Annotated in this window: 51 protein-coding genes and 4 tRNA genes (2 of these 55 running past the window's edge); 25 read left to right on the forward strand and 30 right to left on the reverse strand. The window is 56.6% G+C overall.

Features of this window, described 5'->3' with window-relative positions:
* Positions 1-99 carry the 3' end of a hydroxymethylglutaryl-CoA lyase gene (locus U5A05_RS17195; protein ID WP_321834068.1) on the forward strand. 798 nt of this gene lie to the left of the window's left edge, so 99 of the gene's 897 nt are visible here — the last part of the coding sequence; the start codon falls outside the window, past its left edge; its stop codon occupies positions 97-99.
* Between the two features lie 686 nt (positions 100-785).
* Here U5A05_RS17195 and U5A05_RS17200 read toward each other — a convergent pair.
* Complete coding sequence (locus U5A05_RS17200; protein ID WP_321834069.1) at positions 786-2,468, reverse strand: AMP-binding protein; 1,683 nt, start codon at positions 2,466-2,468, stop codon at positions 786-788.
* Positions 2,469-2,672: 204 nt separating this feature from the next.
* Between U5A05_RS17200 and U5A05_RS17205 the strand changes: the two genes are divergently transcribed.
* The 4 genes from U5A05_RS17205 to U5A05_RS17220 are packed head-to-tail and all read left to right on the forward strand — an operon-like array spanning position 2,673 to position 8,239.
* Positions 2,673-3,836: an isovaleryl-CoA dehydrogenase gene (locus tag U5A05_RS17205; protein ID WP_261739121.1), complete on the forward strand. Its 1,164-nt coding sequence runs from the start codon at positions 2,673-2,675 to the stop codon at positions 3,834-3,836.
* Positions 3,837-3,847: 11 nt separating this feature from the next.
* Positions 3,848-5,455: a carboxyl transferase domain-containing protein gene (locus U5A05_RS17210; protein WP_321834071.1), complete on the forward strand. Its 1,608-nt coding sequence runs from the start codon at positions 3,848-3,850 to the stop codon at positions 5,453-5,455.
* A 28-nt stretch (positions 5,456-5,483) separates the two neighbouring features.
* Positions 5,484-6,302, forward strand: coding sequence for a gamma-carboxygeranoyl-CoA hydratase (locus U5A05_RS17215; protein WP_321834072.1), 819 nt, complete (start codon positions 5,484-5,486; stop codon positions 6,300-6,302).
* Positions 6,299-8,239 (forward strand): acetyl/propionyl/methylcrotonyl-CoA carboxylase subunit alpha, encoded by a 1,941-nt coding sequence (locus tag U5A05_RS17220; RefSeq protein ID WP_321834073.1) that lies wholly within the window; start codon positions 6,299-6,301, stop codon positions 8,237-8,239. Before U5A05_RS17215 ends, U5A05_RS17220 begins: the two co-directional genes overlap by 4 nt.
* Positions 8,240-8,294: 55 nt before the next feature.
* Here the strand turns inward: U5A05_RS17220 and U5A05_RS17225 are convergent, their stop codons facing one another.
* Complete coding sequence (locus tag U5A05_RS17225) at positions 8,295-8,954, reverse strand: LexA family protein (protein WP_261739125.1); 660 nt, start codon at positions 8,952-8,954, stop codon at positions 8,295-8,297.
* A 129-nt stretch (positions 8,955-9,083) separates the two neighbouring features.
* On the opposite strand from U5A05_RS17225, the gene U5A05_RS17230 reads away from it, so the two are divergent.
* Positions 9,084-9,431, forward strand: coding sequence for a DUF6124 family protein (locus U5A05_RS17230; protein ID WP_261739126.1), 348 nt, complete (start codon positions 9,084-9,086; stop codon positions 9,429-9,431).
* Positions 9,432-9,479: 48 nt separating this feature from the next.
* Here the strand turns inward: U5A05_RS17230 and U5A05_RS17235 are convergent, their stop codons facing one another.
* Positions 9,480-10,532 carry a Glu/Leu/Phe/Val dehydrogenase dimerization domain-containing protein gene (locus U5A05_RS17235; RefSeq protein ID WP_261739127.1) on the reverse strand — a complete coding sequence of 351 codons (1,053 nt, stop codon included), beginning with the start codon at positions 10,530-10,532 and terminating at the stop codon, positions 9,480-9,482.
* Between the two features lie 184 nt (positions 10,533-10,716).
* On the opposite strand from U5A05_RS17235, the gene U5A05_RS17240 reads away from it, so the two are divergent.
* On the forward strand, positions 10,717-11,184 hold the full coding sequence (locus tag U5A05_RS17240) for an Lrp/AsnC family transcriptional regulator (RefSeq protein WP_261739128.1): 468 nt from the start codon (positions 10,717-10,719) through the stop codon (positions 11,182-11,184).
* Between the two features lie 536 nt (positions 11,185-11,720).
* Positions 11,721-12,872: a M14 family metallopeptidase gene (locus U5A05_RS17245; protein WP_261739129.1), complete on the forward strand. Its 1,152-nt coding sequence runs from the start codon at positions 11,721-11,723 to the stop codon at positions 12,870-12,872.
* Here the strand turns inward: U5A05_RS17245 and U5A05_RS17250 are convergent.
* The 7 genes from U5A05_RS17250 to U5A05_RS17280 all read right to left on the reverse strand — a co-directional run bounded on the left by U5A05_RS17250 (position 12,869) and on the right by U5A05_RS17280 (position 19,189).
* Positions 12,869-13,819, reverse strand: a complete 951-nt coding sequence (locus tag U5A05_RS17250; RefSeq protein ID WP_321834077.1) for a Csu type fimbrial protein — start codon at positions 13,817-13,819, stop codon at positions 12,869-12,871. The two genes, U5A05_RS17245 and U5A05_RS17250, sit on opposite strands and share 4 nt — an antisense overlap.
* On the reverse strand, positions 13,816-16,137 hold the full coding sequence (locus U5A05_RS17255) for a fimbria/pilus outer membrane usher protein (protein ID WP_321836529.1): 2,322 nt from the start codon (positions 16,135-16,137) through the stop codon (positions 13,816-13,818). Before U5A05_RS17255 ends, U5A05_RS17250 begins: the two co-directional genes overlap by 4 nt.
* Positions 16,138-16,279: 142 nt before the next feature.
* On the reverse strand, positions 16,280-17,059 hold the full coding sequence (locus tag U5A05_RS17260) for a fimbrial biogenesis chaperone (RefSeq protein ID WP_261739131.1): 780 nt from the start codon (positions 17,057-17,059) through the stop codon (positions 16,280-16,282).
* 24 nt (positions 17,060-17,083) lie between these two features.
* Positions 17,084-17,551 (reverse strand): Csu type fimbrial protein, encoded by a 468-nt coding sequence (locus tag U5A05_RS17265; RefSeq protein WP_321834079.1) that lies wholly within the window; start codon positions 17,549-17,551, stop codon positions 17,084-17,086.
* 32 nt (positions 17,552-17,583) lie between these two features.
* On the reverse strand, positions 17,584-18,120 hold the full coding sequence (locus U5A05_RS17270) for a Csu type fimbrial protein (RefSeq protein ID WP_261739133.1): 537 nt from the start codon (positions 18,118-18,120) through the stop codon (positions 17,584-17,586).
* A gap of 18 nt (positions 18,121-18,138) precedes the next feature.
* Entirely contained in the window at positions 18,139-18,675 is a 537-nt protein-coding gene (locus tag U5A05_RS17275) for a Csu type fimbrial protein (protein ID WP_261739134.1), read from the reverse strand.
* A 16-nt stretch (positions 18,676-18,691) separates the two neighbouring features.
* Complete coding sequence (locus U5A05_RS17280) at positions 18,692-19,189, reverse strand: Csu type fimbrial protein (protein ID WP_321834083.1); 498 nt, start codon at positions 19,187-19,189, stop codon at positions 18,692-18,694.
* A gap of 233 nt (positions 19,190-19,422) precedes the next feature.
* Between U5A05_RS17280 and U5A05_RS17285 the strand changes: the two genes are divergently transcribed.
* Positions 19,423-20,733, forward strand: coding sequence for a protein kinase (locus U5A05_RS17285; RefSeq protein WP_321834084.1), 1,311 nt, complete (start codon positions 19,423-19,425; stop codon positions 20,731-20,733).
* A gap of 180 nt (positions 20,734-20,913) precedes the next feature.
* Here U5A05_RS17285 and U5A05_RS17290 read toward each other — a convergent pair whose 3' ends face one another.
* From U5A05_RS17290 to U5A05_RS17300, 3 genes are all read right to left on the reverse strand, one after another.
* Positions 20,914-21,618 (reverse strand): YebC/PmpR family DNA-binding transcriptional regulator, encoded by a 705-nt coding sequence (locus tag U5A05_RS17290; protein WP_261739137.1) that lies wholly within the window; start codon positions 21,616-21,618, stop codon positions 20,914-20,916.
* A 107-nt stretch (positions 21,619-21,725) separates the two neighbouring features.
* Positions 21,726-23,117: an FAD-dependent oxidoreductase gene (locus U5A05_RS17295; protein ID WP_321834088.1), complete on the reverse strand. Its 1,392-nt coding sequence runs from the start codon at positions 23,115-23,117 to the stop codon at positions 21,726-21,728.
* A gap of 15 nt (positions 23,118-23,132) precedes the next feature.
* Positions 23,133-24,458, reverse strand: a complete 1,326-nt coding sequence (locus U5A05_RS17300; RefSeq protein ID WP_261739139.1) for an MFS transporter — start codon at positions 24,456-24,458, stop codon at positions 23,133-23,135.
* Between the two features lie 289 nt (positions 24,459-24,747).
* Here U5A05_RS17300 and U5A05_RS17305 point away from each other — a divergent pair, with 289 nt between their 5' ends.
* On the forward strand, positions 24,748-25,617 hold the full coding sequence (locus U5A05_RS17305) for a LysR family transcriptional regulator (RefSeq protein ID WP_321834090.1): 870 nt from the start codon (positions 24,748-24,750) through the stop codon (positions 25,615-25,617).
* Between the two features lie 167 nt (positions 25,618-25,784).
* Here U5A05_RS17305 and U5A05_RS17310 read toward each other — a convergent pair whose 3' ends face one another.
* Complete coding sequence (locus U5A05_RS17310) at positions 25,785-26,657, reverse strand: LysR substrate-binding domain-containing protein (RefSeq protein WP_321834092.1); 873 nt, start codon at positions 26,655-26,657, stop codon at positions 25,785-25,787.
* Between the two features lie 116 nt (positions 26,658-26,773).
* On the opposite strand from U5A05_RS17310, the gene U5A05_RS17315 reads away from it, so the two are divergent.
* Positions 26,774-27,883, forward strand: coding sequence for a 2-aminoethylphosphonate--pyruvate transaminase (locus U5A05_RS17315; protein WP_321834095.1), 1,110 nt, complete (start codon positions 26,774-26,776; stop codon positions 27,881-27,883).
* Between the two features lie 61 nt (positions 27,884-27,944).
* Positions 27,945-28,772 carry a phosphonoacetaldehyde hydrolase gene (gene phnX / locus U5A05_RS17320; protein WP_261739143.1) on the forward strand — a complete coding sequence of 276 codons (828 nt, stop codon included), beginning with the start codon at positions 27,945-27,947 and terminating at the stop codon, positions 28,770-28,772.
* Between the two features lie 59 nt (positions 28,773-28,831).
* Here phnX and U5A05_RS17325 read toward each other — a convergent pair whose 3' ends face one another.
* Entirely contained in the window at positions 28,832-29,392 is a 561-nt protein-coding gene (locus tag U5A05_RS17325) for an NADPH-dependent FMN reductase (RefSeq protein WP_261739144.1), read from the reverse strand.
* Positions 29,393-29,588: 196 nt separating this feature from the next.
* On the opposite strand from U5A05_RS17325, the gene U5A05_RS17330 reads away from it, so the two are divergent.
* Entirely contained in the window at positions 29,589-29,810 is a 222-nt protein-coding gene (locus tag U5A05_RS17330; protein ID WP_261739145.1) for a hypothetical protein, read from the forward strand.
* A gap of 248 nt (positions 29,811-30,058) precedes the next feature.
* The gene (locus tag U5A05_RS17335; RefSeq protein WP_321834099.1) at positions 30,059-30,970 is read left to right on the forward strand and encodes a LysR family transcriptional regulator; all 912 of its coding nucleotides are present in this window, start codon (positions 30,059-30,061) and stop codon (positions 30,968-30,970) included.
* A 53-nt stretch (positions 30,971-31,023) separates the two neighbouring features.
* Here the strand turns inward: U5A05_RS17335 and U5A05_RS17340 are convergent, their stop codons facing one another.
* The 4 genes from U5A05_RS17340 to U5A05_RS17355 form a co-directional block, all read right to left on the reverse strand.
* Positions 31,024-31,599, reverse strand: coding sequence for a GNAT family N-acetyltransferase (locus tag U5A05_RS17340; RefSeq protein WP_261739147.1), 576 nt, complete (start codon positions 31,597-31,599; stop codon positions 31,024-31,026).
* Between the two features lie 129 nt (positions 31,600-31,728).
* On the reverse strand, positions 31,729-32,487 hold the full coding sequence (gene dnaQ, locus U5A05_RS17345) for a DNA polymerase III subunit epsilon (protein ID WP_261739148.1): 759 nt from the start codon (positions 32,485-32,487) through the stop codon (positions 31,729-31,731).
* The gene (rnhA, locus tag U5A05_RS17350; protein WP_261739149.1) at positions 32,480-32,932 is read right to left on the reverse strand and encodes a ribonuclease HI; all 453 of its coding nucleotides are present in this window, start codon (positions 32,930-32,932) and stop codon (positions 32,480-32,482) included. Before rnhA ends, dnaQ begins: the two co-directional genes overlap by 8 nt.
* Before the next feature lie 86 nt (positions 32,933-33,018).
* The gene (locus U5A05_RS17355) at positions 33,019-33,777 is read right to left on the reverse strand and encodes a methyltransferase domain-containing protein (RefSeq protein WP_261739150.1); all 759 of its coding nucleotides are present in this window, start codon (positions 33,775-33,777) and stop codon (positions 33,019-33,021) included.
* Between the two features lie 73 nt (positions 33,778-33,850).
* Between U5A05_RS17355 and gloB the strand changes: the two genes are divergently transcribed.
* The 8 genes from gloB to fabI all read left to right on the forward strand — a co-directional run bounded on the left by gloB (position 33,851) and on the right by fabI (position 44,475).
* Positions 33,851-34,630 (forward strand): hydroxyacylglutathione hydrolase, encoded by a 780-nt coding sequence (gene gloB, locus U5A05_RS17360; protein ID WP_261739151.1) that lies wholly within the window; start codon positions 33,851-33,853, stop codon positions 34,628-34,630.
* A gap of 99 nt (positions 34,631-34,729) precedes the next feature.
* Positions 34,730-36,130, forward strand: a complete 1,401-nt coding sequence (locus U5A05_RS17365; protein ID WP_261739152.1) for a lytic transglycosylase domain-containing protein — start codon at positions 34,730-34,732, stop codon at positions 36,128-36,130.
* Positions 36,131-36,286: 156 nt separating this feature from the next.
* Complete coding sequence (locus U5A05_RS17370; RefSeq protein WP_321834101.1) at positions 36,287-38,116, forward strand: extracellular solute-binding protein; 1,830 nt, start codon at positions 36,287-36,289, stop codon at positions 38,114-38,116.
* The gene (locus U5A05_RS17375; RefSeq protein ID WP_321834102.1) at positions 38,113-39,954 is read left to right on the forward strand and encodes an extracellular solute-binding protein; all 1,842 of its coding nucleotides are present in this window, start codon (positions 38,113-38,115) and stop codon (positions 39,952-39,954) included. The genes U5A05_RS17370 and U5A05_RS17375 overlap by 4 nt, the downstream gene beginning before the upstream one ends.
* On the forward strand, positions 39,955-41,028 hold the full coding sequence (locus U5A05_RS17380) for a microcin C ABC transporter permease YejB (protein ID WP_261739155.1): 1,074 nt from the start codon (positions 39,955-39,957) through the stop codon (positions 41,026-41,028).
* Between the two features lies 1 nt (position 41,029).
* Entirely contained in the window at positions 41,030-42,049 is a 1,020-nt protein-coding gene (locus U5A05_RS17385) for an ABC transporter permease (protein WP_261739156.1), read from the forward strand.
* A gap of 1 nt (position 42,050) precedes the next feature.
* Entirely contained in the window at positions 42,051-43,661 is a 1,611-nt protein-coding gene (locus U5A05_RS17390; RefSeq protein WP_321834105.1) for an ABC transporter ATP-binding protein, read from the forward strand.
* A gap of 19 nt (positions 43,662-43,680) precedes the next feature.
* Entirely contained in the window at positions 43,681-44,475 is a 795-nt protein-coding gene (gene fabI / locus U5A05_RS17395) for an enoyl-ACP reductase FabI (protein ID WP_016782317.1), read from the forward strand.
* A gap of 76 nt (positions 44,476-44,551) precedes the next feature.
* On the opposite strand, the gene U5A05_RS17400 is transcribed toward fabI, so the two are convergent.
* A complete protein-coding gene (locus U5A05_RS17400) occupies positions 44,552-45,250 on the reverse strand; it encodes an ArsR/SmtB family transcription factor (protein ID WP_261739158.1) in 699 nt (232 codons plus the stop codon).
* A 74-nt stretch (positions 45,251-45,324) separates the two neighbouring features.
* Here U5A05_RS17400 and U5A05_RS17405 point away from each other — a divergent pair, with 74 nt between their 5' ends.
* Together U5A05_RS17405 and U5A05_RS17410 are read left to right on the forward strand one after the other, a co-directional pair.
* Positions 45,325-46,485, forward strand: coding sequence for a cytochrome P450 (locus U5A05_RS17405; RefSeq protein WP_321834114.1), 1,161 nt, complete (start codon positions 45,325-45,327; stop codon positions 46,483-46,485).
* Positions 46,482-46,832: an antibiotic biosynthesis monooxygenase family protein gene (locus tag U5A05_RS17410; protein ID WP_261739160.1), complete on the forward strand. Its 351-nt coding sequence runs from the start codon at positions 46,482-46,484 to the stop codon at positions 46,830-46,832. The genes U5A05_RS17405 and U5A05_RS17410 overlap by 4 nt, the downstream gene beginning before the upstream one ends.
* 62 nt (positions 46,833-46,894) lie before the next feature.
* On the opposite strand, the gene U5A05_RS17415 is transcribed toward U5A05_RS17410, so the two are convergent.
* From U5A05_RS17415 to U5A05_RS17460, 10 genes are all read right to left on the reverse strand, one after another.
* The gene (locus U5A05_RS17415; protein WP_261739161.1) at positions 46,895-48,766 is read right to left on the reverse strand and encodes a SurA N-terminal domain-containing protein; all 1,872 of its coding nucleotides are present in this window, start codon (positions 48,764-48,766) and stop codon (positions 46,895-46,897) included.
* Between the two features lie 229 nt (positions 48,767-48,995).
* Entirely contained in the window at positions 48,996-49,268 is a 273-nt protein-coding gene (locus U5A05_RS17420) for an HU family DNA-binding protein (RefSeq protein ID WP_016782315.1), read from the reverse strand.
* Positions 49,269-49,416: 148 nt separating this feature from the next.
* Positions 49,417-51,813, reverse strand: a complete 2,397-nt coding sequence (gene lon, locus U5A05_RS17425; RefSeq protein ID WP_261739162.1) for an endopeptidase La — start codon at positions 51,811-51,813, stop codon at positions 49,417-49,419.
* A gap of 163 nt (positions 51,814-51,976) precedes the next feature.
* Positions 51,977-53,260, reverse strand: coding sequence for an ATP-dependent Clp protease ATP-binding subunit ClpX (gene clpX, locus U5A05_RS17430; RefSeq protein ID WP_048359633.1), 1,284 nt, complete (start codon positions 53,258-53,260; stop codon positions 51,977-51,979).
* A gap of 106 nt (positions 53,261-53,366) precedes the next feature.
* A complete protein-coding gene (clpP, locus tag U5A05_RS17435) occupies positions 53,367-54,008 on the reverse strand; it encodes an ATP-dependent Clp endopeptidase proteolytic subunit ClpP (RefSeq protein ID WP_016782312.1) in 642 nt (213 codons plus the stop codon).
* A gap of 90 nt (positions 54,009-54,098) precedes the next feature.
* Positions 54,099-55,409 (reverse strand): trigger factor, encoded by a 1,311-nt coding sequence (gene tig / locus U5A05_RS17440; RefSeq protein ID WP_321834121.1) that lies wholly within the window; start codon positions 55,407-55,409, stop codon positions 54,099-54,101.
* 453 nt (positions 55,410-55,862) lie between these two features.
* Positions 55,863-55,938 (reverse strand) — tRNA-His (locus U5A05_RS17445).
* Positions 55,939-56,024: 86 nt separating this feature from the next.
* Positions 56,025-56,109, reverse strand: a tRNA-Leu gene (locus U5A05_RS17450).
* A gap of 56 nt (positions 56,110-56,165) precedes the next feature.
* Positions 56,166-56,241, reverse strand: a tRNA-His gene (locus tag U5A05_RS17455).
* Between the two features lie 41 nt (positions 56,242-56,282).
* A tRNA-Arg gene (locus tag U5A05_RS17460) sits at positions 56,283-56,359 on the reverse strand.
* 280 nt (positions 56,360-56,639) lie between these two features.
* Here U5A05_RS17460 and folD point away from each other — a divergent pair.
* Positions 56,640-57,127 carry the 5' portion of a bifunctional methylenetetrahydrofolate dehydrogenase/methenyltetrahydrofolate cyclohydrolase FolD gene (gene folD / locus U5A05_RS17465; RefSeq protein WP_261739164.1) on the forward strand. 367 nt of this gene lie beyond the right edge of the window, so only the first 488 of its 855 coding nucleotides appear in the window; its start codon is at positions 56,640-56,642; the stop codon falls past the right edge of the window.

Genomic DNA, 57,127 nt, shown 5'->3' on the forward strand with positions numbered 1-57,127 from the left:
GGGATCGACATGGACAAGCTGTTACTGGCCGGTGAACACATCTGCAACGTGCTGGGCCGTGTTACCGGGTCACGGGTAGCAAAGGCCCGCCAGGGCTAAAAAAGTGTTCCATGGTGTTACCTCGTGTTCCCACAAACGAGTAACACGGAAACAAACCGGCCATACCTATGGCCGGTTTTTTATTGCCAAAAATCATAAACCATTGATTTATAAAGATTTTCAAAAGTTGGCACGGCTCCTGCTATCTCTATGGCATAACAAGAATAAAAACCGCAGCAACATAATAAAAACAATACGAAACGACTCTGACATAACAAAAACAACACGGCAGAGACGCAGCTAACAGATTTTTTTGGAGAAGGTTTACTTTTCCGAGGCGCCTAAAAGCCACCTCGCAACCGGGCAGAGAATAATAAAACTACCTTCAGGTAGCACCCGCACAGGTTGGATCACAGGTTTGATAGCCAGTGATAAAAGTGGATCAGCGCTCAAAAAAATACGTTTGCTCTTGACCCCGGATGGGGGTCGCAAAAAAACGCAGCAAAGGGTGAGTTCCAAAAACAACAATAAACCGCCCTTCAATAATAAAAAAAGAGCATGCAACGACATATTAAAGGGGAGCCCAGGCTCCCCTTTGTGTTGTCCGGGATTTGATATTTTGCCAAATCACATGCGACTCATGTGGGAGCGAGCCTGCTCGCGATGGCCTTCACCTCGGTTTACCTGATAAACCGCAGCGACTGCATCGCGAGCAAGCCCGCTCCCACAAAAAAACAAATAGTGCCTTAGCGTTTTGCACACTCCTGAATGCTGATCTCGCGCATTTTGAACTTCTGGATCTTGCCAGTCACCGTCATGGGAAAGGTCTCCACAAACTTGAAGTAACGCGGCGTTTTAAAGTGCGCAATGCGTGACTTGCACCAGGTTTGCAACTCCAGCTCATTAGCCGTGTGGCCTGGGTGGAATTTGATCCAGGCAACAATCTCTTCGCCATATTTGGCATCCGGGATGCCCACGATCTGCACGTCAGCCACGGCCGGATGGGTAAAAAAGAACTCTTCCAGCTCACGCGGGTAAATATTTTCACCACCGCGAATAATCATGTCCTTGTTACGCCCCACGATGCGCACATAGCCCTGCTCATCCATCTGCGCCAAATCCCCGGTATGCATCCAGCCTTCGCTGTCGATGGCCTCGCGAGTCGCCTGCGGGTTGCTCCAGTAACCCAGCATCACGCTGTAGCCCCGCGTACAGAGCTCACCAATCTCACCGCGTGCAACGGTGTTGCCTTGCGCATCGATCAGCTTGCTCTCCAGCTGTGGCTGGGTACGCCCCACAGTGGTAACACGTAATTCCAACTCATCCGCAGGACCCGTCTGTATCGAGACCGGGCTGGTTTCGGTCATGCCATAGGCAATTTGTACCTCACCCATATGCATTTCGCTGATGACCCGACGCATGATCTCGATCGGGCACGTGGCCCCGGCCATGATTCCGGTACGCAGGCTCGACAGATCAAAGCCGGCACGCTGCGGATGATCAAGCATGGCGATAAACATGGTTGGCACGCCGTACAACCCGGTAGCCCGCTCCTCGGCCACCGCTTGCAGCGTCAGGCCCGGATCAAAGGCTTCACTGGGGTAGATCATCGTCGTGCCGTGGGTCACGCAACCCAGATTGCCCATCACCATGCCAAAGCAGTGATACAGCGGCACCGGGATTACCAGCCGGTCATTGGCCGTCAGCCCCAGACTTTCACCGACCATGTAGCCATTGTTGAGAATATTGTGATGGCTAAGGGTCGCGCCCTTGGGAAAGCCCGTAGTGCCCGAGGTGTACTGAATGTTTACCGGCTGATCGAAGTGCAGGCTGGCCTGGCGGGCATGCAGTTGCTCAACCGTAACCCCGTCAGCCACCGGGGCTAGTTGTGACCAGGGCAGGAAGCCAGCAGGCGGTTCAGGAGCAAGGCTGATAACCCCGCGCAGCTCGGCAAAGCGTGGGCAATCAAGCGCCCCGATCGATTGTTCGGCCAGTTCGGGAATGAGTTCCTGGAGCATGACGTGGTAGTTGGAGGTCTTGAACGCACCCGCGCAAACCAGCCACTGACACCCCGATTGCTTAAGCACGTATTCCAGCTCAGAGAGCCGGTATGCGGGGTTGATGTTGACCAGAATCACGCCAATCCTAGCGCTGGCAAACTGGCTGATAAACCACTCGGCACCGTTAGGAGCCCACACCCCTAGTCGGTCCCCCACTTGCAAACCCAAGGCCAGCAACGCTCTGGCATGCACATCGACCGCTCGCGCCAACTGGGCCCAGGTGTAGCGTTGCTGTTGATGCCGTACCACCAGCGCTTCGCCCTCGGGATAGCGCGCAACGGTCTGATCGAAAGCCTGTCCTATGGTCATCGCCAGCAGTGGCTTGTCCTGCGCACCCTGGCTGTAACTGGGGTTGGATTGCAGCTTCATGACAACTCCTCTTGTGATTGTTTTGGGAGCATGAGTAAAGCGCGTACCGGCGCCCTCTCAATTGAAGAACAGCAATTACTCTGGCTGAAGTTGACGTTAACGTAAAGGTCGTTGACAGTTTTACAGGCCAAGTTTACGTTAACGTCAAGGTTATCAATGGCGACGCAGTAACCGCCTCCACAAGAACAACGATCAAGGTGCCCCATGAGCTACCCGACTTTGAACTTCGCCCTGGGCGAAACCATCGACATGCTGCGCGATCAGGTTCAGGCCTTCGTCGCTGCCGAACTGGCGCCACGTGCGGCGCAAATCGACAAGGACAATCTGTTCCCCGCCGACATGTGGCGCAAGTTCGGTGACATGGGGTTGCTCGGCATCACCGTTCCGGAAGAATACGGCGGCACCGGTCTGAGCTATTTGGCGCACGTGGTGGCGATGGAAGAAATCAGCCGCGGCTCAGCCTCGGTCGCCCTCTCCTACGGCGCTCACTCCAACCTCTGCGTCAATCAGATCAACCGCAACGGCAGCCACGAACAAAAACTCAAATACTTGCCCAAGCTGATCAGCGGCGAACACGTTGGCGCATTGGCCATGAGCGAACCCAACGCCGGTTCCGATGTGGTGTCGATGAAACTGCGTGCTGACAAGCGCGGCGACCATTACGTCCTCAACGGCAGCAAGACCTGGATCACCAACGGCCCTGATGCCAGCACCTATGTGATCTACGCCAAGACCGATCTGGAAAAGGGCGCACACGGCATCAGCGCATTTATCGTTGAGCGCGACTGGAAAGGCTTCAGCCGCAGCAGCCATTTCGACAAGCTCGGCATGCGCGGGTCCAATACCAGCGAACTGTTTTTCGACGATGTTGAAGTGCCAGAAGAGAACCTGCTGGGCACCCTCAACGCCGGGGTCAAGGTGTTGATGAGTGGCCTGGACTACGAGCGCGTGGTGCTGTCGGGCGGCCCTACCGGAATCATGCAGGCCTGCATGGATTTGATCGTGCCGTACATCCACGACCGCAAACAGTTCGGCCAGAGCATCGGCGAGTTTCAACTGATCCAGGGCAAGGTGGCTGACATGTACACCCAGCTCAACGCCAGCCGCGCCTATCTGTATGCCGTCGCAGCCGCGTGCGAGCGTGGTGAAACCACGCGCAAGGACGCCGCCGGGGTGATTTTGTACAGCGCCGAACGCGCCACCCAGATGGCCCTCGACGCGATCCAGATTCTGGGTGGCAACGGTTATATCAATGAATTCCCGGCCGGACGCCTGCTGCGTGACGCCAAGCTGTATGAGATCGGTGCTGGCACCAGCGAAATCCGACGCATGCTGATTGGTCGCGAACTCTTCAACGAAACTCGCTAAGGAGCGTAGGCATGTCCATCTTGCATACGACGATCAACCCGCGCTCGACCGAGTTCGGTGTCAACCGCGACGCCATGCTCAAGCAGGTGGCAGCCTTGCACACCCTGCTCGAGCAGGTACAACAGGGCGGCGGGGCCAAGGCCCAGGAGCGTCACACTTCACGCGGCAAGCTACTGCCACGCGAGCGCATTGATCGCCTGCTGGACAGCGGCTCACCCTTCCTGGAGTTGAGTCAGCTGGCGGCTTACGGCGTGTACGGCGAAGAGGTTCCGGCTGCCGGGATAATCGCCGGTATTGGTCGGGTCGAAGGCGTGGAATGCATGATTGTGGCCAACGATGCCACGGTCAAAGGTGGTTCGTACTACCCGCTGACGGTGAAAAAACACCTCCGGGCACAGACTATTGCCGAGCAAAACCGCTTGCCGTGCATCTATCTGGTGGACTCCGGCGGCGCCAACCTGCCACGTCAGGATGAAGTGTTCCCGGACCGCGAGCACTTTGGGCGAATCTTCTTCAATCAAGCCAACATGAGCGCGGCGGGCATCCCGCAAATTGCCGTGGTCATGGGTTCGTGTACTGCTGGTGGGGCCTATGTGCCTGCCATGGCCGACGAAGCCATCATGGTGCGCCAGCAAGCGACAATCTTTCTTGCTGGTCCGCCACTGGTAAAGGCCGCCACCGGCGAGGTGGTCAGTGCCGAAGACCTGGGCGGTGCCGATGTGCACTGCAAGATTTCGGGAGTGGCCGACCATTACGCCGACAGTGACGAGCATGCGCTGGCACTGGCTCGGCGCAGCGTGGCTAACCTCAACTGGCGCAAGTTGGGCCAGTTGCAGCAGCGCACACCGCTGGCACCGCTGTATGGCCGTGACGAGTTGTATGGCATCGTCCCGGCAGATGCCAAACAGCCCTTTGATGTGCGCGAAGTCATTGCGCGGCTGGTGGACGGTTCGGTGTTCGATGAATTCAAAGCCCTGTTCGGCACCACGCTGGTGTGCGGCTTTGCGCATTTGCACGGTTACCCGGTAGCGATCCTGGCCAACAACGGAATTCTGTTCGCCGAAGCGGCACAAAAAGGCGCGCACTTTATCGAGCTGGCGTGCCAGCGCGGTATTCCCTTGGTGTTTCTGCAAAACATCACCGGTTTTATGGTCGGCCAAAAGTACGAAGCCGGTGGCATTGCCAAGCACGGCGCCAAATTGGTCACCGCTGTGGCGTGCGCCAAAGTGCCGAAATTCACCGTAATCATCGGTGGCAGTTTTGGCGCTGGTAACTACGGCATGTGCGGCCGGGCCTACGATCCACGCTTTTTGTGGATGTGGCCCAACGCCCGAATTGGCGTGATGGGCGCCGAACAGGCGGCAGGCGTGCTGGTGCAGGTCAAGCGCGAGCAGGCAGAACGCAATGGTGTCGCGTTTTCAGCCCGTGAAGAAGCCGAGATCAAACAACCGATCCTCGACCAGTACGAACACCAGGGCCACCCCTACTATTCCAGTGCTCGCTTGTGGGATGACGGCGTGATCGACCCGGCGCAAACCCGCGACGTATTGGCGCTGGGTTTGTCGGCGGCGTTGAACGCACCTATCGAAGCCACCCGTTTCGGTGTGTTCCGGATGTAACTCCCACAGCCTTTCAGGACTGAAGAACATGATCGATTTCAACACCCTCGAACTGCACACCGATCCCCGGGGCTTTGCCACCCTGTGGTTGAGCCGCGAGCAGAAGAACAATGCCTTTAACGCCGAGATGATCCGCGAGTTGATCCTTGCTCTGGAGGCCGTGCAAGCAGATCCAGCCATGCGTTTTCTGGTACTGCGCGGGCGCGGCAAGCATTTCAGTGCCGGTGCCGATCTGGCCTGGATGCAACAATCGGCCGAACTCGACTACCACACCAATCTCGACGACGCCCGCCATCTGGCCGAACTGATGTACAACCTGGCCAAGCTGAAAATTCCGACCCTGGCCGTCGTGCAAGGCGCAGCCTACGGTGGCGCACTGGGCCTGATCAGTGCCTGCGACATGGCCATCGGCGCGCAGGATGCGCAGTTTTGCTTGTCCGAAGTCCGTATCGGCCTGGCTCCCGCTGTAATCAGTCCCTTTGTGGTGCAGGCCATCGGTGAGCGCGCAGCCCGGCGCTACGCCCTGACCGCTGAACGCTTCAGCGGCGAGCGTGCCCGTGAACTGGGCTTGCTGTCCGAGTGCTACCCCCTCGCAGAGCTTGAACAGCACATCGCCCATTGGGTCGACAACTTGCTGCTCAACAGCCCACAAGCCATGCGCTCCTGCAAGGATCTGCTGCGCGAAGTCAGTCATGGCGCGCCAACTCTGGCCATCCGTCGCTACTGTGAAAACGCCATTGCACGGATTCGAGTCAGCCCTGAAGGCCAGGAAGGCTTGCGCGCCTTTCTGCAGAAGCGTGCGCCCAGCTGGCAAGCCGATTCATCGACTCAGGAGCCGCGCTCATGACCGCCCCTCTTCTTACTTCCGTGCTGGTGGCTAACCGCGGCGAGATCGCCTGCCGGGTGATGCGCACGGCCAAAGCGCTGGGCCTCACCACCGTCGCCGTACATAGCGCAACCGACCGCGATGCACGGCATTGTCGCGAAGCCGATATCTGTGTGGACCTGGGCGGTAGCAAAGCCGCCGACAGCTACCTGAAGATCGACAAAATCATCGCTGCCGCCAAGGCCAGCGGTGCGCAGGCCATTCACCCCGGTTACGGTTTTTTGTCGGAAAACGCAGGCTTCGCGCGCGCCATTGAGGCCGCCGGGCTGATTTTCCTTGGCCCCCCCGCCAGCGCGATTGATGCGATGGGCAGCAAATCCGCGGCCAAGGCCTTGATGGAAGTCGCAGGCGTACCGTTGGTGCCTGGCTACCACGGCGAAGCTCAAGACCTGGAAACCTTCCGCCTCGCCGCAGAGCGCATCGGCTACCCGGTGCTGCTCAAAGCCACGGCGGGCGGTGGCGGCAAAGGCATGAAAGTGGTCGAAGAGGTCGGCCAACTGGCTGAGGCGCTGGCTTCGGCTCAGCGCGAGGCACTGTCCTCCTTTGGCGACGCACGGATGCTGGTCGAGAAGTACGTGCTCAAGCCGCGTCATGTGGAGATCCAGATATTTGCCGACCAGCACGGCAACTGCCTGTACCTCAATGAGCGCGATTGCTCGATTCAGCGCCGCCACCAGAAAGTCGTGGAAGAAGCACCAGCACCGGGCCTGAGTGTCGAACAGCGCCAAGCCATGGGCGAATCCGCCGTGCGCGCGGCACAGGCGATCGGCTACGTTGGCGCGGGCACCGTGGAGTTTTTGCTGGATGCGCGAGGCGAATTCTTCTTTATGGAGATGAACACGCGCCTGCAGGTTGAACACCCGGTCACCGAAGCCATTACTGGGCTGGACCTGGTGGCCTGGCAAATCCGCGTGGCATGCGGTGAGGCCTTGCCCATCACCCAGGCACAAGTACCCTTGCGCGGCCACGCCATCGAAGTGCGTTTGTACGCTGAAGACCCAAGCCATGATTTTCTCCCGCAAACCGGGCGTCTTGAGGTGTACCGCGAATCAGCTGCCGGCCCGGGCAGGCGCGTGGACAGTGGGGTCAGTGAAGGCGACGAGGTTTCACCGTTTTACGATCCGATGCTGGGCAAGCTGATTGCCTGGGGAGAGGACCGCGAACAGGCCCGCCTGCGCCTACTGGCGATGCTCGATGAGTTCGCCATCGGCGGTCTGAAAACCAACCTGAGCTTTTTGCGACGCATCATCGGCCACCCCGCCTTCGCCGCAGCCGAACTCGATACCGGGTTTATCCCGCGCTACGAAGAACAATTACTGCCTGCTGCCGAGCCTCTGCCTGCTGCCTTCTGGTCGGCAGCCGCCGAAGCCTTCAATCAGAGCCAGGCCCCTCTGGTACGGGACGATGACCCGGCCTCACCCTGGTCCGCAAACAACGGCTTTCGCAGCGGTTTACCTGCACACACGTTGCTGGCATTGGCTTGTAATGGCGAACAACAGGTCATCCACCTCAATGGCAATACAGCCATCTTGCGTGATGAACAGTTAGTCATTGAACAGGACGGAGTACGGCACCAGCACTTGGCCATTCGCCGCGCTGAGGCGCTGTACCTACGCTGGGAAGGTGAGTTGCACTGCGTGCGCCTGCACGATCCGATCAGCGCCGTGAGTGCCAGTCACACGGCCCAGGGCGGCCTGACTGCACCCATGAATGGCAGCATCGTGCGGGTACTGGTTGAGGTCGGTCAAACCGTCGAGGCTGGCACGCAACTGGTGGTACTCGAAGCCATGAAGATGGAACACAGCCTGCGCGCCCCCCACGGGGGTGTGGTGAAAGCCCTGTTCTTCCAGGAAGGCGAGATGGTCAGTGAAGGCTCGGCGCTGGTTGAGCTGGAATGAGAAAAGGCGGATACCGTGATCGGTATCCGCCTTTTTTACAGCATCTGAAACGCGTCTAGAACTTGGCTGTGGCCTGGACCACAACTCCGATAATCCGGCAGCGGTCATCGAACAATGTTTTGGGATACGTTGGGTTCAGCGGCTTCAGATAGCGTTGACCACTTTCTTCGATCAACTGCCGGAACGTCGTCGCCTCGGATTCAGGTGTAAGGGCAATCACCATTCTGCCTGGCGTGGCTTCGATATCCGGATCAACCAGAATCATCATCCCTTGCGCGATGCTGACACCCATCGGAGCAGTCATGGCATCACCGGTCACCTGCAGCCAGAACGCTGCCCCTTTGGCGTAATGATCGCTGACTTCAAAGATCGTACCGGGCGGCGCATAACCAGGCTGCACCTTCTCGCTGACCTGACCCGCCGTCACCCAGTCTCTCACCGGATAGCGGAAAGCTGACGTGATCTCATAGGCGTATTCGTCAGGACCAGGTGTATCACCTGCATCATGGCGCTCACGAATCACCAGGGCGACTTCAAGGTGCTCAAGCCCAAGGGCATGCAGCACGTTGTTCATCGTCGGCAGGTCGGGTTGACGGCGTTTATTGAGCCAATGACCGACTCCGCCCTGGGATGCCCCGACGCGTTCGGCTAGTTTTTCTTGCGTGAGTTTCAGCTCGCGCAATTTGGTTCTGACTAAAGCGATCCATTTATCCATCTGCCGAACAATACGGATTGAATTCAGCGCAACAATACACACATTGTATTATTTATGATCGATTAACAAATACTATTTGTACTAGTCTTGTCCTGCTGATTCGATTAACTCCTGAAACGCAGGTAAATCATGACTCCAATAACAAAAATTGCGCTGAAAACAGAGCCTGATAATGAGCTCGAATCCTTAAGGGACAGCGCCGCAACCCAACGTGCGCTCGACTATTATTTGAAACCATCTGTTTCTCAGCAGGGTCTCGAAAAAAAAATGTTCCTGGTCAGCGAAGACGTGAGCCAAGAGGAAGCTCTGGTGCATGCATCGGACTATCTGCGATGTGCAATTGCCAGTGCTCAAGGCGCTGCCGAGCATCAGCAGGGTTCTCAACGTGATCTTCTGATGAGCATCCTGTTCTTTATGGAATCGTCCAAGCAATTGGTGGACAGGGCCATTGACGTGCAACAGCTGTCTGCCCGCTGAAGTGGAAAAAGGCGCTGGCTGCCCGATCGAACCCCAACGCCTTTTCTATCAAGCGTTAAGACGCTCTTGTGCAAGGCTGTCGGCAATGCTCGTGGTGTTGCGATCCTGTGCCTTGGCCCTCTGGAAGATCTGGCGCAAAGTCTCACCAATGCCTTCTACGTGCTGGCGAACCTGTTCGGGCGTGCCGCCGTTGTACTCGTAGGACACGTCAATAATGCCGCCTGCATTGATTGCATAGTCTGGGGCATGCAAGCAGCCACGACGCCACAACTCATCGGCATGAGAGGCTTTGGCCAATTGGTTATTCGCCGCCCCGGCAATCACCGGGGCACGCAGTAACTGCAAGGTTTCATCATTGATGATGGCGCCCATCGCGCACGGTGAAAATACATCGACATCCAGCCCGTAAATATCTTGTGCACTGACCGCATGGGCGCCCAGTTCATCGACTGCGCGCCTGACGTTAGCGTCCTGAATATCGTGTACCCACAGTTCAGCACCCGCCTCTTTCAACTGCCGGGCAAGGTTGAAACCGACTTGCCCAAGGCCCTGAACGGCCACCCGCAAGCCTGCCAGGTCGCTGCGCCCCAGACGCTGCAAGACTGCCTCGCGCAAGCCGATAAACACGCCAAGGGCCGTCGCCGGTGACGGATCACCACTGCGCGTGCCTCCGCCCAGTTGCTCACGCGTGCCAGCCCCCACCACGTGGTGAGTGCGCTGGCCCATCAGGGCCATTTCGGCGACACCGGTGCCCGAGTCTGCAGCCGTGATGTAACGCCCGCCCATGCTCTCGACAAACCCGCCCATGGCCTGAAACAACGCTTCGCTCTTGTCTTTGCGCGGATCGCCAATGATCACCGCCTTGCCGCCGCCTAGCGGCAAGCCGGCCAGCGCCGATTTGTACGTCATGCCGCGAGACAGGCGCAGCACGTCGTTCAAGGCTTGCTGTTCGTCGGCATAGGGCCACATGCGGCAGCCACCCAAAGCAGGGCCAAGGCGCGTGTTGTGCACTGCAATAATGGCCTTGAGGCCAGTCGCTTTGTCGTGACAGAACTGGACTTGTTCGTGGTGATCGAATTCGGGATGAGCAAATATCGGCATTACATTCTCTCTCTTGTTCTTGGCCCTGGAAGCGTGTCAGACCGCAAAGTCAGTATCTGACCCGACGCATGGGTGCGCAGCCAAAGAGTGAAGGTTTTACCTAGGAATTTTCTTTCTAAATTGCAGGAAATGTTCTGCTAATCTGCATGTGTCATTCAAAAAAAATAAGAAATCAGATCAATTCATGCAGATTAAATTAAGCGCCATCGACCGCAAGATTCTCCGCCTGCTGCAACATAATGCCGACCTGTCTGCCGCCGAGGTGGCGGAACACGTGGAGTTGTCACAGTCGCCCTGCTGGCGACGGATCCATCGACTGCAAGAGGAAGGCTTGATCGAGCGCAAGGTCGCCCTGCTCAATCCGAAAAAACTCGGGCTCAATATCGTTGTTTTCGTCAATGTGCGGCTGTCAGGCCACGGGCGACGTCATTTGACGGAGTTTGAAGAGGCGATTACCGATTACCCCGAAGTGATCGAGTGCTACACGATGGCAGGCGATATGGACTACCTGCTGAAGGTGGTCACCCATGACATCGACAGTTATGAACGCTTTTTGCGCGATCACTTGCTGCAGAAGCCACACGTTCAGGAAGCCCACTCGAATATCGCCATGAGCGAGGTCAAGCGCACCACTGAGTTGCTGTTGGGCTAACAGTACAGGCCGCGGGATAGAAGCCTGGGCCAAGGAATGGAAAATTATTTTCCAGATAGCGCGGAAAAAACTTGCTTTGCAAATGATAATGATTACTATTGCATGCAGCTGGTCGCGAGATCAGTCGATAATTCAAAGGACCTTAGGTCGGTCTTTTGAATTAGCTCCTCATCAGGCTAATCACGGTTATTTGACCCGGCTTCTGGCCGGGTCTTTTTTTTGCGGCCAGTTTTCTGGCTCTGCGTGCTTCAGGCTAATGAAGTCTGGTGTGCGGTCGGTTTTTTTCGGTGACCGCTACGATGCTGGCGATGATAGCAAAAGAACATCGGGAAACGGAAGCCTGAAGTCCTGGACTATGGCCGTAATGGCAATTTAGCACTTGAGAATCACTCGCAAAAACACTAAAATCGTGCTGCGTCAAGGATGACGCCCCCCTTCGTATTCCCCTACATCTTATTGTCCAAAATTCCGTATTGGCCTATCGCCATAGCGATGTACAGTAACGCCCACAATCATCAGATTTTGGGATTTGGACCATGACCGTGGCGCCCTCTTCACTTCATATCAGCAGCGACTTCGACAGCGGCAACATTCAGGTGCTGGACGCCAGCAACCCGCTGCAGGTAAAGCTCGCCATCAAACCGGACACCAAGAGCCCGCACTTTCAGTGGTTCCACTTCAAGGCTGATGGCCTGACGCCGGGGCATACCCACCATTTTCAATTAAGCAATGCCAGCCAGTCTTCCTACAATAAAGCGTGGGAAGGCTATCAGGCCGTTGCCTCATACGATCACGAAAACTGGTTCCGGGTGCCGACTGAATTCGACGGCACAGCACTGAATTTTCAACTTGCAGCCGAACAACCTCAGGTCTGGTTTGCCTACTTCGAACCCTACAGCCGCGCACGCCATGATCAACTGATCAAGAACGCACTGCAGTGGTCAGGTTGCGAGTTGCTGGCCACCGGCAAAAGTGTTGAAGGTCGCGACATCCAGTTGCTGCGCAAAGGCAACGGCGCCAGCCACAAGCGCAAGATCTGGATCATCGCCCAGCAGCACCCCGGCGAGCATATGGCCGAATGGTTTATGGAAGGGATCTTCGAGCGTCTCGAACAAGGCAGCGACCCGCAAATGCGCAAGCTGCTGGATTTCGCTGACCTGTACCTGATCCCCAACATGAACCCCGATGGCGCGTTTCACGGGCACTTGCGTACCAACGCCAACGGCCAGGACCTGAACCGCGCCTGGCAAAACACCAGCCCGCAGGTCAGCCCGGAAGTATTTTTCGCCCTGGAGCAGATGGCTCACTACGGTGTCGACCTGTTTCTGGATATCCACGGCGACGAAGAAATCCCCTATATATTCACCGCCGGCTGTGAAGGCAATCCGGGCTACACCCCGCGGCTGGCGACCCTGGAGGAGCGCTTTCGCAGCCACCTTGGCGCGCTGACCAAGGACTTTCAGACCGTGCACGGCTACACCCGCGACGAGCCCGGGCAAGCCAATATGACCCTGGCCTGCAACAGCGTCGGCCAGCGCTTTGACTGTCTGTCGTTGACCCTGGAGATGCCATTCAAGGACAACAACGATGCACCGAACCCGCAGACTGGCTGGGATGGCAAACGTTCGAAGCAGTTGGCCAAGGATGTGCTGACCACCCTGTCGGCGATGGTCAAGGAGCTTCGCTAAAACCCCACGTCCAGCACCACGCTGTCGGTGTAGGCACCGGCTGGCGGCGTGGCCTGGTCGGTATAAATCTTGGCGTTGTAGTTGAATATCTGGCTGCCTGTGCCCAACCCGTTGCCGGGGTTGACCTCGGCAGTCGAACTCGCCCGCCGGGCACTGCCCACGCTGCCCCAGCGGGTAGTACCGGCACTTTGGAAAATATCGTAGGCCAAAAAGTTAGTGCCGAAAATCATCTGCCGCCGCCCGCCCACACTGACGGGATGCAGGCCATCACTCAAACCCACGGTGTAGGCACTGCCTTTGGTGCAGGCCACACTGATGGTCTGACTGACCGGGGTAAACCCGCTGATCACCGGCGCATTGCCAAAAGTAATAACGGGAGCGCTGATGGTGCAGTCGTTGGCCACCGTCATGGTTACGGTCAGGGTGCTGACCTTGTTGACCCCCGAGTCTGACCCAAGGCAAACGCCTAAAGCGCCCAAGCCGGTGCAGTAGTACCAGTCCCATCGCACACTCAGTGTTTCGGTGTAGATCCCTGCCGCGACATTATTGATCGAGGTCGTGAAGTACAAAGGAATAATACTCGGTGCCGTAGTGCCCAGCAGCCCGTTGCTGGCAAAGTCGAATGCCGTTCCACGGGTAATGGGATGAGTGCCATTAGTGCCCGCACTGATCGAGTAGGCAATCACATCTCCGGTAGGTCCTAGCATTCCACTCTGGGCCGAGGTGATCGTGGCCTTGAAGTAGGCGGTGCTGAATAGCGCGATCCCTCCGGGAGTGCAGGTGAGGCCAGCACTTGTTGAGGAAGTGTTTTGAGCCACGGTACGCACCAACGTTGAACTGATCGTTCCATAACCGGCCGGGCTGGCGACCGCCGCCGCAGTACAACCTGCCTCTACTTCGGACACAGCAAAGCAACACAATAGGCATAGCCCGATTGCACACTTCATTGGCACACCACCGGCTCGATCAAAGGCACCTGGTCCGCCTCCGGCACCAGTTCGAATTGTGCCTTGCACTGCTGGCCATCAGGCAGGATCACTTGCAGCGAGTTTTTTGCCACCAGGTTTTCCAGGTACACCAACCCGTCCCAGCCGACGACCGCACGCGAGCCATTTTGCTCATTCAATACCGCACTGCCCAACCCCAGGTTTTGCTGCTGGGCATTGACCAGACGCACGCTGGCAGCGGCCACCCGCTTTAATGGAAACTCCAGCAAGTAGCCACTTCCACGACGCACCGCCACCCGCTGCTCGACCGTAGGGCTGAGGACGTTGACCGGCAGGTTCAACGGATCTATTTCGTATTTTCCGCGATAGTAGGCACTGCTCCAGGGCACCAGCAGATGACCGTTTTTATCGGTATTGCCTACCCACTGGTTTTCATACAACACGCCAATATCGGAAAAATCCCCGGTACTGACTACGACAAAGGCGTCGTCAATACGGTTGGCCGCAAATACCTGATTGTCCATCCAGACCAGTGACCCACTGGCATCGCCCCAACGTGTTTGCTGAGCTGAAGTACCATAAACGCCTGCTTGCAGCTGCACCGACTGCATCCGCCAGGTCAGGTCGGCCTGGCGGTAGTCAGGTGTGTCGCCATGGGCATACCCCAGGTTGAAACCAACGCCCCCCTGCGTCGGGACCCCGCGACTGTAATTGACCCGTTGCTGGGTGGCGCCCGTGGTGCTGCGCTCGGTGCTGAAGCTCATGCTGGCGTTCAGATCAAACGGCACCACAATCTGCGCCTGCAGCGCCCAGTTACTGTCGCCAAACTGACGATTGGCCGAGACGTATACACTGCTGTTGAACCACAACGGCTTGCTCCAGCTCAGGTTAAGCAAGCGGGTACGCGAAGTATCGGCGGCCACCACATCAAAATACCCGGCGCCCAGACTGCCAAAGCGATCCAGGTTCAAGCTCAGGGTCAATTGCTCGCTACGCTGGCTGAGGCTGACGTAATCACTGTCGACTACCGAGAGATCGGCATAGTCGGAAAATCGTTGCAAACGCTGATAGGCAAGACTGAAACGTTGCGCGCTGTACTGGTAGCCCACGCTCAACTGGCGGCCATCGCGGCCATCGAACTGGCTTTGGCTCACGGCACTGTTGAGTACACCAAAGTTACCCAACTTGAGATTGCCCCCCATACCGCCCAAGGTCAGCGAGTCAGAGGCCTCAAGGTGACTTTCAAGGGTCAGGCTGTCGGTCAGGCCATAGCGCAGGCTACCCGACGTCACACCCGGGCCGTAGGCAAAGTTACGGACCCCATACTCCCTACGCACGCTGCCCGCCGACACCGAAAAATCACTCAGACCTTTTTGCAGTAAGGTACTGGTCACATAAAACGGCACGCTGGTAGAAACCTGCCGCCCCAGCGCGTCGGTGGTCACCACCACGGCCTCGCCTGCGCCGTTGATAAAGGGAATATTGGTCAGGGTATAAGGCCCAGGTTGCAAGTTTTCGCTGGAGGACTTGAAGCCATTTATGAACAGGTCGACTGAAGACGGAACCGCCGCCTCCCCGGAGAACTGCGGCAACGGATAGGTCACAAGATCAGGACGCACGCCAAAGTCTCGCGATAGCTGCACCCCACCCATGCGCACGGAACTGGTCCAGGGCAAGGCGCCGCTGATCAGGTCGCCCGCCTCGTAGGTGAGCATTCGCTCGTCATCGGAAAAGCGCCAGAGCGTGTCATAGCGGCGGTAGCCATTATCCATCTGGCTATCGGCGGTACCCACAATGCTTCGCCGGTATTGCCCGGTGTTTGACAGCGTGCCCCAACTGTCAAACAGCCGTATTTCATTCCAGGCGGCCAGATAAGTGCCAGCATCGTCTGTATCGTTCAGGTACAGGTCGTAGTTGAGCAAGCCGCCAAAGCTACTTACCGCCTCCGTGCGCGGGTAGCTTGAACGCCTGCCAAAGTGCTGCTCAGGCAGCCATTCGGGGGGTACGTCGAGCAACAGGCGCTGGCCCTGAATATCGTACTCACTGTGCAAACCAGGCACGCTGTCGAGTCCCACTTCCTCCGGGCTGGCTACTGGCAGGCGAATACCCGACTCCTTCAAATCGGCCGCTGGCAGATACAGTTGACCTGCACGCTGTTGCACGTGAACCAGGCGCCCGGTATTCATTTGATTAACCACCAATTCCAGATACAGCGATGCATCGGCGACCGCCTGTATATTGGCGGGCGGTGGCGGCAGTTCTGCTGCCTCACTGATTGGCACCGCCAGTGCACTGCACAAGCCGATGATGGCCAACATCAGTGCCCGGCTCACGTCCTCATCCCGTCCCTCAATGGCTGCTCCTTGCAAACGCTCACGCGGTTACATTCAACACCGCGCTACGTCATGCCGTTGTCAGGGGGACTTGCTAAAGGCCAATTGCGACTACTGAACCCTGCGTTTATTGACCTAAAGGCACCGCCTGCACCTTGGTCTGACCATTGACCCGTACTTGCAACGCATCGCCCTGGGCCAACGGCGCTGGCCAGCGCATCGTTGCACCCGGCAACACATAGCCCAGCAAACCATCTACCATCGATTGCGACTTGCCACCCGACTTGAGCACCGCCTCGGTCAGTCGCGCATGCACCGAGCCACGATTACGGATCTCGATATAGGGCTTGCCATCGACCTTGACGGTGCGACCGCTCAATTGCGGTAAGCCGATACCGGCAGCATCACGTGGGCGACTTGCATCCACCTTGCTCCACAGCCCGGCGCCATAAGCAAACAGCGGCACCGAGTAGCGCATTTGCAATCGAATCGTCGCCGCCGTCTTGGTGCTGTCATTCGCGGCAGGAGGCAGGGCCGAAGGGATTTCATCGATGATGATGCGGTAGGCATGCTCCTCGCCTGCGGGAAAAGACTTGGTCCGGGTCAAACGAATCAGCTGCTTTTGCCCAGGCCCGATAGTGGCCACCGGCGGGCTGCCAATCACATCACGCTGATTTTGATACTGATCGTCAAAGCCGTCCTGATTCCAGGCAAATACCCTTATCTGCATACTGGCAGGCTCATCTCCGCGGTTTTCCAACCACAAGGCACTGGCTTGCTGATCGGCTTCCAGTACCGGATCGATAGGCCAGATCAAAATCGAACTGGCTGCCAGAGCCTGCTGAGTAATCCCCAACGTCAGCAGGCAACAGGCCAAACCTTGAAGCGGCCGTAAAAATAAGTGCATAAACAAACTCCTGAGCCCTGGACTTCAATAAGACAATTGCACTTGCACCGTATCGCTATAGGCACCCGCCGGTTGATTACCCGGCAGTAGCACATAGCCAAAAATCGGCAGGCTGATTGCGTTGGCATTGGTATAAGGCACGTTGACCGACTGCGCGATGCCCAGGCTCTGGCTGTGTGCAGCGTCCTGAAATAACTGGTATGCCACCCGTGCACTGCCACTGCCGACCTGCAAATGACGCCCACTGGTGTTATGCAACCCGCCATCGACCTGCATGCTGACAGTCACCCCTGGCGTACACTGCAACGTAACGCCACCCACTAGGTTCACACTGACTGGCGAGGTGGACAACGCCGGATACGTACCGAAGTTCAGACTGCCGTAAGTGCCGCCGGTACTGGTAACCAGACACCCCGCCACGATGCCCGCGCCGACCTGAAACGTCGCAGTTGTTGCACCGTGCAAAACACCGCTGCACGAACACAGCAGCATCAGTGACGCTGCGCACGGCCAGCCCACAAAGGTTAAAAGGTCAGCGAAACGTTAATGACGTCCGTGTAGCTGCCCGCCGGAAGGCCGGTTTTACCCACCGCCTTGCCGTAAAGATTGATCGTCTGCGCTACGCCTGTACTGAGGCCGGGCGCGATGGTGCCGTTGATGGCTACCAAGGTGCTATGCCCTGTGTCGCTGTAAAGGTCATAGGGTACGAAGTGGCCATTACTGTCCGACAAGGCACGAGTGCCCCCCGTGGAGAGCCCATCGTGAGCACCCGCCCCCACCGTAATTACCGGCGACGTACCGGCCGAACACTGAATCGTCAAGGCCCCACCGCCACTGCCCAGCACTTGCCCGTCGGCCTCAGTGAAAAGCGAGGTCGTGGTACCGAAGCTCAAAGTCCCGAAATCCAGCCCGCTGGTGCCCGTTGCCCCGTTAACCAGGCAACTGGTAGTCAGCGTTAACGTGGCATTGATGACACCGGTTACCGTGGTGGCTGCCTGTACCTGACTTGTCGCCATCAAGCCCAGCAATGTGAAACCCAACGTTGATGTAAGTACGCGCATCTTGCACCCCACTCATATTTACCAATCCAACGTCACCCGCAGCGTGTCTCGATAGACACCCGCCGGGAGCGCATTGGGATTCGCCATCACCATGCCATACACCGGAATCGGTACTTGGCCACCACTCACCACCTTGAATCTGTGCTGTTGCCCAATACTGTAGCTATCGCTGCCAGCGGCATCGAAAAACAGATGATATGGAATCATGTGTCGCCCATTGCTCAATTGGCGCGTCGTGCCCTTAACGTGACTACCGCCATCGATGGAGACCGAAAAACCCTTCACCGAAGGGTTGCAGTCCACCGCCAGATTACTTTCGCTGCCCTCAAGCAATGCTTCAAACGGGGTGTTCCAGGTCGGGCCGTGGCTGCCAAAATCGAGCACGCCAATCTTGCCCAGGCTGTACTCATCGACACTGCCTCCACTGCTTACCTGACAACTGGCCAGGATCACCAAACGGGCTTGGATCTGCCCGCTGAGCATGGCTGCCTGCGCGTTTACGCCCAGCAAGACACAGGTCCCGAACAGGATTGAAATGCGCGCGGAGCCGGCCATATCCATACTCCTGTCGTTACCACGTGAGAGTGACTTTCAACAGGTCGGCATACAGCCCGACAGGAGGGATTAGCTGTAGAGGCTCGATCCGTCCATACAACGGCAAATCAACCGAGCCGCTGTCAGACACTGTGCCGCTGACAGGCACATTGACCAGTAACGGTATTTGCCGCGCCGGGTCACGAAACAGTCGATAAGGAATGGCCGGGCTGCCGGGCCCCAGGGTCAGATAACGAACATCGGCGTTGCCGCCGTGCTGGCCACCGTCGATTTGAAGTTGATAAGTCGTATCGGGATTACATTCCAAGCGGGGTAAACGTGGATTAATCAGTGCTGCACTCAAGGGTGCTGATGGGCCGTCCAGCCGCGATGTATGACCAAAATCAAGGATACCCAAGGAGTCGACACCCGCCTCGCGGGTTATGCCGACCAACTGGCAGCCTCGTTCGACGACGAGGCGAGTTTCCAGTTCGTACTGCGCAGTACCATGCACAGCCACTGAACAAGAAGCCAATAATGATTATCCCTGAACGATACCCCACGAGTTTTCCCTTTCATGGCGTGTTCTTATGCATGAAGGTTAGCAGCGTAGGATGATTCGTCCATGAGACAGCGGAATTAAACAGACACAGACCGTTCATCGTAGGCTGTGCGCAGAACCTCTGCGTGCTAGTACTCGGCCCCGACACAATTAGTCGTTATCATGCGCGACACTTTTTGCCCCACCCACGAGTGCCCAACCTGCTTATGGATACCCTCGCTAAACTGCGCGCCGGCCAATTGGCAGGCCTCAAACGCCTTGATCTGTCGTGCGGACTAACCGAGTTCCCGGTCGAGATTTTCCAGTTGGCCGAGTCCCTGGAAATTCTCAATCTGAGCGGCAACGCCTTAAGCAGCCTGCCCGACGACCTGCATCGTCTTACCCGTTTGCGTATCCTGTTTTGCTCGGACAACCAGTTCACCGAACTACCGGCAAGCCTGGGGCAGTGCGCACAGTTGAGCATGATCGGCTTCAAGGCCAACCGGATCGAAAGCGTGCCCGGTGCGGCGCTGCCTCCTCTGCTGCGTTGGCTGATCCTGACCGATAACCGCATCAGCCAATTGCCCGAAGAGCTGGGCCAGCGACCATTGCTGCAAAAGCTGATGCTGGCCGGTAACCGGCTACAGCATTTGCCTCAGAGCCTGGCTAACTGCGAGCGCCTGGAGTTGATCCGCCTGGCTGCCAACCAATTCACCGAGTTACCCTCAGACCTGCTGGCCTTGCCAGGTCTGAGCTGGCTGGCGTATGCCGGCAACCCGCTACGTGAAGATGCCAGCGCTCATCGCCAAGCCGATAACACGCCTGACATTGACTGGTCGCAGCTTGCGCTTGAACACAAGTTGGGCGAAGGCGCCTCCGGGATTATTTATCAAGCCCGGTGGAACGCCCCCGGCCAAGTAGCTCAGTCAGTGGCCGTCAAACTGTACAAAGGCAGCATCACCAGCGACGGCTCGCCGCTCAATGAAATGAACGCCTGTATCGCTGCGGGCCAGCATCCCAACCTGATCAAGGTGCTGGGGCGCGTCGTTGGCCATCCTGACAACCAGGCCGCTCTGGTCATGGAATTGATCGACCCGTCGTTTATCAACCTTGCGGCCCTGCCCAGTTTCGATACCTGTAGCCGCGATGTGTATGCCGACAGCACTCGCTTCACGTGTGACAGCGCCTTGCGCATCGCCCGTGGCATCGCCTCGGCGGCAGGCCACCTGCACGCTCAGGGCATCTGTCATGGCGACTTGTACGGGCACAACATTCTGTTCAACACCCAAGGCGAATGTTTACTGGGCGATTTTGGCGCAGCGTGCTTTCACGCCATCGATGACAGCCTGCACAGCCGGGCACTGCAGCGCATCGAGGTGCGGGCCTTCGGGATTTTGCTCGGGGAGTTGCTGGAGCGGATCGACTCAGGCCTGAGTGATCAACAGCGAGCTTCGCTGCAAGACCTGCAGCAGCGCTGTACCCAGCCGGATGTGCTGGCACGGCCGGATTTTGTACATATCAGCCAGGAACTGGCATAGAAATCTGTAGCCGCTGACGAGGAACGAAACTGCGAAAAGGGCTCAATATCCCGGGGTTGCGGAGCAACCCATCGCAGCCTCGCTACACTCCTCAGCGGCTACAGAGATACTTCAAGCAGGCTCGCTCCCACTGGGGCTTGACCTGGAACAGAGTATCTACAAAGGAGCATCGCTTCAGGTTCAGGCCAACGCTACAAACATGTCCTGCACGTCGTCCTGCTCTTCCAGCTTGGTCAGGAACTCCTGGACTTCGGCCATCTGTTCGTCCGTCAAACCGCTCACCGGGTTTTTCGGCTGATAGCCCAGCTTGGCCGACAACACGGTGAAGCCTTGCTCTGGCAGTGCCTTTTGCACGGAGTCGAGGTCAGTCGGCTCGGTGATGAACAAGGTCGTGCCTTCTTCTTCACCTTCTTCGAAATCCTGGGCACCCGCTTCAATCGCGGCCATTTCCGGATCTGCGTCCGGGGTATCAGGCTTGGCTTCGATCATGCCAACGTGGTTGAAATCCCATGCCACCGAACCCGAAGCACCCAATTGGCCCTTGCGGAACGCAACGCGGATTTCAGCCACGGTGCGGTTGATATTGTCAGTCAGGCACTCAATGATCAGCGGCACCTGATGGGGAGCAAAACCTTCATAAGTAACGCGATGGTATTGCACGGCCTCAGTGCCGATACCGGCACCCTTGTTGATCGCACGCTTGATGGTATCAGCCGGCATCGAGGCTTTTTTCGCCTGTTCATAGACCAGACGCAAGTGCGAGTTCATGTCCGGGTCGGCGCCGTTGCGAGCAGCAACCGTCAGTTCCTTGGCCAGCTTGCCAAAAATCTTGCCGCGGCTGTTGGCGGCGTCCGCTTTATGTTTAACCTTCCACTGTGCGCCCATTACTCACTCTCTCAATCTGGTGTGTCGCGGCCTATCGGCCGTCGAATGGGCGCAAGTTTATACGGCCAGAAGTCGGCAATCGACCAAAAAATCCAATCGGTGCCTGCTTATCCCTTATCAGCCTTGCCCGCCGCCGCTGCAAACCTGGCCAACCGCACATCCAAATGCCGGGGCCGATGGCCATGATCCTCGGCCCGCTCCTTGCGCCGAATTGCGTTACGCACCATCAGCGAGCCCAGGTAGCGAATCGGTTCGGGCGGAAAATACCCCAGCGGTCCGTTGACCAGCGGCGAACGCGTCCAGTCATTGCCCAGCCCCTGCACCAGCGACGCCAAAATCTGCCCCCCCATGTGGCACGGCCCCACCCCGCTGCCCGAATAGCCAAAGCCATAGAACACATTGCCATGGCTGCTCATCTGTCCGAAAAACGGCAAACCGGTGACCGAACGGTCCGAAGGCCCGTTCCAGGTAGCCTCCACACCCACCCCGGCAAATGCCGGGAAAAACTGCTGCAGGCTTTTAACCAGCAACCCGGCATAGGGCGAAGGCTGATCGAACACTGGCAACATGCGCCCGCCATAGGCAAAGGTATTTCCGCCCTTGCCCAGCATGATTCGCCCGTCTGGGGTGTTGTGGTAGTAGTGCACGAAAATTCGCGAATCGAGCACCGTGATACCGCTGGTCAGGCCGATCTCCTGCAGCAGGTCAGGACGTGGTTCAGTGATCAGCATATCGCTGGACACAATCGCCACACTGCGTTCGAACTGCGGGAATGCCCGGGCCATCCAGGCATTCATCGCCAGCACCACGCGATCGGCGCGAACACTCCCGGCGGGTGTACGAATCAGGGCTGGCACACCCTCCTCCAAACCGGTCATCGGGGTGTTTTCATACAGCCTCACCCCAAGCTGCAACGCGATCCTACGTAATCCTCGCACCAGCTTGCCCGGTTGCACGCTGGCCGCTGCCGGAGAAAACCAGCCCTCCACATGCTGAGCCGAACCGGCCCGGCGCTGTACCTCGTCAACTGGCAACTTGCTGAACGAATTGATCGCTTGTCGCTTCAGCGCCGCAATCACGCCGTCTGTCGAGCCGACCTGGGCCTGATTGGTCGCGGTATACAGCGTGCCATCAAGACGGTAATCAGCGTCTACCGCGTACTTTTCACAGAACGCACCAATCGCATAAATGCTGTGCTCCGAAGCCTTGACCAGACGTACCGCCTCCTCCACGCCAAACAAACGTTCCAGGGTGAAGTACTTGGCCGACCAGGACAACGCGCAGCCGCCATTGCGTCCGCTGGCGCCTGCGCCGCAAATGTCGGCCTCAATCAGCACCACATCCAGCTCGGGGTCTTGTTCCTTGAGCATGATTGCCGTCCACAACCCCGTGTAGCCGCCGCCCACGATGCAGACGCTGGCACGGGTCTCGCCCTCCAGCGCGGCACAAGGTTCGACATTTTCCAGGGCTAGCGCCTGCTCCAGCCAAAAAGGTCGCATGGATAATTCTCCCACTCAGGTGCGCAAGGGTTTGATCAGCAACGGATGATTGGGCACAAACGCGCAATGGGGTTTGAGCCCTGCAGGACGGCTGTTCCAGTGCGGAATCAGCACCAGAGAGGAAAACAGCGCGCAGCAGGCAAATACGATAAACACCGTGACCGTATCGAAATAGCCAGGCAGCAAACCGCCGAGAATCGCCCCGACCGAGCCGCAACCATTCACAAAACCCGCCGCGGTGGCGCCTGCTTTAGCGGTGCCGAAGTCAATGGCGGCAGCACCGCTGATCATTGAATCCGGCCCGTACAGGGTCAGCCCCATCACAAACAGCAAAGCCACCACCAGCACCACGCTGCCGGAATGCAAGGCTCCCATAAAGAACGCGAGTGAAATGGTCAGTGCCAGCAGACTCAAAATACAGGCTGGCATTCGTCGTGCGCCGAAGAGTTTGTCGGAAGCCAGACCAATCATGATCGGGCCCAGCAGCCCCGCCAGCTCAAAAGCGGTAGGGATGATCGCCGCACCGACCTTGCCCACATGCGGCATTTGTTCAAAGACGATGACCGGGCCCCACAACAGAATCGCGTAGCGTGCCGGTTTCAACATGAAATACGCCAGGCCCAAAGTCAGCACTGTGCGATTGCGCATGATCTCGCGCAGAGGCGCCCAGACACTGATACGTTTTTCGGCAGCAATCTCCTCAGCGCTCATTTCGGGCTCTGGCTCGACCGCTGGCAGGCCGACATCTTCAGGCTTGTTGCGCTGGAAGATAAAAAACAGCACCGCGACCACAGCCACCACCGCCGCACTGGAAATAAACGCCGCATGCCAGCTGCCAATCAACGTATACGCCCACCAACCGGCAAAGGGTGAAGCCACCAGCCCGCCAAAGGCGTAGCACGAACTCCACAACCCCAACACCCGACCGCGTTGCTCGGCAGGAAAGAAGCTGCCGATGTTTTTGCACAGGCCCGACCAGCCTGTCGATTGCGCCAGCCCCTGGATCAGCATGCAGGTGGCAAAAATCGGCAAGGTGGCGTAAGTGCCCATTACCAACGCCGCCAGTGCCGAGATGATCAAACCGCCCAGCACCACAACCCGCGGACCAAAGCGGTCGGCGAGGATGCCCCAGGTAAATTGTCCGACGGCATAAGCGGCCAGGTAGATACCGTCGAGGTTGGCCATGGCCATCTTGTCCAGATGGAAGTTTGGGTCTTCACCGATCCCCAGCTTGGCAACGGCAAACGCTTTGCGAGTGAAATAAAAGGCCGCATAGGCCAGCCAGGTGATAGCAAAAATCTGCACGCGCCAACGCTTGATGGTGGCAATGGACTTGTTCATGTCAGGTCTGACCTCAGAGGTGGGATGTGCCGGCAGAATCAGAAAAGAACGCCTGTTTTTTTATTGTGTTGAGCACTTCAATACCGCCCTTCAGACAAGGGCCGTATTTATCAGACACGCCATGAGCGCCCGTTTTTTATTGGGTTCAGGGTCGCTCAAGGGTGTGTCACGACCCACCGTTATCGAGGACATAACGGCGGGCTGAGGTCGATCAAAGCAATTACTGACTAATAGGTAAAATCGATTTATCGTATTTCACTCATAAGCTCAGCTTGTAAGAGGTTATCCGATGCCGGTTTCCCATGCGCAGTTGAAGGCCTTCCACGCAGTTGCTGTCCACGGCAGTTTCACTCGTGCCGCCGAACGGTTGTTTTTAAGCCAGCCAGCCATCTCCGATCAGGTCCGAAAGCTCGAAGAGCGTTTTGGGGTGTTGTTGTTCCACCGCAACAAACGCTCGGTGCGCCTGACCGACCTGGGTGAGCGCTTACTGAGCATCACCCAACGCCTGTTCGTGGTTCAGGCCGAGGCCCAGGAACTGCTGCAAGCTTCCCAGGCCCTGCAAACCGGCAGCCTGATTCTGGCTGTGGACGCGCCGGTTCACGTGTTACCGCAAATTGCCCGCTTCTGCGAACGCTACCCAGGAATCACCGTAAAAATCGAAACCGGCAACACCGATGAATCCCTGGCGCGCCTGTTCAACTATCAGGCGGACCTGGCCCTGCTCGGGCGCGACGTCAACGACGAAAGACTGCTGAGCGTACCCTTGCGCAGTGATCCGATGGTGGCGTTTGTCGCGCGCACCCACCCATGGGCCAGTCGCAGCTCCATCTGCCTGGCCGACCTGGATGATACGCCGCTGGTGCTGCGCGAAATGGGCTCCGTGACCCGGCAAACCCTTGAAGAAGAAATGAGCCAGGCGGGCCTGCGCATCCGCGCCGCGATCCAGGTGGAGGGCCGCGAAGCCGCACGCGAAGCGGTGGTGGTCGGAATTGGCGTGGGGGTCGTATCGGCAGCCGAGTTCGGTTCGGACTCGCGGGTCTGCGCCTTGCCAATCACCGACTGCAAGAGACGCCTGACCGAGACGCTGGTGTGCCTGAAAGAGCAGAGATCACGGCGGGTGGTAGCGACGTTTTTGGAGATTGTGCGGGAGAGTTTGTAAATCACGATCACTGAACCGTAGCAGTTGCCGAAGGAACGAGGCTACGTCCGGCGGCGAAGCCGTCGTAAAGTCAGCTCACTTGTTATTACAGAAAAAACGCGTACTACGAGTTTGTGATCGCTTCGCAATCGAACGTAGCCTCGTTGCTTCGGCAACTGCTACGGGTTTTATTCGCTCAAAACTTTTGGCGCCAACTCCATAAACGCCTTGATCAGCCGCAACTCGGCACGCCGCTCCATGCAACCCAGCATATGCAGATTGATCAGCCCCGCCCCGTTGATCGGCACTGCCCGTACACGGGGGTCATGGCTGACCTCTACCGACGACACAATCCCCACCCCCAGTTGCGCCGCGACGGCTTCGGTCACAGCTTCACGACTGTCCAGTTCCAGCAGCACTCGCGGGCTGACCCCGGCCTGCTCGCAAGCGCTATCGAAAGTGCGACGGGTAATCGAGGTCGGTTCGCGCAGCACCATGATCACCTGATCCAGTTGCGCAATCGCAATACCATCGGGCAGCGCCAACCACGGATGGTTGGCTGGCACCAACGCGCATATCCGTGACTCATCCAACGGGCGCAAGCTCAGCCCTTTACGTGGCTCAACTTCAGTCAGAACGGCGACATCGGCATGCTCCGACAACAACGCGGCCAGGGTTTCCTGAGCATTGCCCAGGCGCAAGTTCACGGTAATCCCCGGATAACGTGCCCGCAGACTCGCCAGCATCGGCATCACCAGATGCGGACCGTCGGCCGCCACCTCAAGCCTCCCGGTGAGCAGTTGCCGATTGGCTTCCAGCATGACCTGCGCTTCATCCACCAAGCCGAACATGGCACGGGTGATAGCCGCCAGCTTGATCCCTTCTTCGGTCAACTCCACACGCCGTGCCGTACGCCTGAGCAGGGTGATCTGGTAGTGCTCTTCAAGAGCCTTGATATGCCCGGTCACCGCTGGCTGGCTGATAAACAGCCGGGCCGCCGCCCGAGTAAAGCTGCCCTCACGGGCCACGGCGTCAAACGCACGGAGCTGGAACAAGTTCATAGCTATAAGCCTCACTGATGATTGGCATAACAACAAACAATTTGATTGATATCAACACAAACTGCAATTTATGCCGTGTATCCAGTAGCCATCCCAATGCTTGTGAGGAAACCAGAATGAGTACTGCCGCGCCGATCCTGCTGACCCCTGGCCCACTGACAACGTCGGCGCGTACACGCCAGGCGATGATGGTCGATTGGGGTTCCTGGGATGACAGCTTCAACCAGCTGACTGCCAGCCTTTGCGAGCAACTGCTGGCTATTCTCAATGGCGCTGACAGTCATTACTGCGTGCCTCTACAAGGCAGCGGCACATTTGCCGTCGAGGCAGCCATCGGCACACTCGTGCCACGAGACGGCAATGTGCTGGTACTGATCAACGGCGCCTATGGCAAACGCCTGGCTAAAATCTGTGAAGTGCTGGGGCGTCGCTTCAGCACCTTTGAAACCGCTGAAGATGAGCCCACCACCGCAACCGACGTCGACCGCCTGCTGCGCGCCGACCCGAGCATCACCCATGTGGCACTGATTCATTGCGAAACCAGTACCGGAATTCTTAATCCGCTGCCCGAAATTGCGGCGGTAATTGCCCAGCACGGAAAGCGTCTGATCATCGACGCCATGAGTTCCTTCGGCGCCCTGCCGGTCGATGCCCGGCAGGTTCCTTTTGACGCGCTGATCGCTGCTTCCGGCAAATGCCTGGAAGGTGTACCGGGCATGGGCTTTGTCTTTGCCCGAAAACAGGCGCTGGACAACGCTGCAGGCAACAGCCACTCACTGGCGATGGACCTGCACGATCAGCACGCTTATATGACCAAAACCGGGCAATGGCGCTTCACCCCGCCGACTCACGTGGTCGCCGCACTGCACGAAGCGCTGCTGCAATACAACGAAGAAGGCGGTTTGCCAGCACGGCACCAGCGTTATGCCAACAACTGCCAGGCACTGCTCGACGGCATGGCCAAATTGGGTATTCGCAGCTTCCTGCCCGAAGCCATTCAGGCGCCCATTATCGTCACCTTCCATGCCCCCAAAGACCCGCGCTACCAGTTCAAGGAGTTTTACGAACGCGTCAAGGCCAAGGGCTTCATCCTGTACCCAGGCAAATTGACCCAGGTCGAAACCTTCCGTGTGGGCTGTATCGGCCACGTCAATCAGGCCGAAATGCAAGCAGCGGTAAACGCAGTAGGCCAGGTACTAAAAGAGATGGAAGTTTTCGAAATCTGATGGTGTGGAAACAACCTAACTCACTTCGTGCGGCTCACCCGCTCATACAGGACTTACTGACATGAACTACACCAACCCAAGCAAGCTGCAAGCCGCCATTCTCGATTGGGCCGGCACCGTGGTCGATTTCGGCTCTTTCGCCCCAACCCAGATTTTTGTCGAAGCGTTTGCCGAATTCGACGTGCAGGTTTCCATCGAAGAAGCACGCGGCCCGATGGGCATGGGCAAGTGGGACCACATCCGCACCCTGTGTGATCAACCGCAAATCACCGAGCGCTACAAAAAAGCCTTTGGCCGCGCGCCGAGCGACGATGACGTAACTGCGATTTACCAGCGCTTTATGCCACTGCAAATCGAAAAAATCGCCGAGCACTCGGCATTGATCCCAGGCGCCCTGGAGACTATTGCCAAGCTGCGTGAGCAAGGCATTAAAATCGGTTCGTGTTCAGGTTACCCGGCGCAAGTAATGGCCAAAGTTGTTGAACTGGCGGCCACCAATGGCTACGTCGCCGACCATGTAGTGGCCACCGACGAAGTGCCTAATGGCCGCCCTTGGCCAGCCCAGGCTCTGGCCAACGTGATCGCGCTGGGCATTGATGACGTGGGCGCCTGCGTGAAGATCGACGATACCGTACCGGGCATCCTTGAAGGTCGCCGTGCAGGCATGTGGACTGTCGCGCTGGTATGTTCCGGCAACGCGCTGGGCCTGACCTACGCCCAATACCAGGCGCTGGACCCCGCGACACTGGACAGTGAGCGCACCCGCATCCACGCGCTGTTTGCAGGTTCACGCCCGCACTACCTGATCGACACCATCAGCGACCTGCCGGACGTGATTGCCGATATCAACCAGCGCCTGGCCAAGGGCGAGATGCCGCAGAGCAGCTGAGTGAGCTAAAAAAAAGCGGCAGCCCTGAATCAGGCCTGCCGCTTTTTTAGATCTATGGCTCAGAGCTTGTGATGCTGCTCAACCCACTTGGCGTACTCGTCGATAAACTTTTGCAAAAACGGTCGGGTTTTATCTGACAGCTTGCCGGACGCATCAAACGCATCCCCTGCTCCCCCCAGATAGGCCTCAGGTTGCTGCATGCATGGCACATTGAGGAACACCAGCGACTGGCGCAAATGGTGGTTAGCCCCGAAGCCACCGATGGCCCCTGGCGAAACGCTGATCACCGCGCCCGGCTTGGCATTGAATACACTTTGACCATATGGACGCGAGCCGACATCGATGGCGTTTTTCAGCACGCCAGGTACCGAGCGGTTGTACTCTGGAGTCACGAACAACACGGCATCGGCCGGGCGTATCTGATCGCGGAAGATGGTGTATGGCGCAGGTGGCTGTGTGGCATCAATGTCTTCGTTATACAGCGCCAGATCACCAATTTCGACAATGAACAGTTTAAGGCTGGCCGGGGCCAACTCTGCCAGAGCCTGGGCCACTTTTCGGTTGAGTGAATCCTTCCTCAAACTGCCAACCAACACTGCAACGCTGTAGACCTTGCTCATAGAAAACCCCGAGTCTGTGGCTGTAAGAAGATTAGTTATAGATGATCGGACGCCTTTCTTGCACCCCAGTTCACCCTATCGGCCTGCAAGCCTGTAAAGTAGGCGGACTATTTTTTAAACATTGTTAAACTTCCCCTGCTGAACAACGGTCTACAGAACCGCAAATTGGGTGTTTATCTCCAGAGGTTCTCTACAAATGGCGGCAGTTCTCGTTGGGCAATTTCATGCAAGGGATGCGGAAGGCCGTGTCTATTCCGTGCATGAATTTGAAAATTTGGAAGCAACAGGTGACCAACTCGTAACAACGTACAAGTTGGCCATTGGCGATCGCGTCAAAAAGAACGATGACAATAATTTCGAGCTGGTGCAATCGGGCGTCATATTGGTTCGTGAGCCTTCTCCGATTGTCGCAGTCTGACCTGTTGCACACGGCATTTAGCTGAAGTCAAAGGATGAGACCGGGATCAGGCTTCGCACGGCTGAAACCTCATCTGCCGGACACGAGTGTCCTGTCTCACGAATACGATCCTTTTTTGACGAGTGGCTGTTGTTGTCAGTCAAGGCGCCGCGACGACTCATAGCTGGCTATGGGGAGGAGCGGCAACGCAGCATGGCAACAACAGACGCCGTCAAAAAGGATCAGTATTTGCGAGACAGGACACCAGCATGCGCTTACGCCACATCGAAGTGATTCAAGCCATCTTGCAAACCGGCAATCTCGGCCATGCTGCCGAATTGCTGCAATTGCCCGCAGCCACCCTCAGCGCAACGCTGCAGGAGGCCGAACAGCAATTGGGCTTCATGCTGTTTGCCAGCGTTCGCGGGCGGCTTCAAGCCACCCGCGATACGCTTGTACTGCAACCCCTGATCAACCAGCTGTACCAGGCACTTGAGCCGCTGCGCCAACTTGGCAACGAGTTGCGTCAGCATCAGGAACCAGCCTTGCGCGTGGTCTGCAGCGAAACGTTGGCACGCCCTCTGCTCCCTCACTGTATTGGCGCCCTCAGACGCCGCTTTCCCGATACCCCGAGCACTCTTGGCAGCCAGCCCTGTGCTGAAATCGTGCGCAGTCTGTTAATGGACGAATGTGATATCGGCTTTAGCCTGCAGCCATCAGAACAACCGGGGATCGAATGCCTGCCTCTGGTTCAAGGCAAAGTACAGTTTCTTGCGCCCCACGGTTGGTTATCCCCCAAGCACAAATACATCGCGCTACAAGAGCTGGCAGGCCAGGCAATGATTGGCCTGCAACAGCACGACCCTTTAAGCCGCGTACTGGACAGCAAGCTGCAAGCCTTGCACCCGGCGCCCGTCATACAGATTCAGGTACAGAGTTACCAGATGATGCGCAGCATGGTGGAAGCAGGCGAAGGGCTGGCGCTGGTTGACCCGTTTACGGCCGTGGGGGCCAAAGCCAGTGGGCTGGATGTTTGCCCGATATCACCGGCGATCCCGGTGACACTCTATGCGTTGACGCGCAAAGGCGCGCAGCCTGGGCCCGCACTGAATGCACTGCTCGATATCGTGCGTTTAAAGGCCGAGGCGTTGCTGTCTGATCAGGGGTTGGTGACGCTTTAGTTACCCAGGGGCCGCAAATCCTCGTAGCCGCGGCTGAAGGAACGAAGCTGCGGCTACGAGTTGGTATTCTCAAAAATCAAATACCAGAAAATCGCCACTTCGCTGGTCTGCGGATCAATGCCGCGATAACGCAAGTGATCGATACCCCCCACCTGATACCCACAACGCTCGTACAACCGGCAGGCGCCAAGATTGTTGTTCTGGGTCTCAAGCATGATCCCCGGCAGGTTTTTCTTGTGGCTCCAGAACCTGACCACGTCCAGCAGCGACTTGGCCACACCATGGCGGCGGGCACTGACGACGACTGCCAGCTCATCAACATGGGCATAACCGTTCCAGTTGGTGCTAACGACCACATGCCCAACCGGCTGATTGTCCAGATACGCCATGAAAATGTCGCTGTCCTTGCCACCGCGATAGCTGGCAAATTCATCCGGGTCAATGCCGTAGCATTTGCGGTAAGGCGTGATCAGATCCAGCGGCCAGTGCTCGACCTTTTTATGCCGATCGGCACGGGCGTAAGCACGCACTTCAAAGCTGAAATCGTTGCACCAGACATACGGAGCAAAACCTTCGTCAGCCACACGTACCGAGACTTCAGGGTCCTTGGGATTCCTAACCAGATGCATGAAAAATCCTTCTTTCCTGTCAAGGACTGCCCGGCTTTATATAGCCGTTGCCGCAGTGCGATAGGGGCGCAGGAGTACTGCCTTCACAACCCATCGCTGCCTTCGGCAGTGACTACACAAATCCCGTGCTTATTGCAGCGTTTGCCCTTTCGCGTCGAGCAACTGCGCCCACAACGACGGGCCACCTGCTGACTTTGCAATAGCTTCAAGCCGTGCCGCATGCTCGGCCAAGTCGCTTTCACTTGCACGAATAATCCGACCCGGCTGACGGTCGGCCGACAAGCGGCGGATCTCGCTGGCCTGATTGCCCGAACCTTCGCCCGAGCCATTTCCGTCGGAGGCATTGCCGGCCAGCGACAGGCTGGTCTGACCGCCGGTCATTGTCAGGTAAACGTCTGCCAGGATCTCGGAGTCGAGCAGTGCGCCGTGCAACTCACGGCCCGAGTTGTCGACGCCATACCGTTTGCACAAGGCATCGAGGCTGTTGCGCTGGCCCGGATGACGCGCCCGCGCCATTGCCAGGGTATCGAGAATGGTGCAGTACTGCGTCAAGTCAGCGCGATCCGTCTGCCCGATCAGGGCAAACTCGTTATTCAGAAAGCCCACGTCAAACGCGGCGTTATGAATGATCAGCTGAGCGCCCTTGATGAATTCAAAAAACTCATCGGCCACTTCAGCAAAGCGCGGCTTGCCCACCAGAAACTCGTTGGTAATACCGTGGACGCCAATGGCGCCCTCGTCACTTTCACGATCAGGTTGCAGATACACGTGAAAGTGCCGGCCGGTCAGACGCCGCCCCATCAACTCCACGCAACCGATCTCGATCACCCGATGGCCATCGGTAACCGGCATACCGGTGGTTTCAGTATCGAGAACAACACTACGCATGCTTGATTCCCCGCACCTGGTCTACCCCGCGATTGGCCAACTGGTCGGCGCGCTCGTTGCCTGGGTGACCAATGTGCCCGCGTACCCACTGCCACTTCACGGTGTGACGACTGACTTGCTCATCGAGTAATTTCCACAGGTCGGCGTTTTTCACCGGTTCCTTGGAGGCGGTTTTCCAGCCGCGTTTTTTCCAGTTGACCATCCACTCGGTGATGCCTTTCATCACGTACTGCGAGTCGGTCACCAGCAACACTTCGCATGGGCGCTTGAGTTCTTCAAGCCCACGAATGGCAGCCATCAGCTCCATGCGATTGTTGGTGGTATTGGCTTCGCCGCCCCAGAGTTCTTTTTCAACCCCTTGGCAAACCAGCAAAGCGCCCCAGCCACCCGGGCCAGGATTGCCCTTGCAGGCACCATCAGTGAACATTTCAACGCTATCAATCATTACAAACTTTCCAGAAAAGGCTGCTTATGGCCTGACCATTGGCAATGGACAGTGCCTGGGCCGGGTTAACCCGACCCACTATAAATTCAGGGTTCAGTATGGCGCCGGTTGACCTTGGCCATTTGCAGAGGAATCAGCTTGCCCATCGGCTCTCGGCGTAGCGGGTTGACGGGACGCAAGCCCACTACCATTTTGCGCGCGACCAATACATAGAAGCCGCCACCGGCCAATTGCCAGCTACCGGCCTTGCGCTCCCAGCCGGACAAACGGCTTTGCCACGCCTTGGATGCAAGCGGCGGACGATAGCACCCGAAGCGGCGTTTCTCCAGCGCAAAGCCCAGCAGGTTCAACCAGTCGGCGACGCGTGAAGGTGAAATGCAACGTGCTTTACGCAAGGCATCCTTGGCGAACACATGGCGCAACCCCCAACTGCTCCAAGGGTTGATCCCGACAATCAACAAGTGCCCGCCGGGACGCACACTGCTGGCCGCCTCGCGCAACAAACCATGGGGTGACAGGCAAAAATCCAGGCCATGCTGCAACACCACAACATCCGCTGCATGCTCACACAGTGGCCAGGCCTGCTCTTCACAAATGATTTCAACACCTGGCAGAGGTGCACCAAGACGCACATTGCGCCGTACTTGCGCAGCCTGTGGCGGGGGTTCGGCGCCAGGACCGTAATGCACCAGGTAGCCGCCGAAAAAGCGTCCCAACTCGTCCTCAAGAACCCGCTGCTCATCTTCGAGCAACAATTGTCCATGAGGACCAGACAGCCATTCACGTGCCGAACTGATCAGCGCCAGCCACTCAGGATCTGCCTGAGCCAATGCTTTATTGGTCATTGCTCCTCCAACTCGCCATCTACCTATCACAAGCCCTAAGATGCGCCATTGTTTCGCACTTGGGAATTGCACCATGTTACAGATCGACGCCCTGCCCGCCTTCAGCGACAACTACATCTGGTTGCTACAGGACACCACTCACAAGCGCTGCGCCGTGGTCGATCCGGGTGACGCCGCACCTGTGCTGGCCTGGCTGGACCTGCACCCGGACTGGGTGCTGAGTGACATCCTGATCACTCACCACCATTTCGATCATGTCGGCGGTGTTACGCAGCTGCATGAGCACACTAACGCGAAGGTCTGGGGACCGGCACTTGAGACCATTCCAGCCCGACAAGTGGCACTCCGTGATGCCGACCGCATCGAGGTACTGGGCCTGGAATTCCAGGTGATTCTAGTGCCGGGCCATACGCTGGGGCACATTGCCTACTACCACGATGCGGCGTCGACACCCCTGCTGTTCTGTGGCGACACCTTGTTTGCCGCCGGTTGTGGCCGACTGTTCGAGGGCACCCCCGAGCAGATGCACCACTCGCTGAGTCGACTGGCCGCGCTGCCCGACAACACGAGCGTGTATTGCACCCACGAATACACCTTGAGCAATTTGCGCTTTGCCCAGGCAGTAGAGCCCAATAACCCAGACGTTACAGCGCGAGTGGCGCAAGTCACGCAATGGCGCGCCGAAGGTCGCATCAGCTTGCCATCATCTATAGCCCTCGAATTACGCACAAATCCCTTTCTGCGGGTCAATGAAACATCTGTTAAAGAAAAAGCTGACGAGTGGAATTCACTCGACAATGACTCGCCCAGTGCTGTCTTTGCCAGCTTGCGCAGTTGGAAAGACACGTTCTAAACAAGGTCGCGGTTGGCACAAAAGTTCTGAACAGTTGACCGCGCCCCCCCTGCTTCCTAGAATCCCCCGACATTTTTTCCTGAAATCATCCTCCAGCCAATGTCGTCATTTAAAGGTCACTCCATCAATTCAGACGCATTGACGCGCTTGGTTAAAGCCATCGCGGTGGCTGTGTCCGCCACTCTCGCGGGCTGCCAATCCATGGATCATTCGGCGCAAACCACCGAACGCGCCAGCCTGAAAATCACCAAACGCATCCCCCAGGAGCCGCTCTGGCTCAGTGAAAAGCCTAGCCCCGTTGCTCCGCAGGATGTGTGGGAACGGATGCGCCAGGGTTTCAAACTGCAAGACGGCCAGAACGTTAACCCCCGAATCGAACAACAGCGCTTGTGGTTTGCCAGCAACCCGTCGTTTCTCGAAAATGCCGGCGAGCGCGGCAGCCTGTATATCCACTACATCGTGGAGCGCCTCGAAGAACGCAACATGCCCCTTGAACTGGCCCTGCTGCCAGCCATCGAAAGCGCCTATAACCCAATGGCGTACTCCCACGCCAATGCGGTAGGGCTGTGGCAGTTTATTCCTTCGACGGGCCGCTACTTCAATTTGCGTCAAACTCGCGCCTATGACGGCCGTCGCGACATTACCGCCTCGACGATTGCGGCCCTGAACTACCTGAACCGTCTGCACGACATGTTCAACGGCGACTGGCTGTTGGCCCTGGCGGCCTACAACGCTGGCGAAGGAACCGTGAGCCGGGCCATCGAACGCAACGAAAAACTCGGTTTGCCGACTGACTACTGGAACCTGCCACTGCCGCAGGAAACCAAGGACTACGTCCCGAAACTGCTGGCCCTGTCCCAGGTGGTTCTGGCCCCTGAGGCTTACGGCATCAACCTGAACCCGATCGCCAACGAACCCTACTTCGAAATGGTCGAGATCAAGCAGTCCATGGACTTGTCCCGCGTGGCAGCCCTGGCCGAGATCGACGAAGACGAGATGTTTCAGCTAAACCCGGCCTACAAGCAGCGCGCCACCACTGATGGCCCGCAACACTTGTTGGTGCCTACTTCCAAAGCTCAACTGCTGACCGCCAGCTTGTCCAACCTCAAGCCTGAAGAGCTGGTAAGCCTGCGCCCTAAAAAGCCGGTTTTTGACACGATTGCAAGCACTCAACCAGCTCGACTGAATCGCAAGTACCAGGTTAAAAGTGGCGACAACCTGACGCTGATTGCCAAGGCCAACAAGGTCGACGTCAAGGACCTGCAACACTGGAACAAACTCAGCGGCAACAACCTCAAGGCAGGGCAGGTCCTGGTCATGCAGGACACCCGCAAACCTACAGGTAGAAAGGCCACGCAATACAGGGTCAAAAAAGGTGATTCACTGTATATCGTTGCCAAGCGTTTCAACGTTGAAATGCAACATCTCAAGCGCTGGAATCCAAACAGCGCAAAAGCCCTAAAACCCGGGCAAATGCTGACAGTCTCAAAACCGCGTTAAGCGGAAGGGGATTATCCTTGCGGGCAAGTTGAGTCCTACACAAAAGTAGGACTCAACTTGCCCGCAGTGCTTTCCAGCGTGGCCTTTTTCCTACAGATACAAGCTGTTACTGTACGGAAACCCTAAGCCCAATGCCTGGATCGGATCTCTGACTTGATGCGTCCCCTCCTTACGCTATTTATCAGCCTGGCCTTGAGCTTCCCTGCAAGCGCAACCCTGAGCGAAAGCCACGGTTATGCGCAGTTCGGTACCCTCAAATACCCGGCCACATTTACCCATTTCGATTGGGTAAACCCTGACGCGCCCAAAGGCGGGACCTTGAAGGTCATGGCGTTCGGCACCTTTGACACCCTTAACCCCTACACCTTCAAAGGCACCAGCCCGGTATCGACCCCTAATTTCTTGCAATACGGGGTCAATGAACTCAACGAAACCCTGATGGCCGGCACTGGCCAGTACGCGCCCTCCGGCGACGAGCCAACCTCAAGCTATGGCTTGATCGCGCAGTCGGTGGAGTACAACGAAGAACGCAGTTGGGTCGTCTTTAACCTACGGCCAGAAGCCCGCTTTCACGATGGCGCTCCGATCACTGCCTACGACGTGGCGTTCTCTTACAACCTGTTGCTCAAAGAAGGCCACCCGCAGTACCGGACCAATCTTCAGGAAGTACTGCGGGTCGATATTCTGGGCCCCAAACGCATTCGCTTTGTGTTCAAACGTGCGGGCAACCCGTTACTGATTTTGCGCTTGGGCGAATTGCCAGTCTTGCCCCAGCACTACTGGGCTAAACGCGACTTCAAAGCCACTACCTTCGAACCACCGCTGGGCAGCGGGCCTTATCGCATCATCAAGGTCACTCCCGGCCGCCAATTGGTCTTTGAACACGTGAAAAACTGGTGGGGCGCCAATCTCCCGGTCAATCGCGGCAAATACAATTTCGACCGGGTTGAAGTGGAGTTCTATCGCGACAGCGATGTCGCGTTTGAGGCATTCAAAGCCCGTGAATTCGACATCTATATCGAACATCAGGCCAAGAACTGGGCCAATGGCTATAACTTCCCCGCCGTACGCCGCGGTGATGTGATCAAGGCCGAAATTACCCACCAGATCCCGACGCAAACCCAGGGGCTGTTTATGAACAGCCGCCGCGCCAGTTTTGAGCAAAGCAAAGTCCGTGAGGCCCTGGGTTTGATGTTCGATTTTGAATGGACCAACCGCACACTGTTCAACGGCGCCTACAAGCGCGCCTTGAGCTATTACCCCAACAGTGAGTTTTCGGCCAGTGGCATTCCCCAAGGGCATGAATGGCTGATGCTTTCGCCCTGGCGCAGCCAACTGCCACCTGAACTGTTCAGCCAAGCCTTTGCCCTGCCTCAAACCAATGGTCGCGGCATTCCCCGTGAAACCCTGCGCCAAGCACTGGGTTTGCTGGCCGAAAGCGGCTGGAAACTCTCCGGCCAGCGCCTGCTCGATAGCGAAGGCAAGCCGCTGCGTTTCGAAATACTGCTGGTTAATCCCAACCTTGAGCGCATTCTGCAACCCTATGTGGAAAACCTGGCCAGCATCGGCATCGACGCCCGCCTGCGCACTGTCGACCGTGCTCAATACAAACAGAGACTGGATCAGTTCGACTTCGACATGATCCTGATGACCCTCGACCAGACCCTGAGCCCCGGCCTTGAGCAGTGGCAGTACTTCCACTCGAGCCAGGCCAACATCAAGGGCAGCAAAAACTATGCGGGCGTGGCCAACCCCATTGTTGATCAGTTGCTCGAGCGCTTGCTGGCCGCCCAGACCCGTGACGAACAATTGTCAGCGGGGCGAGCCCTGGACCGCGTGTTGCTGTGGCAGCACTACATCATTCCCAACTGGTATCTGAACTATCACCGACTGGCGTACCGCAACCGGTTCGCCTTTGTGACTACGCCGCCCTACAACTTGGGCCTTAGCGCGTGGTGGCTTAAGCCTACGGAGAAAACCCAATGATGCCCTTGCGTACGTTGCTCAAGCCCGTCGCCGGCTTGCTGTTGGCAGGTTTTGCCTGCGCGGCGCTGGCCGCCCCACAACATGCCTTGACCCTCTACGACGAGCCGCCCAAATACCCGGCCAACTTCAAGCATGTGGAATACGTCAACCCGGACGCGCCCAAGGGCGGAACGTTTCGTAAGTCCGCACTGGGCAGTTTTGACAGCCTCAACCCCTTTATCAATAAAGGGGTTCCGGCCGATGATATTGAACTGACCTTCGATACCCTGGCCCGGCAGACCCTCGATGAGCCCTTCACCTCCTACGGCCTGATCGCCGAGAAAATCGAAAAAGCCCCTGACAACAGCTGGGTACGGTTTTATCTGCGCCCGGAAGCAAAGTTCAGCGATGGTCATCCGATCCGTGCCGAAGACGTGGTATTCAGCTTCGATACCCTGATGAAAAACGGTTCACCGCTGTACAAGGGCTACTACAGCGATGTCGACCAGGCCATCGCGGAAAACCCGCTACAGGTGAAGTTCACTTTCAAGCACAACAAAAATCGCGAGCTGCCGCTGATTCTTGGCCAGCTCCCGGTCCTGCCCAAGCACTGGTGGGAAACCCGGGATTTCGGCAAGGGTAACCTTGAAGTTCCGCCAGGCAGCGGCCCCTACACCATCACCGAGATCAAGCCCGGGCGTTCGATTCGTTACGAGCGCAACAAGAACTATTGGGGCAAGGACCTGCCAATCAACAAGGGTCTGTACAACTTTGATGCGATTACCGTCGATTACTTTCGCGACAACAGCGTGGCCTTTGAAGCGCTCAAGGCCGGGCAATTTGACTACTGGCTGGAGATAAGCGCCAAGAACTGGGCCGGCGCCTACAACGCCCCCGCGTTCACTCAGGGCCGCTTGAAAAAAGAAGAAATCCGCAACCACAACCCTACGGGCATGCAGGGCTTTATCTTCAACCTGCGCAAACCCATGTTCCAGGATGTTCGTGTGCGCGAGGCGCTGAGCCTGCTGTTTGACTTTGAATGGGCCAACAAGCAGTTGTTCAGCGGTGCCTATGCACGCACCGGCAGTTACTTCGAAAACTCGGAAATGGCCGCCAAGGCACCACCAAGCGAAGCAGAACTGGCCATTTTGGAGCCATTGCGCGGCCAGATTCCCGATCAGGCGTTCACCCAGGTCTTCAAACCGAATGCCACCGACGCCAGCGGCATGATTCGCGAACAACAACGCCGCGCCTATCAATTGCTGCAGGAAGCAGGCTGGCGCATTGTCGACGACAAGATGGTCGATGCGCAGGGCAAGCCGGTCATTATCGAGTTTCTGCTGGCACAAACCGAATTTGAGCGAATCCTGCTGCCATTCAAGCGCAACCTCAGCGACTTGGGCATCGACTTGCAGATTCGTCGGGTCGATACGTCTCAGTACTTGAACCGTCTGCGTTCGCGTGACTACGACATGATTGTCGGCAGCTTCCCGCAGTCCAGTTCACCGGGCAGCGAGCAGCGTGAATACTGGGAGTCGCAAAGTATCGATAAACCCGGCAGCCGCAATTTTATAGGGCTCAAGGACCCGACCATCGACCAACTGACTGAAGGCCTGATCAACGCCGAGTCCCGGCAAAGCCTGATCAACTACGCCCGTGCGCTGGATCGAGTGCTGCAGTGGGGGTTCTACGTGATCCCCAACTGGCATATCAAAACCTGGCGTGTGGCGTATTCAAGCCATATCGGCCATCCCGAAGTGACCCCGAAGTACGATATTGGCACCACGACATGGTGGGCAAAACCTGACGCCAAACCTGCTACTCCCACTAAACCTGCAAGCGCGGGCCTGGAGCCTTAAATGCTGGCTTATATATTCAGGCGACTGCTGCTGATTATTCCGACGTTATTCGGGATCCTGCTGATTAACTTCATCATCATCCAGGCCGCCCCCGGTGGCCCGGTTGAACAGATGATCGCCAAGCTCGAAGGCTTTGATGGCGCCACCAGCCGTATTGCGGGAGGCGGCTCCGAGGTATCGGTGGCCGGTTCCAATTATCGCGGCGCACAGGGCCTCGACCCGGAACTGATCAAGGAAATCGAAAAGATGTACGGCTTCGACAAGTCGGCGCCGGAACGCTTGTGGATCATGATCAAGAACTACGCGCAGCTGGACTTCGGCGAAAGCTTCTTCCGCGATGCCAAGGTCATCGACCTGATCAAGGAGAAAATGCCGGTGTCCATCTCGCTGGGGTTGTGGAGCACCCTGATCATGTACCTGGTGTCGATCCCGCTGGGGATCGCCAAGGCGACACGACACGGCAGCCACTTCGACGTCTGGACCAGCTCATTGATCATCGTCGGCTATGCGATCCCGGCCTTTCTGTTTGCCATCCTGCTGATCGTGCTGTTTGCCGGAGGCAGCTATTTTGACTGGTTTCCCTTACGCGGCCTGACCTCCAACAACTTCGACGAGCTGAGTGTAGGCGGCAAGATCCTCGATTATTTCTGGCACCTGGCGTTACCGGTCACCGCGTTGGTGATCGGCAACTTCGCCACCATGACCTTGCTGACCAAAAACAGCTTTTTGGATGAGATCAACAAGCAGTATGTGGTCACGGCCAAAGCCAAGGGGCTGACTAACCACCGAGTGCTCTACGGCCATGTTTTCCGCAATGCCATGCTGCTGGTGATCGCGGGGTTCCCGTCGGCATTTATCGGAATTTTCTTTACCGGCGCCTTGCTGGTGGAAGTAATTTTCTCTCTGGATGGCCTGGGCTTGATGAGTTTCGAAGCTGCCATTAATCGCGACTACCCCGTGGTATTCGGCACCCTGTTTATCTTCACTCTGGTCGGGCTGGTGGTGAAGCTGATCGGCGACCTCTCATACACCCTGGTCGATCCGCGAATCGACTTTGAAAGCAGGGAGCATTGAGATGAAACTATCGCCTCTGAATCGACGCCGCTTTGCGCGTTTCAAAGCCAACAAGCGTGGCTGGTGGTCACTGTGGATTTTTCTGGTGCTGTTCGGCCTCAGCCTGAACGCCGAATTTATTGCCAACGACAAACCCTTGGCGATCGATTACGACGGCCAGTGGTATTTCCCGGCACTCAAGCGTTACCCGGAAACAGTCTTCGGCGGCGAGTTCCCCCTCGAAGCCAACTACAAAAGCCCGTATATCCGTGAACTGCTGGCCAAGAAGGACGCCTGGGTACTGTGGCCGCCCATCCCTTACAGCTATCAGAGTATTAACTACGACCTGAAAGTCCCCGCTCCTGCTCCACCCTCCGCCGAAAACTGGCTAGGCACCGATGACCAAGGCCGCGATGTGCTGGCGCGGGTCATTTATGGTTTTCGGATTTCCGTGCTGTTCGCTCTGACCCTGACTGTTTTAAGTTCGATTATTGGCGTGATAGCCGGAGCGCTTCAGGGCTTTTATGGCGGCTGGGTCGACCTAGCCGGTCAGCGCTTTCTGGAAATCTGGTCAGGTTTGCCCGTGCTGTACCTGCTGATCATTCTTGCCAGCTTCGTGCAGCCCAACTTCTGGTGGCTGCTGGGGATCATGTTGCTGTTCTCATGGATGAGCCTGGTGGACGTAGTACGCGCCGAATTCCTGCGTGGGAGAAATCTGGAATATGTACGCGCAGCCCGAGCCCTCGGCATGCAGGACATGGCCATCATGTACCGCCATATTTTGCCCAATGCGATGGTCTCCACCATGACCTTCATGCCGTTCATCCTGACTGGCGCCATCGGCACCCTCACTGCGCTGGACTTTTTGGGCTTCGGCCTGCCACCAGGCGCGCCGTCACTGGGTGAGCTGGTCGCTCAGGGCAAGTCCAACCTGCAAGCTCCCTGGCTGGGTATCAGTGCCTTTGCAGTGCTGGCCATCATGCTCAGCCTGCTGGTGTTTATCGGTGAGTCCGCTCGCGATGCCTTCGACCCGAGGAAATGAGATGACGCAGGACAATCTGATCGAAGTACGCGATCTCTCCGTCGAGTTCATCTCCGGTGAAAAATCACAACGTGCAGTGCAAGGCATCAGTTTTGATATCAAACGTGGGGAGACCCTGGCCCTGGTCGGCGAAAGCGGCTCGGGCAAATCGGTCACCGCACATTCGATCCTCCGACTGCTGCCCTACCCTCTCGCACATCACCCTAGCGGCAGCATTACCTATTGCGGGCAGGACTTGCTGAGCCTGAGCGAGAAAAAGCTGCGGCATATCCGTGGCAATCGCATTGCGATGATTTTTCAGGAACCCATGACCTCGCTGAACCCGCTGCACAGCATTGAGAAACAAATCAATGAAGTGCTGGCCATTCACAAGGGGCTGATGGGCAAGGCAGCGACAGAACGTACACTGGAGCTTCTGGAGCTGGTCGGCATCCCAGAACCTCACAAACGCCTCAAGGCCCTGCCACACGAGCTTTCAGGCGGCCAGAGGCAGCGTGTAATGATCGCCATGGCCTTGGCCAACGAGCCTGAGCTACTGATTGCCGATGAGCCCACGACGGCACTGGACGTTACCGTGCAGCTGAAAATTCTTGATTTGCTCAAGGATCTGCAAGCCCGCCTGGGCATGTCGTTGCTACTGATCAGTCACGATTTGAACCTGGTTCGAAGAATTGCACATCGAGTATGTGTCATGCAGCGCGGTTTAATCGTCGAACAAGCATCGTGCGAGCAGCTGTTCCGTTCGCCACAGCATCCTTACACCCGGGAACTGCTCAGTGCAGAACCCAGCGGAGGCCCGGCCAACACTGTTGCCGGCCCGCCATTGCTGGAAGTCGAGGACCTGAAAGTCTGGTTCCCGATCAAAAAAGGGCTGTTGCGCAAGACCGTTGATTACGTGAAAGCGGTCGACGGCATCAACTTCAGCCTGCCACAGGGGCAGACCCTGGGTATCGTGGGAGAAAGTGGATCGGGCAAGTCGACACTGGGCCTGGCGATTTTACGGCTGATTGCCAGCAAGGGTTTGATCAGTTTTGAAGACAAACGGCTAGACTGTTTGTCGCAGAAAGAAGTCAGGCCGCTGCGACGGGAAATGCAGGTGGTCTTCCAGGACCCGTTTGGCAGCCTCAGCCCGCGCATGAGCGTCAGCGAGATTGTCGGTGAAGGCTTGCGCATTCATCGCATGGGCACAGCTGCAGAGCAGGAAATCGCAATTATTGAAGCCTTGCGAGAAGTAGGTCTGGATCCGGAAACCCGGCACCGTTACCCTCACGAGTTTTCAGGCGGACAACGGCAAAGAATCGCCATTGCCCGGGCGCTGGTTTTAAAACCGGCATTGATTCTGCTCGACGAACCAACGTCAGCGTTGGATCGGACAGTACAACGGCAGGTGGTTGAGTTGCTGCGGTCTCTGCAGACCAGACACAACCTGACGTATTTGTTTATCAGCCATGACCTGGCTGTCGTTAAAGCGCTTAGCCACCAGTTGATGGTGGTCAAGCATGGCCAAGTGGTCGAACAGGGTGAAGCGCAAAGCATCTTTGCCTCACCGCAACATCCATATACACAACAGCTGCTGGAAGCCGCCTTTTTGGCACCAGTGGCTGTCGATTAACCTGATAGAGGAACAACACATGGGTTTTCTCACCGGTAAGCGCGTACTGATCGTTGGTGTCGCCAGCAAATTGTCCATCGCTTCTGGCATTGCTGCCGCCATGCACCGTGAAGGCGCTGAGCTGGCTTTCACTTATCAGAACGAAAAGCTGAAAGGTCGTGTTGAAGAGTTCGCCGCAGGCTGGGGCTCGAACCCTGAGCTGTGCTTCCCTTGCGACGTGGCCAGCGATGAAGAAATCGCCAAGGTCTTCGAAGACCTGAGCAAGAAGTGGGACGGTCTGGATTGTATCGTTCACTCCGTAGGCTTCGCCCCTGGCGACCAGCTGGACGGCGACTTCACTGACGCTACCACCCGTGAAGGCTTCCGCATTGCTCACGACATCAGCGCCTACAGCTTCGTGGCCCTGGCCAAAGCTGGTCGCCCGATGATGAAAGGCCGCAATGGCAGCCTGCTGACCCTGTCCTACCTGGGCGCCGAGCGCACCATGCCTAACTACAACGTGATGGGCATGGCTAAAGCCAGCCTGGAAGCGGGTGTTCGTTACCTGGCAGGTAGCCTGGGTCCTGAAGGCACGCGCGTTAACTGCGTATCGGCAGGCCCGATCCGTACCCTGGCAGCGTCGGGCATCAAGAACTTCCGCAAAATGCTGGCGGCCAACGAAGCGCAGACCCCACTGCGTCGTAACGTCACCATCGACGAAGTCGGCAATGCCGGCGCGTTCCTGTGCTCGGACCTGGCGTCGGGCATCAGCGGCGAAATCATGTACGTAGACGGTGGCTTCAACACTACCGCCATGGGCAGCCTCGAAGAGTAAATCCTTCGCTGTAGCCGCTACTCAAAACGCCCGGCGCATTTATTGCACCGGGCGTTTTGCATTTGGGCATGAAATTTCAAAAACTGATGCCAAAACGGCTGCCCAGCTCCTTCCGCCCTTTGGGCGTCAACCCAAGCGCCCGGCTATCCAGGTCTTGAGTCACCCATTGGCGGGCAATGGACATTTGCAGGAAGGCTGCACCCAGCGTTCCCGCTAGATGAGGGCGGCGCATGCTCCAGTCCAGACACCCGCAGGCAAAGCGGCGGCGCTGCGCTCGCAGCGTCTCGATCTCGATACCAAGCCCCGTCAGCGCCTTCTCGCCATCCAGCGTGAGTTGATACATGCCATCGCCGGACGCAGCAGTGACCAGCCAGGCAGACTCGATGAAAAAATCATGCAGGCGAACCGCCAGCGTCCCCGCCATATGGTCATAGCAGGTTCTGGCAAACTGCAAACGATCAGGGGCCGTGGGTACAAACCGGGGCGTGGCGATCTTGCTGATGACCATCAGAGCTTCGATGGCCCGGGCGACGTGGTCATCAGCCAGGCTGTAGTAACGATGCCGACCCTGTACATGCAGCTTGACCAGCCCATCCTCTTTCAGCCGCGCCAGATGCGCACTGGCCGTGGATGTTCCCACCTGGGCAATCACAGCCAGCTCTGTACTGGTCCGCGCGTGGCCGTCCATCAGCGAACAGAGCATCCTGGTTCTGGCTGGCTCGGCAATAGCCGCCGCAACCTGAGAGATATCGGTGTCATGACCTGAAACATCCATATTTCGCTCCTGAGCGAATCGTAGACAGCGTGTGTACGAGAGATTAACCGTTCTTACTGAACAGGACGCTCTTGATGACACTCCTTGAGGCAGCCACGCACGCCGACCCTTACCTTTATTACTCGGGTCTCAGGCAAAACAAGGACCTTTACTTCGATCCCGCTCTGGGCCTGTGGGTTGCATGCGGGGCAACGACGGTGGCGGCTATTTTGCAACACCCGGACTGCCGGGTACGGCCCGTACATGAACCGGTTCCGACAGCCATTGCGCAAGGCTCGGCCGGGTGGGTATTTTCCAGGCTGATGCGCATGAACGAAGGATCGCGCCACCAGCGCCCAAGGGCCGCTATCGAACCCACCCTGATGGGTGTGCCGCAGGAAGAGGTCGCGGCGCTCGTAGGCAGCCTTACAGGACGTGCAGAGCACTGCGCTGAAAGCCTGAACAGGCTGATGTTCAATTTGCCGGTTTCAGTACTTGCGACCTTGATGGGGTTCCAGGTCACGCAGTTACAAACCGTCGCAGGGTTGACTCGTGATTTTGTCGCTTGCCTCTCGCCATTGAGCAATGCCTCTGAACTGCGTAACGCGGACATTGCCGCTACCCGGTTAAGCCACATGCTAAACGTGCTGCTCAGCGACGGGCAGCAGAGAAGCCACTTTCTCTCGGCTATTTGTCGGTCCTTCAAAGCCAGTGATTGGCAAGACCATGACGCCCTGATTGCCAATTTGATCGGCCTGCTATCGCAGACCTGCGAAGCGTGCGCAGGCTTGATCGGCAATACCTTGGTAGCGCTCCAGCAACAACCCGGACTGCTGGAAGAGATGACCCGCACCCCAGTACTGGTCAACAAACTGGTTGCAGAAGTTGCGCGCTACGACTCACCGGTACAGAACACCCGGCGCTTTGTTGCCAGACAATGCACCATCGGCGATAGCGTTTTACACGCGGGGGATACGGTTCTGCTGTTGCTCGCTTCGGCCAACAGAGACCCCGCCGCGAACCCCGAGCCCGACAGTTTTTTGCTCACGCGCGGTGAGCGGAGAAGTTTCAGTTTCAGCCAGGCAAGGCATCAATGCCCGGGCCAGCAATTAGCATTGATGATCGTTGCTGAAACCATTTCTACACTCCTGCAACAACCGGCCGCATCACTGAGGCGCCCGCTGCGCTGGTGCTACCTCCCCTCGCTCAATGGCCGAATCCCTCAATTTCGCAACCACCTGGAGCCTGAACAATGATTGCCGTGATTTTTGAAGCCTGGCCACACGAGCAGCACTACCAACGTTACCTCGATCTGGCTGGCGAGCTTAAACCGCTGCTTGCAGAGCTGGAGGGTTTTATATCCATAGAGCGCTACCAAAGCCTGAGCGAGCCGGGAAAACTGCTGTCATTGTCATTTTGGCGCGACGAAGAGTCTATTCAGAAATGGCGCATGCTGGAGCAGCACCGTATGGCCCAGTCCGAAGGACGGGCGCAAGTGTTCAACGACTATCATTTGCGCATCGCCCATGTGGTACGCGATTACAGCCTCGAACGGCGAGCCCAGGCGCCGGTTGATAGCCAGCACGCCCACCGCAATAGCTGATCAGCACCCATAAAAAATGGCCGCTCAATGAGCGGCCATTTTTAGTGAAGCGGCAAGATCGATTAGTAACGCTCGACCTTGGCTTCGTTTTCCAACTGCTTGCGGTAGGCAGAGAAATCCTGCTGACCAACACGCGAAGCGAGGAAGCGGCGATACGACGCTTTCTCTTCTTCCGTTGGCGCTACTGCATCGTTGACGCCATTCAAACGCAGTACGACAACACTGCCATCGGCCAAGGTCACGCTGCCAAATGTCGGCTTGTCCTTGGATGCTGGCTTGGGCATACGGAATACAGCTTGCAGCACGGCAGGATCAATACCTTCCTGACCACGCGCAACCGCTTCCTGGACCTTCCACGACTGACCATCAACCGGCTTGTTCAACGGCAGTTTGCCATCGCGCAGATTTTTGATGATGTCTTCAGCCCGAGTCTTGGCCGCAGCACTGGCGTGCTCTTTGACCAGTTGCGCGCGAATGCTTGAGGCAACAGCCTCCAGCGGCAACTGTTCAGGCTTGCGGTGCTCCTTGGCGCGCAACACGACTACGGTCTCAGGATCGAGTTCGATTGCAGTGCTGTTCGCACCTTCATCCATCACTTCGGTGCTGAATGCGGCTTGAATCACAGCACGGTTGGCTGCAATGCCTTCGCCACCTTCACGACCGAATGGCGCGGAAGTGTGCACAGTCAGCTTCAGCTCTTGAGCAGGTTGAACCAGATCGGACGCTTCAAACGCAGAGTCTTCCAACTGCTTGGTCGCATCGACAAAGCGACGCTCAACCTGTTGGGTTTTCAGATCATGGGTCAGCTTGTCTTTCAGGCTGGCAAAGCTCGGCACTTCAGGTGCTTCAACGCCCAGCAGCTTGATCAGGTGATAGCCAAAGCTGGTACGCACCGGCTCCGAAACCTGATCCTGCTTCAAAGCATAAACTGCAGTTTCGAACACAGGATCGTAAACACCCGGACCTGCAAAGCCCAGATCACCGCCATTGGCAGCCGAGCCTGGATCCTGCGAGAACTCTTTAGCCAGTGCCTCGAAGCTTTCACCCTTGGCCAGACGCTGCTGAATCTCGGAGATCTTCGCTTTGGCCTGCTCGTCGCTGACCTTGTCGTTGACTTCAATCAGGATGTGCGCAGCCCGGCGTTGTTCAGCCAGGTTGGCGATTTCCTTTTGGTACTGTGCTTGCAGTTCATCGTCCTTCACGGCTACTTGATCAAAGAAAGAAGATTTCTTCAATTCGATGTAGTCGATCACAACTTGATCAGGTGTCATGAACTCTTTGGCGTGCTCGTCGTAGTAAGCCTTGATTTCGTCGTCGCTCAATTTCACCGCAGCCGGGTCGGCCTTGATGTTCATGGACGCGAAATCACGGGTTTGTTTTTCGAGACGGGCAAAAGCGTTCACCTGCTCATCGGTCACGAAACCACTGCCTGCCAAACCGGCACGCAGCTGACCAATCAGCATTTCCTGGCCCAGCATGTCGCGGAACTGCAGGCGGCCGTAACCCAGCTGACGAATCACCTGATCAAAGCGCTCAGAACTGAATTTGCCGTCTTCCTGAAATTCAGGGGTCTGCAGAATGACTTGATCCAGAGCAGCTTCAGAGAACGAAAACTTCGCGTCTTTAGCGCCTTGCAGCAACAGCTTGCGATCGATCAACCCTTTGAGGGCCGCTTCACGCAGCATTTTCTCATCCAGCAACGAAGAGTCGAAATCCTTGCCCAACTGCTGCAGCAACTGACGACGTTGCATGTCGACAGCCTGAGTCAGCTCGACTTGAGTGATTTCTTCACCGTTAACCTTGGCGGCATCCTGGCTGGTAGAGGTGGCTTGAAAAATGGCATCGAAACCGGTCAACGCCATTAACGCGACGATGACTCCGATGATGGTCTTGGCAATCCAGCCTTGTGAATTGTCCCTGATATTTTGCAGCATGCTTCCCCCAGAAACGGTCTTGCATAATGAGCAACCGTGGAGCGTGGGTAGAGTCCGGATAGAAGAAAGGCGCATCCGAGGATGCGCCTTCTCGTAACTGGCGGAGCGGACCGGGCTCGAACCCGCGACCCCCGGCGTGACACGACGATGTTGCCACCGACTGCACTACCGCTCCGCTGCCAAGCCTGGCGTGCGCCTGACCCGGTTGGGTAAAAAGTGTTACAGAAACTTAGTTAACCGCTTCTTTCAGTGCTTTACCGGCTTTGAAGCCTGGTTTTTTAGCAGCAGGAATTTCCAGCGTTTTACCGGTCTGTGGGTTACGACCAATGCGAGCTGGACGATCGGTTACAGAAAAAGTACCAAAACCAACCAGTACCACAGAGTCGCCAGCCTTAAGAGCGCCAGTGACGGATTCGATTACTGCGTCCAGCGCACGGCCAGCTGCAGCTTTCGGGATATCAGCAGATGCAGCGATAGCATCAATCAGTTCCGACTTGTTCACTCTAAGTCCCCTTATATCTATCTGAGTATGTTTCTAAAGTTTTTTGGTAAAAGCAAAACGACTGCTGAAGCACTTACGGACACTTATAGAGCCGCTTTATAACAAGGGCTCTAAAAAGCGTCAAGAAAGCCCATCAGGCGAATCCGTATTAATGCGTGCTAATTCTTTCCTTAGAGTCAGACTCTCGCTTGTCGTCCTTGGCAACAATCTCGGGAGCCACATCCGGCAAGGGCTCCGGCGCGTATTGCAGCGCAATTTGCAGGACCTCGTCAATCCATTTAACCGGTTTAATCTGAAGATCCTGTTTGATGTTGTCAGGAATTTCCTTCAGATCACGAACGTTTTCTTCCGGAATAATTACAGTCTTGATCCCACCACGGTGAGCTGCAAGTAATTTTTCCTTCAAACCGCCAATGGCCAATACTTGACCACGAAGGGTTATTTCACCGGTCATGGCAACATCGGCACGCACCGGTATCAGGGTCAACGCAGAGACCAGAGCGGTACACATGCCCACACCCGCACTTGGGCCATCTTTAGGCGTAGCGCCCTCTGGCATGTGGATGTGAATGTCACGTTTCTCGTGGAAATCCAATGGGATGCCGAGGCTCTTGGCGCGGCTGCGAACAACTGTCAGCGCAGCCGTGATGGACTCAACCATCACATCGCCCAGCGAACCGGTCTTGATCAACTGGCCCTTGCCGGGAACAACTGCCGCTTCAATGGTCAACAATTCGCCACCGACCTGAGTCCAGGCCAACCCGGTCACTTGACCAATTTGATCCTGAACTTCAGCCAAGCCATAGCTGAATTTTCTTACACCCAGGAAGTGCTCAAGAAGCTCTGGCGTGACGGTCACCGCGAAGCGTTTTTCCATCGCATGCTCTTTGACTGCCTTGCGGCAGATCTTCGCAATCTGACGCTCCAGGCCCCGCACACCGGCTTCGCGGGTGTAGTAACGAATAATGTCGCGGATAGCTTCGTTATCAAACGCCAACTCGCCCTTTTTCAAGCCGTTGGCTTCAATCTGTTTCGGGGCCAGGTATTTGACAGCAATGTTGATTTTTTCGTCTTCGGTGTAGCCCGGCAGACGAATGACTTCCATCCGGTCCAGCAAAGCTGGCGGAATATTCATCGAGTTGGACGTACACAGGAACATCACATCCGACAGGTCGTAATCGACCTCGAGGTAATGGTCGTTAAAATTGTGGTTTTGCTCAGGGTCAAGCACTTCAAGCAACGCCGAAGCGGGATCGCCGCGCATATCACTGCCCATTTTGTCGATTTCATCGAGCAGGAACAGCGGGTTGCGAACCCCAACCTTTGTCATCTTTTGAATCAATCTTCCTGGCATCGAACCGATATAAGTACGGCGATGACCACGAATTTCCGCCTCGTCACGCACGCCACCCAAAGCCATGCGCACGAATTTACGGTTTGTCGCGTGAGCAATGGACTCGGCAAGCGAGGTTTTGCCTACGCCAGGAGGACCGACCAGACATAGAACCGGGCCACGAATTTTCTTCACGCGCTTTTGCACCGCGAGGTATTCGAGAATCCGCTCTTTAACTTCGTCCAGACCGTAGTGGTCTGCGTCCAGAATGTCTTCTGCGCGCTTCAGGTCCAGACGCACCTTGCTCTGAGCCTTCCACGGCACCTGCACCAGCCAGTCAATGTAGGAGCGCACCACGGTGGCTTCTGCTGACATTGGCGACATTTGCTTGAGCTTGTTCAGCTCGGCCAAAGCCTTGGTCATTGCGTCTTTAGGCAAGCCCGCAGCGTCAATGCGCTTTTTCAGCTCTTCGATTTCATTGTGACCTTCGTCACCATCACCCAGCTCTTTCTGAATGGCTTTCATTTGCTCATTCAGGTAGTACTCGCGCTGGCTGCGCTCCATCTGCTTTTTGACACGACCACGGATACGCTTTTCAACTTGCAGCAGATCAATCTCGGCATCCAGCAGCGCCAAGACGTGCTCAACCCGAGCTTGCAAGTCGATGATTTCAAGAATTTCCTGCTTCTGTTCGATCTTGAGCGCCATATGGGCAGCCATCGTATCGACCAGACGGCTTGGTTCATCAATGCTGTTAAGCGATGAAAGAACTTCGGCCGGGACCTTTTTGCCTAGCTGCACATATTGTTCGAACTGCGAAAGCAGACTGCGAACAAAGACCTCGGACTCGCGATCCGGGGCAGCCACTTCGTCAATCAAGGATACTTCAGCACTCAGATAGCCATCAGCCTGGCCAAAATGCTCAACAGCGCCACGCTGCTCGCCTTCGACCAGCACTTTAACTGTGCCATCCGGGAGCTTGAGCAGTTGCAGGACGGTTGCAATTGTACCTACGCGATAGAGCGCATCTTCGCCCGGATCATCGTCGGCCGGGTTCTTTTGAGCCAGCAGCAAAATCTGCTTGTCGCCCGTCATCGCAGCCTCAAGGGCCTCGATTGATTTCTCGCGTCCCACGAACAGTGGGATCACCATGTGCGGATAAACCACAACATCGCGCAATGGCAGGAGAGGCAATTCGATGGTTGTCTTCATGATTTCGCCTCTACGGCGGCCATAAGGCCGTAATCAGATGGATGTAAGCTTGAAGCCAAGATGGGGGCAGTCTCGATAAAAAACAAGCGTTGTACCGCAGGAAAAGCAAAGGGGCCCGAAGGCCCCTTCTTTAACACGCAATGTGTAGTGCCCAGCACTACATTTACGCGTCAGGTGCTACCTTGGCAGTCGGTTCGTTGTTTTCATAAATCAACAACGGCTTGGACTTGCCTTCTATAACGCTTTCGTCGATCACCACTTTACTCACCTCGGATTGCGAGGGGATTTCATACATGGTGTCGAGCAGAACGCCTTCAAGAATCGAACGCAGGCCACGGGCGCCAGTCTTGCGCTCGAGCGCACGCTTGGCGATGGCTTTCAAGGCATCAGCACGGAACTCGAGATCAACACCTTCCATCTCGAACAACTTGCCGTACTGCTTGGTCAACGCATTCTTTGGCTCGGTCAGAATCTGCATCAATGCAGCTTCGTCCAACTCATCGAGCGTCGCCAAAACAGGTAGACGACCCACGAATTCCGGGATCAGACCAAACTTGACCAAATCGTCAGGTTCGACTTCACGCAGGGATTCGCCAACCTTCTTGCCCTCTTCCTTGCTGCGCACTTCAGCACTGAAGCCGATGCCGCCACGAGTCGAACGAGCCTGTACAACCTTCTCCAGACCCGAGAACGCGCCACCACAGATAAACAGGATGTTGCGGGTATCAACCTGCAAAAATTCCTGCTGCGGGTGCTTGCGACCACCTTGAGGTGGTACGGAAGCCACGGTGCCTTCAATCAGTTTGAGCAATGCCTGCTGCACACCCTCACCCGAAACATCACGGGTAATCGAAGGGTTGTCGGATTTGCGCGAAATCTTGTCGATTTCATCGATGTAGACAATACCCATCTGGGCTTTCTCTACGTCGTAATCGCATTTCTGAAGCAGCTTCTGAATGATGTTTTCAACATCTTCGCCCACGTAACCGGCTTCAGTCAGCGTGGTTGCGTCAGCAATGGTGAAAGGCACATTCAGCAGGCGAGCCAAGGTTTCTGCCAGCAAGGTTTTACCCGAGCCGGTCGGGCCGATCAGCAGAATGTTGCTCTTGCCGAGTTCGACGTCGTCGTTTTTCTTGTCACGCTGGTTAAGGCGCTTGTAGTGGTTGTACACCGCTACAGCCAAAACCTTTTTGGCACGTTCCTGACCAATGACGTATTGATCAAGGATGCCGCTGATTTCTTTTGGCGAAGGTAATTTATGCGCGCTGCTCTCGGCCTGGGCTTCCTGCACCTCCTCACGGATGATGTCATTGCACAGGTCGACGCATTCGTCGCAGATAAAGACCGAGGGGCCGGCAATCAATTTGCGCACTTCATGCTGGCTTTTGCCACAGAAGGAGCAATAGAGCAATTTGCCGTTGTCCTCGCCGTTGCGGGTGTCAGTCATTCGATCGATCCAAATCCGATAGGCTTGCAACACAAGATGAAGGCAACTGCGGGCTTTTTCAAGCCCGCAGGTGGTCGGTTAACCCAACCACCCACATTTGAGCTGCTTAAGCGGGCATTTGACGCTTGCTGAACACAGAGTCGATCAAACCGTATTCGGTTGCACGCTCGGCGCTCATGAAGTTGTCACGCTCAGTGTCACGCTCGATGGTTTCGAGAGTCTGGCCCGTGTGGTGAGCCAGCAGCGAGTTCAAACGATGACGGATGTTGAGAATTTCCTTGGCATGGATGTCGATATCCGACGCCTGCCCCTGGAAACCGCCCAGCGGCTGGTGAATCATCATGCGCGAGTTAGGCAGGCAGTGACGCTTGCCCGGTGCGCCACCGGCCAACAGGAAGGCGCCCATGCTGCAAGCCTGACCGATACAGATGGTCGACACGTCTGGCTTGATGAATTGCATGGTGTCGTAGATCGACATGCCTGCAGTCACCGAACCGCCTGGGGAGTTGATGTAAAGATGGATGTCCTTGTCCGGGTTCTCGGCTTCAAGGAATAGCAGCTGCGCCGCAACCAGGTTGGCCATGTAGTCTTCTACAGGGCCGACCAGGAAGATGATTCGCTCCTTCAGGAGGCGCGAATAGATGTCATAGGCGCGCTCGCCACGGGCCGACTGCTCGACAACCATCGGGACCAGGCCGCCAGCGGCGTGGATATCAGAGTTCTGCTGAATATAAGAATTGCGGGACATGTCCGGCAGTCACTCCCAAATAGTCATGTCTGGATACGCATAAGCCAGCTCGAGGCTGGCTTATGGTTGTGTTTTCTAACGAGTCAGAAATCAGTCGGCTTGTGGAGCTTCCACCGGCTTGACAGCTTCTTCGTAAGAGACCGCTTTATCGGTCACCTTGGCCTTCTGCAGAACAGTATCCACAACTTGCTCTTCCAGCACAACCGAACGAACCTCGTTCAATTGAGCGTCATTTTTGTAGTACCAAGCTACAACCTGCTCTGGCTCCTGGTAAGCGGAAGCCATTTCCTGAATCATTTCGCGAACGCGATCTTCGTCAGGCTTGAGGTCGAACTGCTTGACTACTTCAGCCACGATCAGACCCAGTACTACGCGACGGCTGGCTTGTTCTTCGAACAGCTCGGCCGGCAGTTGATCAGGCTTGATGTTGCCACCGAACTGCTGAACAGCCTGCACGCGCAGACGATCAACTTCGTTGGACAGCAGCGATTTCGGCACTTCGATCGGGTTGGCAGCCAACAGACCGTCCATTACCTGGTTCTTGACCTTGGACTTGATGGCCTGACGCAGCTCACGCTCCATGTTCTTGCGAACTTCGGTGCGGAAACCTTCCAGACCTGTTTCCTTGATACCGAACTGAGCGAAGAACTCTTCGTTCAGCTCAGGCAGCTTAGGCTCGGAAACAGTGTTCACAGTCACGGTGAACTCGGCTTCTTTGCCAGCCAGGTCCAGGTTCTGGTAGTCAGCAGGGAAAGTCAGCCTCAGAACGCGCTCTTCGCCAGCTTTAGCGCCAACCAGGCCTTCTTCGAAGCCAGGAATCATGCGGCCCGAACCCAGAACCAACTGAGTACCGGTGGCCGAACCACCAGCGAATACTTCGCCGTCAACCTTGCCAACGAAATCGATGTTCAGTTGATCATCGTTCTGGGCGGCACGGTCAGTCACTTCAAAACGGGTGTTCTGCTTGCGCAGCACGTCCAGCATTTTGTCCAGGTCAGCATCAGCCACTTCGGCGCTCAGGCGCTCGATAGCGATAGTGTCCAGACCGGTTACTTCGAATTCAGGGAATACTTCGAAAGTAGCAACGTATTCCAGATCCTTGCCTTTTTCGAAGACTTTAGGCTCAACAGAAGGAGCGCCAGCCGGGTTCAGCTTCTGCTCAACCACTGCTTCGTAGAAGGAAGCCTGGATCACATTGCCCAGAGCTTCTTGACGCGCATCAGCTTCGTAACGCTGACGGATCACGCTCATTGGCACCTTGCCTGGACGGAAGCCCGGGATCTTGGCCTTTTGGGCAGTCTGTTGCAGACGCTTGTTGACTTCAGCCTCAATACGCTCTGATGGCACGCCAATGGTCATGCGACGCTCAAGAGCGGAAGTATTTTCAACAGAAACTTGCATGGATATTCCTCGTTGCACAGACGTTAGCCGGCCGTTTCCGACCCCATAATCAAGGGCATGCATTCTAGTGGGTCAAACTCAAGAAGTCACCCTACCGTAAACACGCATGAAAACAGCCGACAGAAATGAAGTAAAAGCAGCCATCTGCTGCGCCTTCTATATAGATAGAAGCGAGTACCGGGCAGAACCAGATACATCACCGAAGACACTTTGCGCAGACAACCGCATTATTGAGCAAAAGCCGGACGCAAAACCGACGCACACAGCCCTTGCCGATTAACTGGCGATCACGGGCACCTTTGGAGCCGCCCCAATCTGCGCGCATTGTCACACAAATCGCAGTGGACGCTAAGCATGCGGGAAATGAGGCGCTGCGCGACACCCTTACGTCAGTTTCTCAAACTGCAGATACAAAAAAACGCCAGATGGTTAATCTGGCGTTTTCTTTAAATATGGGGTGGACGAAGGGGATCGAACCCTCGACAACGGGAGTCACAATCCCGTGCTCTACCAACTGAGCTACGCCCACCATAGCGCGTTTACAACCCTGCCTGTTTCACGAAACAAGCAGCTAAAACAAAAGAAAAAAGCCGCTACAGCGGCTTTGTTCAAATTTGGTGCGGACGGAGAGACTCGAACTCTCACACCTTGCGGCGCTGGAACCTAAATCCAGTGTGTCTACCAATTCCACCACATCCGCATTTCAAACTTCTGAAGCAAAGACGCCAGACGATTAATCTGGCGGCTTTCTAAATATGGGGTGGACGAAGGGGATCGAACCCTCGACAACGGGAGTCACAATCCCGTGCTCTACCAACTGAGCTACGCCCACCATATTGCCTGTACTGCTTTACTTGTGCCAAAGCTGCCTAATGGCGCACCCGGCAGGACTCGAACCTGCGACCATCCGCTTAGAAGGCGGATGCTCTATCCAGCTGAGCTACGGGCGCCTTAATAATTTGTACTCTGTGACGACTACAAACCAAGTGCTTTCAGTATCACCAAGCTGAACAACAACTTCGCTCTACCTTCTTAACCAGTGCTAGGCTGTGCCCGACAAGTGCGACGAATGTTATAGGTGAGCCCTAAAGTCGTCAACTCTTTTTTGAAAAAAGTTTAGAAATATAAAGGAGTTAGGGGAATAAGCAGACCAAGCGCCTTTGCCCTCGCGTCGCGGCATGCGAGAATGCACGTCCTTTTTCCACCCTTTACGATGGTTAATCACGCGTAATGACTGCACAACTAATCGACGGCAAAGCGATCGCCGCCAGCCTGCGCCAGCAGATTGCCAAACGTGTCGCCGAGCGTCACGAGCAAGGCCTGCGAACCCCTGGTCTGGCAGTGATTCTGGTCGGCAGCGATCCTGCTTCCCAGGTTTATGTTTCGCACAAGCGTAAAGACTGCGAAGAGGTAGGCTTTATTTCCCAAGCCTATGACCTGCCTTCTGACACTGCCCAGCAAGAGCTGACCGATCTGATCGACCGTCTTAATGACGACGCGAACATCGACGGCATCCTGCTGCAACTGCCTCTGCCAGCCCATCTGGATGCATCCAGGCTGCTGGAACGCATTCGCCCGGACAAAGATGTCGACGGTTTCCACCCCTACAACGTCGGCCGCCTGGCCCAGCGTATCCCGCTGCTGCGTCCGTGCACCCCTAAAGGCATCATGACCCTGCTGGAAAGCACAGGTCAGGACCTGTACGGGATGGACGCTGT

It is taken from the genome of Pseudomonas kulmbachensis (assembly GCF_963681935.1).
Classification (GTDB): Bacteria; Pseudomonadota; Gammaproteobacteria; order Pseudomonadales; family Pseudomonadaceae; genus Aquipseudomonas; species Aquipseudomonas kulmbachensis.

What these genes read in the sequence shown, in the direction of transcription:
- U5A05_RS17365 (WP_261739152.1), top strand. Translation starts at nt 34,730, where the DNA reads ATGTCGTCATTTAAAGGTCACTCCATCAATTCAGACGCATTGACGCGC.
- U5A05_RS17375 (WP_321834102.1), top strand. Translation starts at nt 38,113, where the DNA reads ATGATGCCCTTGCGTACGTTGCTCAAGCCCGTCGCCGGCTTGCTGTTG.
- U5A05_RS17380 (WP_261739155.1), top strand. Translation starts at nt 39,955, where the DNA reads ATGCTGGCTTATATATTCAGGCGACTGCTGCTGATTATTCCGACGTTA.
- U5A05_RS17330 (WP_261739145.1), top strand. Translation starts at nt 29,589, where the DNA reads ATGGCGGCAGTTCTCGTTGGGCAATTTCATGCAAGGGATGCGGAAGGC.
- rnhA (WP_261739149.1), bottom strand. Translation starts at nt 32,932, where the DNA reads ATGATTGATAGCGTTGAAATGTTCACTGATGGTGCCTGCAAGGGCAAT.
- U5A05_RS17285 (WP_321834084.1), top strand. Translation starts at nt 19,423, where the DNA reads ATGGATACCCTCGCTAAACTGCGCGCCGGCCAATTGGCAGGCCTCAAA.
- U5A05_RS17310 (WP_321834092.1), bottom strand. Translation starts at nt 26,657, where the DNA reads ATGAACTTGTTCCAGCTCCGTGCGTTTGACGCCGTGGCCCGTGAGGGC.
- gloB (WP_261739151.1), top strand. Translation starts at nt 33,851, where the DNA reads ATGTTACAGATCGACGCCCTGCCCGCCTTCAGCGACAACTACATCTGG.
- U5A05_RS17385 (WP_261739156.1), top strand. Translation starts at nt 41,030, where the DNA reads ATGAAACTATCGCCTCTGAATCGACGCCGCTTTGCGCGTTTCAAAGCC.
- U5A05_RS17260 (WP_261739131.1), bottom strand. Translation starts at nt 17,059, where the DNA reads ATGCACTTATTTTTACGGCCGCTTCAAGGTTTGGCCTGTTGCCTGCTG.
- U5A05_RS17210 (WP_321834071.1), top strand. Translation starts at nt 3,848, where the DNA reads ATGTCCATCTTGCATACGACGATCAACCCGCGCTCGACCGAGTTCGGT.
- U5A05_RS17205 (WP_261739121.1), top strand. Translation starts at nt 2,673, where the DNA reads ATGAGCTACCCGACTTTGAACTTCGCCCTGGGCGAAACCATCGACATG.
- U5A05_RS17215 (WP_321834072.1), top strand. Translation starts at nt 5,484, where the DNA reads ATGATCGATTTCAACACCCTCGAACTGCACACCGATCCCCGGGGCTTT.
- U5A05_RS17315 (WP_321834095.1), top strand. Translation starts at nt 26,774, where the DNA reads ATGAGTACTGCCGCGCCGATCCTGCTGACCCCTGGCCCACTGACAACG.
- clpP (WP_016782312.1), bottom strand. Translation starts at nt 54,008, where the DNA reads ATGTCCCGCAATTCTTATATTCAGCAGAACTCTGATATCCACGCCGCT.
- U5A05_RS17265 (WP_321834079.1), bottom strand. Translation starts at nt 17,551, where the DNA reads ATGCTGCTGTGTTCGTGCAGCGGTGTTTTGCACGGTGCAACAACTGCG.
- clpX (WP_048359633.1), bottom strand. Translation starts at nt 53,260, where the DNA reads ATGACTGACACCCGCAACGGCGAGGACAACGGCAAATTGCTCTATTGC.
- phnX (WP_261739143.1), top strand. Translation starts at nt 27,945, where the DNA reads ATGAACTACACCAACCCAAGCAAGCTGCAAGCCGCCATTCTCGATTGG.
- U5A05_RS17290 (WP_261739137.1), bottom strand. Translation starts at nt 21,618, where the DNA reads ATGGGCGCACAGTGGAAGGTTAAACATAAAGCGGACGCCGCCAACAGC.
- U5A05_RS17250 (WP_321834077.1), bottom strand. Translation starts at nt 13,819, where the DNA reads ATGAAGTGTGCAATCGGGCTATGCCTATTGTGTTGCTTTGCTGTGTCC.
- U5A05_RS17200 (WP_321834069.1), bottom strand. Translation starts at nt 2,468, where the DNA reads ATGAAGCTGCAATCCAACCCCAGTTACAGCCAGGGTGCGCAGGACAAG.
- U5A05_RS17415 (WP_261739161.1), bottom strand. Translation starts at nt 48,766, where the DNA reads ATGCTGCAAAATATCAGGGACAATTCACAAGGCTGGATTGCCAAGACC.
- U5A05_RS17235 (WP_261739127.1), bottom strand. Translation starts at nt 10,532, where the DNA reads ATGCCGATATTTGCTCATCCCGAATTCGATCACCACGAACAAGTCCAG.
- U5A05_RS17305 (WP_321834090.1), top strand. Translation starts at nt 24,748, where the DNA reads ATGCCGGTTTCCCATGCGCAGTTGAAGGCCTTCCACGCAGTTGCTGTC.
- U5A05_RS17400 (WP_261739158.1), bottom strand. Translation starts at nt 45,250, where the DNA reads ATGGATGTTTCAGGTCATGACACCGATATCTCTCAGGTTGCGGCGGCT.
- U5A05_RS17295 (WP_321834088.1), bottom strand. Translation starts at nt 23,117, where the DNA reads ATGCGACCTTTTTGGCTGGAGCAGGCGCTAGCCCTGGAAAATGTCGAA.
- U5A05_RS17245 (WP_261739129.1), top strand. Translation starts at nt 11,721, where the DNA reads ATGACCGTGGCGCCCTCTTCACTTCATATCAGCAGCGACTTCGACAGC.
- U5A05_RS17220 (WP_321834073.1), top strand. Translation starts at nt 6,299, where the DNA reads ATGACCGCCCCTCTTCTTACTTCCGTGCTGGTGGCTAACCGCGGCGAG.
- U5A05_RS17225 (WP_261739125.1), bottom strand. Translation starts at nt 8,954, where the DNA reads ATGGATAAATGGATCGCTTTAGTCAGAACCAAATTGCGCGAGCTGAAA.
- U5A05_RS17255 (WP_321836529.1), bottom strand. Translation starts at nt 16,137, where the DNA reads ATGTTGGCCATCATCGGCTTGTGCAGTGCACTGGCGGTGCCAATCAGT.
- U5A05_RS17230 (WP_261739126.1), top strand. Translation starts at nt 9,084, where the DNA reads ATGACTCCAATAACAAAAATTGCGCTGAAAACAGAGCCTGATAATGAG.
- fabI (WP_016782317.1), top strand. Translation starts at nt 43,681, where the DNA reads ATGGGTTTTCTCACCGGTAAGCGCGTACTGATCGTTGGTGTCGCCAGC.
- tig (WP_321834121.1), bottom strand. Translation starts at nt 55,409, where the DNA reads ATGCAAGTTTCTGTTGAAAATACTTCCGCTCTTGAGCGTCGCATGACC.
- U5A05_RS17270 (WP_261739133.1), bottom strand. Translation starts at nt 18,120, where the DNA reads ATGCGCGTACTTACATCAACGTTGGGTTTCACATTGCTGGGCTTGATG.
- U5A05_RS17405 (WP_321834114.1), top strand. Translation starts at nt 45,325, where the DNA reads ATGACACTCCTTGAGGCAGCCACGCACGCCGACCCTTACCTTTATTAC.
- U5A05_RS17300 (WP_261739139.1), bottom strand. Translation starts at nt 24,458, where the DNA reads ATGAACAAGTCCATTGCCACCATCAAGCGTTGGCGCGTGCAGATTTTT.
- U5A05_RS17340 (WP_261739147.1), bottom strand. Translation starts at nt 31,599, where the DNA reads ATGCATCTGGTTAGGAATCCCAAGGACCCTGAAGTCTCGGTACGTGTG.
- U5A05_RS17240 (WP_261739128.1), top strand. Translation starts at nt 10,717, where the DNA reads ATGCAGATTAAATTAAGCGCCATCGACCGCAAGATTCTCCGCCTGCTG.
- U5A05_RS17370 (WP_321834101.1), top strand. Translation starts at nt 36,287, where the DNA reads ATGCGTCCCCTCCTTACGCTATTTATCAGCCTGGCCTTGAGCTTCCCT.
- dnaQ (WP_261739148.1), bottom strand. Translation starts at nt 32,487, where the DNA reads ATGCGTAGTGTTGTTCTCGATACTGAAACCACCGGTATGCCGGTTACC.
- U5A05_RS17335 (WP_321834099.1), top strand. Translation starts at nt 30,059, where the DNA reads ATGCGCTTACGCCACATCGAAGTGATTCAAGCCATCTTGCAAACCGGC.
- lon (WP_261739162.1), bottom strand. Translation starts at nt 51,813, where the DNA reads ATGAAGACAACCATCGAATTGCCTCTCCTGCCATTGCGCGATGTTGTG.
- U5A05_RS17390 (WP_321834105.1), top strand. Translation starts at nt 42,051, where the DNA reads ATGACGCAGGACAATCTGATCGAAGTACGCGATCTCTCCGTCGAGTTC.
- U5A05_RS17275 (WP_261739134.1), bottom strand. Translation starts at nt 18,675, where the DNA reads ATGGCCGGCTCCGCGCGCATTTCAATCCTGTTCGGGACCTGTGTCTTG.
- U5A05_RS17355 (WP_261739150.1), bottom strand. Translation starts at nt 33,777, where the DNA reads ATGACCAATAAAGCATTGGCTCAGGCAGATCCTGAGTGGCTGGCGCTG.
- U5A05_RS17410 (WP_261739160.1), top strand. Translation starts at nt 46,482, where the DNA reads ATGATTGCCGTGATTTTTGAAGCCTGGCCACACGAGCAGCACTACCAA.
- U5A05_RS17325 (WP_261739144.1), bottom strand. Translation starts at nt 29,392, where the DNA reads ATGAGCAAGGTCTACAGCGTTGCAGTGTTGGTTGGCAGTTTGAGGAAG.